Genomic DNA, 56,520 nt, shown 5'->3' with positions numbered 1-56,520 from the left:
GCAGGCAATATTCGCGCTTAATCTGAAAGGTCATCTATACGCCATCATGGGTGTGATTTAATCGCGCTCCTGATGGCGAACTGGGGATATTATGCTTAATATTCAAAATTATTCCGCTTCTCCTCATCCGGGGATCGTTGCCGAATGGCCGCAGACTCCCTCGGCGAGCGAGCACGTCGAGACTGCCGTGGTACCGTCTACCACAGAACATCGCGGTACAGATATCATTTCATTATCGCAGGCGGCTACTAAAATCCAGCAGGCACAGCAGACGCTGCAGTCAACGCCACCGATCTCTGAAGAGAATAATGACGAGCGCACGCTGGCGCGCCAGCAGTTGACCAGCAGCCTGAATGCGCTGGCGAAGTCCGGCGTGTCATTATCCGCAGAACAAAATGAGAACCTGCGGAGCGCGTTTTCTGCGCCGACGTCGGCCTTATTTAGCGCTTCGCCTATGGCGCAGCCGAGAACAACCATTTCTGATGCTGAGATTTGGGATATGGTTTCCCAAAATATATCGGCGATAGGTGACAGCTATCTGGGCGTTTATGAAAACGTTGTCGCAGTCTATACCGATTTTTATCAGGCCTTCAGTGATATTCTTTCCAAAATGGGAGGCTGGTTATTACCAGGTAAGGACGGTAATACCGTTAAGCTAGATGTTACCTCACTCAAAAATGATTTAAACAGTTTAGTCAATAAATATAATCAAATAAACAGTAATACCGTTTTATTTCCAGCGCAGTCAGGCAGCGGCGTTAAAGTAGCCACTGAAGCGGAAGCGAGACAGTGGCTCAGTGAATTGAATTTACCGAATAGCTGCCTGAAATCTTATGGATCCGGTTATGTCGTCACCGTTGATCTGACGCCATTACAAAAAATGGTTCAGGATATTGATGGTTTAGGCGCGCCGGGAAAAGACTCAAAACTCGAAATGGATAACGCCAAATATCAAGCCTGGCAGTCGGGTTTTAAAGCGCAGGAAGAAAATATGAAAACCACATTACAGACGTTGACGCAAAAATATAGCAATGCCAATTCATTGTACGACAACCTGGTAAAAGTGCTGAGCAGTACGATAAGTAGCAGCCTGGAAACCGCCAAAAGCTTCCTGCAAGGATAACAGAAGAGGATATTAATAATGGTTACAAGTGTAAGGACTCAGCCCCCCGTCATAATGCCAGGTATGCAGACCGAGATCAAAACGCAGGCCACGAATCTTGCGGCGAATCTTTCCGCAGTCAGAGAAAGTGCCACAGCGACGCTGTCAGGGGAAATTAAAGGCCCGCAACTGGAAGATTTTCCCGCGCTGATCAAACAGGCGAGTCTGGATGCATTGTTTAAATGCGGGAAAGACGCTGAGGCGTTAAAAGAAGTTTTTACCAATTCAAATAATGTCGCCGGTAAGAAAGCGATAATGGAGTTTGCCGGGCTCTTTCGTTCAGCGCTCAACGCCACCAGTGATTCTCCTGAGGCGAAGACGCTACTGATGAAGGTGGGGGCAGAGTATACCGCGCAAATCATAAAAGATGGCCTGAAAGAAAAGTCAGCTTTTGGGCCATGGCTGCCAGAAACAAAGAAAGCGGAAGCGAAGCTGGAAAACCTGGAAAAGCAGCTGTTAGATATTATCAAAAATAACACTGGCGGTGAATTAAGTAAATTATCGACGAATTTTGTTATGCAGGAGGTGATGCCCTATATTGCCAGCTGCATTGAACATAACTTTGGCTGTACGTTAGATCCGTTAACCCGCAGCAATCTTACGCACCTTGTTGACAAAGCGGCGGCGAAGGCGGTTGAGGCGCTTGATATGTGCCACCAAAAATTAACGCAAGAGCAGGGTACCAGCGTAGGACGGGAAGCCCGGCACCTTGAAATGCAAACGTTGATACCCCTGCTGCTACGTAATGTTTTTGCACAAATTCCTGCAGATAAACTGCCTGACCCTAAAATTCCGGAGCCTGCGGCTGGACCAGTACCTGATGGTGGGAAAAAAGCAGAACCTACGGGTATTAATATCAATATTAATATTGATAGCAGTAACCATAGCGTGGATAACAGTAAGCATATTAACAATAGCCGAAGCCATGTCGATAATAGCCAGCGCCATATCGATAATAGCAACCATGATAATAGCCGGAAGACGATTGATAATAGCCGAACATTTATTGATAACAGCCAACGCCATGGCGAGTCACACCATTCGACTAACAGCAGCAACGTAGGTCATAGTCATTCGCGTGTGGATTCGACTACGCATCAAACGGAGACGGCACACAGCGCCAGCACAGGGGCAATTGACCATGGCATCGCGGGTAAAATTGACGTCACGGCTCATGCGACGGCAGAGGCTGTGACCAACGCTTCATCCGAAAGTAAAGATGGAAAGGTGGTCACGTCAGAAAAGGGCACTACGGGTGAAACAACCTCTTTTGATGAAGTCGATGGCGTAACCAGCAAGAGCATTATCGGCAAGCCGGTACAGGCCACGGTGCACGGCGTTGATGATAATAAACAGCAAAGCCAGACGGCAGAGATTGTGAATGTGAAGCCGCTTGCCAGTCAACTGGCTGGCGTCGAGAATGTTAAAACCGATACCTTACAATCAGACACGACGGTAATTACAGGTAATAAAGCCGGTACGACCGATAATGATAATAGTCAGACAGATAAGACTGGCCCATTTTCTGGTTTGAAGTTTAAGCAAAATAGTTTCCTCTCAACAGTACCGAGCGTTACGAATATGCATTCAATGCATTTCGACGCCCGTGAGACGTTTTTGGGTGTGATACGTAAAGCCCTGGAGCCAGATACCTCCACACCGTTCCCTGTACGCAGAGCGTTTGACGGCTTGCGTGCGGAAATATTACCCAATGACACGATAAAGAGTGCAGCGTTGAAAGCGCAATGTAGCGATATTGACAAGCACCCAGAATTGAAAGCGAAAATGGAGACTCTCAAAGAGGTCATTACTCATCATCCACAAAAAGAAAAACTGGCTGAGATTGCACTGCAGTTTGCCAGAGAGGCGGGGCTGACCAGGCTAAAAGGGGAAACTGACTATGTGTTAAGTAATGTGCTGGACGGCCTTATCGGAGACGGTAGCTGGCGAGCTGGCCCGGCTTACGAGTCATACCTGAATAAACCTGGCGTGGATCGGGTTATTACTACCGTTGATGGCTTGCACATGCAGCGTTAATTAACCGGGAAAGATGCGATGAATATGGATATTGAAGCAAGAGTCAAAAAAGTGATCACCTCCTGTATTGCCGTTGATGTTGATAGTATCAATGGTCAGACCCATCTGGTTGAGGATCTTTACGCTGACTCATTGGATTTAATTGATATTGTATTTGGTCTTAGTGAGGAGTTTGACATTAGTTGCAATGAAAACGATCTTCCTGATATGACGACCTTTGCGGATATATGCCGTGTTGTTAAAAAAAGTCTTGAGTCCAGGGTGTAGTATTTTTCTCTCGCTTGACAACAATTGAATAAGATTAATTGTTATGAAAATCATCACACATGTAGTACCCGGTTCAGGTATGGCTGCAATATATGATGATATTGCTGACAGTTCGCGTTTTGTTATTAAAGGCAAGTTACGTCATGTTGAAAATGATCCGAAGGAGTTGCTGATATGTGTTCCGATGCGTAGTGAATGGCTATTCTACTGGATTAAAGGAGAGAAATATTGCGCCCGGCGATGGGCGCGAAAAAATATCAAGACATTGTGTAACCAGATTAAATTTGAAGAAGCAATCTTATAAAAGATATAATTTAAGAGGAAAGTAAATTGCAAGCACACTAGGATATTATCGCTAATATTGGTGAGAAATTGGGTTTACCGCTCACTTTTGACGACAACAATCAGTGCTTATTACTACTCGATAGCGATATTTTTACGTCTATTGAAGCTAAAGATGATATCTGGTTATTGAACGGTATGATTATACCGTTATCGCCTGTTTGTGGCGATTCTATCTGGCGGCAGATTATGGTGATTAATGGTGAACTGGCTGCGAATAATGAAGGTACGTTAGCGTATATTGATGCTGCAGAGACGTTGTTGTTTATACATGCAATTACCGATCTGACAAATACTTACCATATTATATCGCAGCTTGAGTCATTTGTGAATCAGCAGGAAGCGCTCAAAAACATACTGCAGGAATATGCTAAAGTATGAGGAGAGAAAATTGAATAATTTAACGTTGTCTTCGTTTTCAAAAGTTGGTGTGTCGAATGATGCCCGACTTTATATTGCTAAGGAAAATACTGACAAGGCATATGTTGCGCCTGAAAAACTTTCGTCAAAAGTATTAACCTGGCTTGGAAAAATGCCGTTATTTAAAAACACTGAAGTGGTGCAAAAACATACGGAAAATATCAGAGTACAGGACCAAAAGATTTTACAGACATTTCTCCAGGCACTAACGGAAAAATATGGGGAAACAGCGGTTAATGACGCACTGTTAATGTCCCGTATAAATATGAACAAACCCCTTACCCAACGTTTAGCAGTGCAGATCACGGAGTGTGTAAAAGCTGCTGACGAAGGGTTTATAAACCTTATTAAGAGCAAGGATAATGTTGGTGTCAGGAATGCCGCTTTAGTCATAAAAGGCGGCGATACAAAAGTGGCAGAAAAAAATAACGATGTTGGAGCAGAAAGTAAGCAACCTTTACTCGATATCGCGCTAAAGGGACTTAAAAGAACATTACCGCAACTGGAACAAATGGATGGAAATAGCTTGCGAGAAAACTTCCAGGAGATGGCTTCAGGTAACGGCCCGCTGCGTTCATTAATGACGAATTTACAGAATTTAAATAAAATTCCAGAGGCTAAACAACTTAATGATTATGTTACAACGTTAACAAATATTCAGGTCGGTGTAGCCCGGTTCTCACAATGGGGAACCTGTGGAGGAGAGGTTGAGAGGTGGGTTGATAAAGCCTCTACTCATGAATTAACCCAGGCTGTAAAAAAAATTCACGTTATTGCTAAAGAACTGAAAAATGTTACAGCTGAACTTGAGAAAATAGAAGCCGGCGCGCCAATGCCACAGACGATGAGCGGACCGACACTGGGCCTGGCACGGTTTGCGGTCAGCAGCATTCCAATTAATCAGCAAACCCAGGTGAAACTGAGCGATGGAATGCCTGTGCCAGTGAATACGTTAACTTTTGACGGTAAGCCTGTGGCATTAGCCGGTTCGTACCCAAAAAATACGCCGGACGCGCTGGAAGCGCATATGAAAATGCTTCTTGAAAAAGAATGCTCGTGCCTGGTGGTGTTAACGTCGGAAGATCAGATGCAGGCAAAACAATTACCACCCTATTTCAGAGGGAGCTACACCTTTGGCGAGGTGCATACCAACAGCCAAAAAGTGAGCTCAGCCAGTCAGGGAGAAGCGATAGACCAATACAATATGCAACTGTCCTGCGGGGAAAAGCGGTATACAATCCCGGTATTGCATGTGAAAAATTGGCCAGATCACCAGCCGTTACCGTCTACGGATCAGTTAGAATACCTGGCGGATAGGGTGAAAAATAGTAACCAAAATGGTGCGCCGGGGCGTAGTTCATCAGATAAGCATTTACCGATGATTCATTGTTTGGGCGGAGTGGGGAGAACCGGAACGATGGCGGCGGCCCTTGTACTTAAGGATAATCCTCATAGTAATCTGGAGCAGGTACGTGCAGATTTCCGGGATTCACGGAACAATAGAATGCTGGAAGACGCCTCACAGTTTGTACAACTAAAAGCAATGCAAGCCCAGTTGCTTATGACGACGGCACGCTGATAAAAACATAGCTTACTTTTAGAACTATCTGAAAGTAAGCTATTTCTGTATAATTATTTGTTTGACGCGATAGAAAGTCTTTTGTTTTTCTCTTCTGCTGACATTCCTTTTAATTTTCTGTAATTCTCCCAAATTTTTTTAGCATAACGTTTCCTTATATCCGATCGTTTCGGCGACGTCCCGGCATTATAAGCGCCAACGGCCTCCCAGCTATAACCGTAGATTTTCATCATATCTGATAAAATGGAGGCGCCCACAATGACAGAAATGCAGGGGGCCTGTAACAACTGTTTTTCACTAATCCCCATTTTTTTCAGCCTTTTCATATGGAAGCTGTTAATTTGCATCAGGCCAAGATCGGTTGAACCATCTCGGTTATGACCAATGGCACCAGGTTTCATCGCCGATTCCTGCTGGGCGATAGCGTAAAGTAGTTCGGATTCAATATTGAACATTTTTTCAGCCTGAAGCCAGCAATCAGCCCATGCCGTATTTATGCTAAGCAACCAGATTACGATGATAAAAAAATAATGCATATCTCCTCTCTCAGATTTTACCGTAATTTAATCAAGCGGGGATCCTGTTTCCATCTTTTGAACCAAATATTGTCTTCGTTTTTAAATTTATTCCACATTTTCTCGGCAATAGCTTCGCCGTGGGCAACCAGCACTAACGGTAATAATCCCGGATTATTATCTATACGCTGTTCACTTTCCAGAAATTCTCTTATCGTCGGTAAGGCACGCTCACTATTCTGACAATATTCAGCGTAAAGAAGATTAACAGCAATAAGTCCTGTTATTTCCTGCGTGGATATTTCTTTAGTTAATTTTCGTGCCAGTTCATGTTTACCTTTAAGCGAAAGAAACATAACCTGCATACTTAATAATATTGGATTATCCTGCAGGTGTTGTGAGCGTAATTCATCGCCTAAACGTATAGCATCATCAATACCGGTATGATAATAGGTAATCCACAGCTTAGTGATCCCTGCGGCTGCGCGCGTTGGGTCCAATTTTAAACACTCGTTAATCGTTTGTAAGGCCTCCTCCAACTGACCAGCCATGAAAAGATTCCAGCCATAATAATATTTAATATCTGCAGAAATGGGCGAAAGTAAGTTAGCTTGTTTGAATAGCAAACTCCCGACGATGTATTCTGAGTGAATCGTATTAATTAGCCCCAGTAATCCTAAAGCTTGTGGATTATTGTGGTCCAGCTCTGTCGCCTTAATCGCATGTTCTTTAGCTTTGATCATAGCGTTTTGTTTATCAAAAATCCCCATTTGCGCCATGCTGAGGTAGCATTCTGCCAGCGCACAGTAAGGCGCAATGCTGTTTGGCGACATGTTAACGCATTGAGTCAGCAATTTAAGCGCTTGCTGTAAGCTATAGGGGGTGTATTGATTTAACTCATGCTTACCGCGTAAGTAAACCATAGTACTGTCAATCGAATTTAGCTCGCTAATCTGCTTTGTGTCCCAGCGAAGTCCGGGAATACATCTGAGCAAAAGATTCGCAATTTTGTTTTGCAAGAGAGAAGCGGGTTGGTGTTCTATCAACTTAATGCTTTCCTGGTGCAGCAGGTGATAACCTTTAACCCGAACTATCTCAATCTGTACAATATTATCATTACCATCGGGTATCATCTGCCCGGAGATATAATAATCGGGGCGTAATTGATCCATGAGCTCAAGAATATCCTTAACACTGCGGCAGTTCTTCGTAATGGTCACCGGCAGCACGCTCAGGCCAAAGGGCGCATACTGCGATAATCCCTTCACGATAGAGTAATGCAGACTCTCGGATTGAACCTGATCCTGCATCTGAAAAGGAAGTATCGCCAATGTATGAGTCGTAGGTTGCGGCGCTGGCGGAGACACCACTACGACCGGACGATTAAACCGATAGCCCTGTCCGTACAGTGTTTCAATGTAACGATGCTCTTTATCTTCCGACAGAATACGTCGTAAGGCATAAATACAGCGGGTAAGAGATTCTTCGTTAACTTCCGCGTCGCCCCATACCTGGTCCAGTAAGGTGTTTTTACTCACAATCTCGCCGGCGGCTTCGAGCAGGATGACCAGAACGGCATATTCTTTTGGCGGAATATTGACTTTCTTTTCTGAGCGTAGCAGGGAGCCGTCCATGTTGAGTATGAAATCATCAAAGACGAATTTTTTATTCGATACAGGAACAGGATTAAAATGTGGCATGATAATAGTGTATTCTCTTACAGGGTGAAAAGTTATAATAACTAATACAAGTCGTTAGGATAGAATCTACTGTTTCAGTAATTCTGCTGTTAGTACTAACGGTCAGGTTGAGCTTTTATTATGAGCTTAATGTCATATTCTACGGGCTCGGGTTTATATGTTTTTAACATTTGATTATTTAGCTTATGCCTGTGCTTTAAATAACTGACATGTTGGTAATAATATTGTTATAACTAACTGTGATTATCGAATGGACGCTGCCGTATATCCTGGTGCAGAGAGAGTCAGCGCCGGGCATCTAAATATTTACATATTTAACTTGGCCTCATTGCAATAGAGATTAGTTTTGTAGCTATCTTACTGCATTTTTTTGGGGTGTAAATGCTGCTTATTATATCTTCATGGTTAATGGTCTGATAATTACACCATCAGAACCATTTTTCTCGAAGATTTCCACTAAATGACCATTCGTTGAAAGTTTAAGAGTGTAATTTGTCTTAGGTTCCAAAATATAAATGAAAGACTGTTTTTAATGGTGCGCTTATTTTTATATTTTTTTGCAAAATAATGATATCGTCTTTTCTTTACTCCCTTCAGTTATAGCGTCAAAAAGGCAGGAGGGTTATGAGCAGTATCATCCTCAGGCTGGCTCCAGGCATTATATCGATATCTGGAGGAAGAGAGGAGGTATGCCTGGCAGAAAGCTAACAAGCGTGACTGTTTCGGTATAAACCGTCCAGGAAAATAGTTCTCAGAGGGAACGGATGATGTATAAATATGAATAAAATGCCGGCCTTAATCCACAGGGTTAAAGCCGGAAGGAGATAGTGTCATCTGGACGAATTCTTACGCTGTGAATAAGGCAATATCGTTTTACCAGTCATCATAGCGATGACAAGTTCACAAAAATCGTGTTATATAATCAGCCTTACTTTAAATTACCAGAGATATCAGTATAAGCTGTCTTCCGGACAGAACAATGATATTGAATAGCCTCCCATCCTGATAGAGCGTGTTAATGCGCAGTCTGAATTTTAAATTATTACAATTTTAATAAAAATCTTTACTTAAGTGACAGATACAAAAAATGTTAATGGTTCGCCATTTTTATGAATGTCGATGGCGTAGTTTTAAAATATTTTTTGAAACATTGAATGAAGTAGGACGTGCTGTCATAACCACATTTTAATGCTACAGCATTAACATTATGGTTGCCTATGCGTAAAAGTTTTGCTGCCTGATTCATTCTTGCCGATAAGTAGATGTCGCTAAAGCTGGTACCTTCTTCTGCAAGTTTCCGTTTGAGCGTTGACGTACTCATAAATATATGATCGGCAACATCCGTAAGCTTCCACTGTCTACTGGGTGACGAAGATATAATGTTGTAAACGCGCTCCTTTAACGTTATCTGAGCCGAGCTAAGGATGATCTCATAACTCTCCGGGAGTCGGAGAAAAGCAGTAAGCAGGAACAGCAGAAAATAAGGAATTAACTCTTCATTTTCAATACAACTTTTGTTGTTACAGTTACTGCAACCTTTGCTTGTATCCTTCGTACAGGAGAACGCCGTTTTCAGATGTTCAAATACCTCTCTTCTGGCAGGAAAGTCAGGCGTATAGAAGATTTTCTGCGCTTTCTCTGTGGGTACCGCCATTTTGGTTTGCTGCTCGTTTGGGATAAGTGCATAGAGAGCGCCAAGTCGTTGCGTCGGTATCTCGAGTATATCGAAATCCATGTGGCCATTGACCTCTTCAAGCGTCACGTTAACTACCTGCTCTTTTTTGAGCACCAACATCCCAGGTTCGTCACAGTAAATCGTATCGTGATTATTGCTAATCGTCAGTTTACCGCTCCGAAAGCAAACTAAAGTGAAACTGCTTACATAAAGATTTTTGATGGTAACCTGCTGAGTCTGACTTTTAATTTGCTGCTGGGTATTTGTCAAAAGTGATTTTAATTTCTGTAAGTTATCTGCGGCAGGACGCTGATGACTATTACTTACAAAGGTTACATTTTCCATATTATCCCTTTGTTGATGTTATTTTAATGTTCCTTACTGGTATCCTACTGAAAAAATCTGAGTTGTAAATGCTCTTTATTAGCGTGTGTTGGCAATGGTCTGATTGTTACACCAAAAGAACCCAAATTTGGGTAATTTATCTACAGTAGTTTAAGCCCCAATGGGGATGATGGTTCTTTTAATATGTGTTGAGACGCATTATACAGAATAAATTGATTTTATTTCTCACTTTTCATTCTATTTTCATCAGGAATCCCTGTGTCCTGTGCGGTAATCTGCTGCTATCGAGAACGACAGACATCGCTAACAGTATATATGGAAACATCAAAAGAGAAGACGATAACAAGCCCTGGGCCATACATAGTTCGATTACTTAACAGCTCACTGAACGGCTGTGAGTTTCCATTGCTGACAGGCCGAACACTCTTTGTGGTAGGTCAGAGTGATGCGCTCACTGCTTCAGGCCAACTCCCTGATATACCTGCCGATAGCTTTTTTATCCCGCTGGACCATGGCGGAGTAAATTTTGAAATCCAGGTGGATACGGATACGACCGAAATTATACTCCATGAGCTGAAAGAAGGAAATTCTGAATCTCGTTCGGTGCAATTAAATACGCCAATACAGGTCGGTGAATTGCTTATCCTGATTCGCCCGGAAAGCGAGCCGTGGGTGCCCGAGCAGCCTGAGAAGTTAGAAACGTCTGCAAAAAAGAACGAGCCGCGTTTTAAAAACGGAATTGTAGCAGCACTGGCCGGGTTTTTTATATTGGGAATTGGGACTGTGGGGACGTTATGGATACTTAACTCACCGCAGCGGCAGGCCGCAGAGCTCGATTCGTTATTGGGGCAGGAGAAGGAGCGTTTTCAGGTGTTGCCAGGCCGGGACAAAATGCTCTATGTCGCTGCGCAAAATGAAAGAGATACGCTGTGGGCTCGTCAGGTTTTAGCGAGGGGCGATTATGATAAAAATGCGCGAGTGATTAACGAAAACGAAGAAAATAAGCGTATCTCTATCTGGCTGGATACCTATTATCCGCAGCTGGCTTATTATCGGATTCATTTCGATGAGCCGCGTAAACCCGTTTTCTGGCTAAGCCGCCAGCGAAACACGATGAGCAAGAAAGAGCTCGAGGTGTTAAGTCAAAAGCTGAGAGCGCTAATGCCTTACGCGGATTCGGTTAACATCACGTTGATGGACGATGTTACCGCAGCAGGCCAGGCGGAAGCGGGGCTAAAACAGCAGGCGTTACCTTATTCCCGCAGGAATCATAAGGGGGGCGTAACGTTTGTTATTCAGGGGGCGCTCGATGATGTAGAAATACTCAGAGCCCGTCAATTTGTCGATAGCTATTACCGCACATGGGGAGGACGCTATGTGCAGTTTGCGATCGAATTAAAAGATGACTGGCTCAAGGGGCGCTCATTTCAGTACGGGGCGGAAGGTTATATCAAAATGAGCCCAGGCCATTGGTATTTCCCAAGCCCACTTTAATTTAACGTAAATAAGGAAGTCATTATGGCAACACCTTGGTCAGGCTATCTGGATGACGTCTCAGCAAAATTTGATACGGGCGTTGATAATCTACAAACGCAGGTAACAGAGGCGCTGGATAAATTAGCAGCAAAACCCTCCGATCCGGCGCTACTGGCGGCGTATCAGAGTAAGCTCTCGGAATATAACTTGTACCGTAACGCGCAATCGAACACGGTAAAAGTCTTTAAGGATATTGATGCTGCCATTATTCAGAACTTCCGTTAATCAGTTATAAGGTGGATTATGTCGATTGCAACTATTGTCCCTGAGAATGCCGTTATAGGGCAGGCGGTCAATATCAGGTCTATGGAAACGGACATTGTCTCGCTGGATGACCGGCTACTCCAGGCTTTTTCTGGTTCGGCGATTGCCACGGCTGTGGATAAACAGACGATTACCAACAGGATTGAGGACCCTAATCTGGTGACGGATCCTAAAGAGCTGGCTATTTCGCAAGAGATGATTTCAGATTATAACCTGTATGTTTCTATGGTCAGTACCCTTACTCGTAAAGGAGTCGGGGCTGTTGAAACGCTATTACGCTCATGATTCGTCGATATCTATATACTTTTCTGCTGGTAATGACCCTTGCCGGCTGTAAGGATAAGGATCTTTTAAAAGGACTGGACCAGGAACAGGCTAATGAGGTCATTGCCGTTCTGCAAATGCACAATATAGAGGCGAATAAAATTGATAGCGGAAAATTGGGCTATAGCATTACCGTTGCTGAGCCTGATTTTACCGCTGCGGTGTACTGGATTAAAACTTATCAGCTTCCTCCCCGGCCACGGGTGGAAATAGCGCAGATGTTCCCGGCGGATTCGCTGGTATCGTCTCCGCGAGCTGAAAAGGCTAGGTTATATTCGGCTATTGAACAGCGACTGGAACAGTCATTACAGACGATGGAGGGCGTGCTCTCCGCCAGGGTCCATATTAGTTATGATATTGATGCTGGTGAAAATGGCCGCCCGCCAAAACCTGTTCATCTGTCGGCATTAGCCGTATATGAACGAGGTTCGCCGCTTGCGCATCAGATCAGCGATATCAAGCGTTTCTTAAAGAATAGTTTTGCCGATGTGGATTATGACAACATTTCTGTTGTGTTGTCAGAACGTTCTGATGCCCAATTACAGGCTCCCGGCACACCAGTAAAACGTAATTCTTTTGCAACCAGTTGGATTGTGTTGATTATTTTGTTATCCGTGATGTCAGCAGGCTTTGGCGTCTGGTATTACAAAAACCATTATGCCCGCAATAAGAAAGGCATAACGGCTGATGATAAGGCGAAATCGTCAAATGAATAGGCAGCCATTACCCATTATCTGGCAAAGAATCATTTTTGATCCGTTATCGTATATCCATCCTCAGCGGTTGCAGATAGCGCCGGAAATGATTGTCAGACCCGCCGCCAGGGCGGCGGCAAATGAGTTAATACTGGCGGCATGGCGGCTTAAGAACGGAGAAAAGGAGTGTATTCAAAACTCACTGACGCAGCTGTGGCTGCGTCAGTGGCGCCGACTGCCGCAAGTAGCGTATTTACTCGGTTGCCATAAACTGAGAGCCGATCTGGCAAGGCAGGGAGCCTTGCTTGGCCTGCCGGATTGGGCGCAAGCATTTTTGGCAATGCATCAGGGAACAAGTTTATCTGTCTGCAATAAGGCGCCGAATCACCGGTTTTTACTTAGCGTCGGGTATGCACAGTTAAATGCCCTAAATGAATTTTTACCTGAATCTTTAGCACAGCGTTTTCCTTTGCTTTTTCCTCCATTTATTGAGGAGGCATTGAAGCAGGATGCTGTAGAAATGTCAATTTTGCTACTGGCCTTACAATATGCTCAAAAATATCCCAATACCGTCCCCGCTTTCGCCTGTTGAGGGGATACTGATAAAGCGTAAAACGCTGGAACGTTATTTCTCTATTGAAAGATTAGAACAGCAGGCGCATCAACGGGCTAAGCGTATTTTGCGAGAGGCGGAAGAAGAGGCAAAGACCTTGCGGATGTACGCCTATCAGGAAGGTTACGAGCAGGGAATGATAGACGCGTTACAGCAGGTCGCCGCTTATCTTACTGATAATCAGACAATGGCCTGGAAGTGGATGGAAAAAATACAGATTTATGCCCGCGAGTTATTTTCAGCTGCGGTCGACCATCCCGAAACGCTTTTAACCGTCCTGGATGAGTGGCTAAGGGATTTCGATAAGCCTGAGGGGCAACTTTTTTTAACACTGCCAGTTAATGCGAAAAAAGATCACCAAAAACTGATGGTGTTGCTTATGGAGAACTGGCCAGGCACTTTTAATCTTAAATATCATCAGGAACAGCGCTTTATCATGAGTTGCGGCGATCAGATCGCAGAATTTTCACCTGAACAATTTGTTGAAACGGCAGTAGGCGTCATTAAGCATCATCTTGATAAACTTCCACAAGACTGCCGGACAATTTCTGATAACGCCATTAACGCACTTATTGATGAATGGAAGACAAAAACGCAAGCGGAGGTTATAAGGTGATACCGGGTACGATTCCGACTTCTTATTTGGTCCCGACAGCAGATACTGAAGCGACGGGTGTGGTTTCGTTGAGTGCCAGGGCCGCTATGCTGAATAATGTGGATAGCGCGCCTTTAAGCAATGGCGGCGACGTTGATCTTTATGATGCATTCTACCAACGACTTTTGGCGCTTCCTGAGTCAGCCTCTTCTGAAACGCTTAAAGATAGCATTTATCAAGAGATGAATGCCTTCAAAGATCCTAACAGTGGTGATTCGGCTTTTGTTTCTTTTGAGCAGCAAACGGCTATGCTACAAAACATGTTAGCAAAAGTTGAACCGGGCACCCATTTATATGAGGCTTTAAACGGGGTATTAGTTGGTACAATGAACGCACAGTCACAAATGACCTCCTGGATGCAGGAGATTATTTTATCGGGCGGGGAAAACAAAGAGGCAATTGACTGGTGAACCCCCATTGCTGGCGATTTGTGATAAGGTATGGTGTATATATCAGCAAATAATGCAGAAAATGCACCATGCCAGTGTGTCTATCTTATTGATGTATATGGATTATTAAGATGTCTGCCAGCCGTTTTATTCTGAAATGATTATATTAATATTGTAAGCTTTTATTACAAAATTGTGCATAAAGTTTGTAAGGGTATCTTTTTGTGACGAAATGAACGCGCGTTGGAATGTAATTATTGGCTATAATAATAAAAAAATCGGATTTAAATCATCTCTGTGAGTTTTAATTATTTGTTTATAAGAATATAACGATTTTGAGTTCCTTATAGCACACAGGATAAAATATGGTATTGCCTTCAATGAATAAATCAGTTGAGGCCATTAGCAATAATCACCTTCAACAGCCGAACAAATTTCCATTAATAAATGGATTAGCTGACGTAAGAGACTATTATGTCGCAAACTGCTTATTGTTTAAACTTAATAAAGGCAGTTTGCGAATTGAAAACGAATTTGGGGAGTTCATCGAACAATCTGCGCCGTGTTTATTTTTATTGGAAAAAGATCAAACAATCACGCTTAGTATGAGCGAAATAGAAGGGCATATTGATTTTTCTTCACTGGAAGTTTCCTATGACTTAATGCAAAAATTCTACAAAGTTTTTTACAGTACAAGAAACTATAATGATCGAGAGCTATCATTAAAAACGAAACCAAAGTATTTTTTTCATGCGGACTTGTTGCCAGGGATGAGTGATACTTTTGACTCTATTTTGCATGGTGTGGCATGTCCACGGGTTTGTAGTAATGTGAGTATTGATGATCATGATTATTCATATTTCTCATTGATGTATCTTATATCGGCATTTGTACGTAAGCCCGGTGGGTTTGATTTCCTTGAGCGAGCAATAAAAATTACGACAAAAGAGAAAGTTTATAACATTATTATCAGCGATCTCACCCGCAAATGGTCACAGGCTGAGGTGGCAGGAAAGCTGTTTATGAGCGTATCAAGTCTGAAGCGAAAACTGGCCGCTGAAGAGGTGAGCTTTAGCAAAATATACCTTGATGCTCGTATGAATCAGGCTATAAAATTATTACGTATGGGGGCTGGAAATATTTCACAAGTCGCGACGATGTGTGGCTATGATACGCCTTCTTATTTTATCGCTATTTTTAAACGGCATTTTAAGATTACACCGCTTAGCTTTATGCGTACAATGAACCATTGATTTGTGAAATTATTTTAAACGTTACTATCTGTTTGCGTTACAGATACCAAATATTTTTTTAATCGTAGTGTATATTTCAGTATCGCTACACCAGTGATATGTAGTTAATGAAAGGGAATCGAAAGCGTTCATTGTCAGACATACATGGCCACCAGGCGCCGGGCAATCGTTGTACTCTAAGAGATTACAGTAAAGTAAAACAGCAAATTTAATCATTATCAGATTTGTAAAAGGAATTCATTTCGGTAACGACATTGCGCATGTAATAACGTATCTGGTCTTATTACCTTTGTAGTAAGAAGGCGTTATCTACTTGCGCAGTAGTCGCCCAGGAAGAAAAATCATTACCGAAGCTGTGGTCAGTTTTCAAAAAAGGATAAATAAATGAGAAATGTAATTATATACGGTATTAACTGGACTAATTGTTATGCCCTACAGTCTATTTTTAAGCAAAAATATCCGGAAAAGTGCGTTAAAACGTGTAACTCATTAACTGCACTTTTGCATTCCCTATCCGATATGCCGGACGCCGGGCTGATTTTAGCTTTGAACCCGCATGAGCATGTTTATCTTTTTCATGCGTTGCTGACGCGGTTGCAGAACCGTAAAGTTTTGGTAGTAGCAGATCGCTTGTATTATATCGATCGCTGTGTGCTGCAATATTTTGGCGTTATGGATTATGTTTTAAAAGACGAACTATCCTGCGCTATCCGCTCGGAGCGAGAGAAGCTCCGTCTTCCGGAAGCCTGGCTGCGTTTCTGCCACAGGCCACAAAAGAAAACCGTGGCTGCTACGTATGCTTTTAATGCCGGCGAGACGCCGGAAGAGGTATTGTTTAATATCAATCAATACGCCTGGTGGAATCTACCTCCCGGTGTCACGCAGGCGAAATATGCGCTGCTGATATTATTATCCTCCGGACATCCGGCAATTGAACTGGCGAAAAAATTTGGTCTGGGAACAAAAACCGTCAGTATTTATCGTAAGAAGGTTATGTATCGTTTGGGGATGGACTCTTCACCGCTATCGCTGTTCCGGGGACTGAAACTAGACGCGCATTTACAGCGCACTGCTTTTGCACATAACCCTGCTGTACCTGACGATAATTGCGCGTTACCGATTGCAGTAGGAATGAATTAAACTATTTTTTATGTGACAATCATTCTCTTGTATTACGTGCAGTTATAGATTTATTTTTTGTTGGGATATTACAGATCTTGTGAGTAATAATCACATTATGCTGGGTTAGCCAAACTCTGAAAAAATTTCGAAACAGGAAAAATATGGGGAGTAAAGCAGCTTATCTTTACGCTTGTTGCAAAGAAATTTAAAGATAGCTGCTTACCATACTGACCAACAATAGATATAGGGTGGCTTTCTACTACAACTGTCCTATTTATTTTCTGAACGCTGCTTTTAACCTTGCGCCTCTGGTACGATTTCATTACGCCTGTCGCGCCATGTTGCGTAAATAAATACCGCAATAAACACGATGGCAAATAATACCACGATGGTCGGCGCTGGCGCGCTATCAAGATAAAAAGACAGATAGACGCCCGCAAAAGCGGTAATAACTGACAGACTCACCGCTAATCCCAGCGCGCGCGCAAAGCGTCGCGTCAGCAAAATGGCAATTGCGCCGGGGGCGATAAGCAGTGAGATCGACAGAATAATGCCCACCGATTTCAGCGTGGCGACGATAGTCAGCGCAATCATACATAGCAGGCCATAATGCAGTAGCGTGGTATTCAGCCCGCTGGCTTTCGCTTGGTGCGGGTCAAAAGCGTGTAGCAGGAGATCTTTCCATTTCAGCCCAATGATTAACGCAATACCCAGTGCAATAACTGACGTTTGTACGATATCCCCCAGCGATACGCCCAGCATATCCCCAAACAGGATGTGATCCAGATGCACTTCCGATTGAATAGAAACATAGAGCACCAGACCTGCGCCAAACATCCCGGAAAAGACGATGCCCATCACCGTATCACGTTTGATGCGGCTGTTATCGTCCAGATAGCCGGTGGCGATAGCGCAAAATAATCCGGCAATGAAAGCGCCAATCGCCAGGGGGATCCCCACAATATATGCCAGCACGACCCCGGGGAATACCGCATGACTCATTGCGTCGCCCATTAACGCCCAGCCTTTTAACACTAAAAACACGGACAGCAAGGCGCAGGGAATCGCCACAATGACCGAAACCATAAGGGCGTTCACCATAAAATCAAACTGAAAGGGTTCCAGTAACGTTGTTAAGAACATGTCGGCTCCTTCTGCAGGCGGGCGCGTCGACGGTTGGCTAACAGACCGTGTTTCGGGGCGAAAATAAAGGCTGTGATGAACAGTAAGGTTTGCATGACGACAATAATTCCGCCAGTGGCGCCATCCAGCCAGTAGCTAAGCCATGCGCCCAGAAAACTGGTCAGGCTGCCAATCACGACGGCAATCATGAGCAGACGTGGAAAACGGTCGGTGAGTAACCAGGCTGTCGCGCCCGGCGTGACGACGAGACAGATCACCAGGAACGCCCCAACGGTTTGCAGGGCCGCCACGGTGGAGACGGACAATAGAGTGAAAAACAACAGCTTTAGTCGACCCGGATTAAGCCCGATAGAACGCGCATGGGTCTCATCGAAAAAGACGACCATCAGATCTTTCCACTTTAACAGCAGAATCGTCAGCGAGACTGCGCCGATAATCGCCAGTTGCGCAATATCCGCTGGCGCGATCGCCAGCACGTTGCCGAGAATAATCGTCTGGATATTCACCGACATCGGATTGAGCGACACCATAAAAAGGCCGACGCCAAAAAAAGAGGAGAAGATAAGCCCGATAATCGCGTCTTCTTTCAGGCGTGAGCGTTGGTTAAGAAAGAGCATACTGCCTGCCGCCAGTCCGCCGGAAAGAAACGCGCCGAGCGAGAAGGGCAGCCCTAACATCCAGGCGCCAGCGACGCCAGGCACAATAGAGTGAGATAGCGCATCGCCAATGAGCGACCAGCCTTTGAGCATCAAATAGCAGGAGAGAAACGCGCACAGACCGCCCACCATCGCGGAGACCCACATCGCGTTAAGCATATACTGGTAGCCAAACGGCTCAACAAGCCAGTTCATGACGATTTTCCTCCGCTGGCCACGCGCCGGGAAATAAAGGGGCGCTCGTCATCGGTGATGATGTGCTCTTCACCTCCGCTTAACGCGATATGACGTAGAACGCCGCTAAACGCCTGTTCCAGATTCGCGGCGGTAAACGTGGTTTCGGTAGGGCCGCTGGCCAGTACGGTTCCTTTAATCATTACCGTATAGTCGCAAAACTCGGTGACGGAGCCGAGATTATGCGTTGAGACCAGCATCGTGCGGCCTTCATCGCGCAGTTCTCGCAGTAGAGCGATGATTCGCGCTTCGGTTTTTACATCCACGCCGGTAAAAGGTTCATCCAGCAGGATCACCTGTCCATCCTGAGCAATGGCCCTGGCAAGAAACACACGTTTTTTCTGCCCGCCGGACAGCTCGCCAATCTGCCTGTGACGATACTCCTGCATATCCACCCGCGCCAGCGCGGCGTCAACACAGGCGTGATCATGCGCAGTGGGACGGCGTAGCCAGCCCATATGGCCGTAGCGTCCCATCATCACCACATCTTCTACCAGCACCGGAAATGACCAGTCCACTTCTTCCGATTGCGGAACATAAGCAATGAGGTTTTTTTTCAGCGCCTTGTTGACTGACTGTTGCAGGATAGTGATATCGCCCTGCGCAAGATGCACAAAGCCCATTAACGCTTTAAATAACGTAGACTTACCGGAACCATTTACGCCTACCAGCGCGGCGATTGAACCGCCAGGCACCTGAAAAGTGGCGTCCCGTAGGGCGGTATGACCGTTGCGATACGTCACCGTGACTTGATCAACGGTAATCGCAGATTGACTCATTGTTGACTCCTCAGTCCGTCGTTAATGCCGTTGACGATGGTTTCGGTCGTGACGCGCAGCAGATCCAGATAGGTTGGCACAGGGCCGTCAGCGGCGCTCAGAGAATCGACATACAGTACGCCGCCATAATGCGCGCCGGATTCACGCGCGACCTGGCGGGCGGGTTTATCGGAAACCGTACTCTCGCTAAAGATGGCGGGAATATGGTGCTTTTTAATGGTATCAATCACTTTACGCACCTGTTTTGGCGTCCCCTGTTGATCGGCGTTAATTGGCCAGAGATAAAGCTCTTTCATGTCGTTATCGCGCGCCAGGTAAGAGAACGCGCCTTCACTGGTGACCAGCCAGCGCTGATCGGCGGGAATTTTTTCCAGTTCGGCACGCAACGGATCGGCCATCTGGCGAATTTTCGCTTTATAGCGTTCGGCATTTTGCTTATAGATCTGCGCATTATCCGGATCGTACTTCACCAGGGCGTCGCGAATGTTATCGACATAAATCAGCGCGTTTTCTGCCGACATCCAGGCGTGCGGGTTCGGTTTACCGTTATACGGGCCTTCGGTAATGCCCATCGGTTTGACGCCGGTAGAGACGACGACTTCCGGTACGCCGGAAAGGTGCTGATAAAATCGGGCGAACCATCGCTCCAGGTTCAGACCATTCGCGAGGATAAGCTGTGCCCCCTGCGCTCGTTTAATATCGCCGGGCGTTGGCTGATACTCATGGATTTCAGCGCCGGGCTTGGTAATTGAGCTGACTTCCGCTGCGTCGCCCGCCACGTTTTTCGCCATGTCGGCAATAACGGTAAACGTGGTGATGACTTTAAATTTCTCTTTTGCATAGGCTGGCGATAGCGCGAGTATCGCAACAATACCGGCAAGCAGGAGTGTTTTCAGACGATGTAGATTCGTCATAGTATCCCTCGCAACAATGTGGTTAATTAATCATCGAATATAGCCTTTGCTATGTTATATAGCACAAGGTATGAATAAATGAAAATAATTCTTATTTGCGTAATGGCGACGATATGCAGTGATAGTGCTAAAGAGGGATAAGGTGTAAAATAAATACACCTTAATGTTCGGAGAGAGCACGATGCCTGGTAAACGTATCGCTCGTGAAAAACTGACGATCAAAAAAATGATCGCGCTGTATGAAAGCCAGTGCCCACAGGCGTCAGCGGTGCAGGGGCATTACGAGGCGCTGTTCGCCTACGCGCAAAAACGTCTTGATAAATGCGTATTTGGCGAGGAAAAACCCGCCTGTAAGCAGTGCCCGGTGCACTGCTATCAGCCGGCTAAACGCGAGGAGATGAAGCAGATTATGCGTTGGGCAGGTCCGCGAATGCTTTGGCGGCATCCTGTCCTGACCGTGCGGCACCTTATCGACGATAAGCGCCTCGTTCCGGAATTGCCGGAAAAATATCAGCGCAAGAAGTGAAGGGGAAGCGCCAGGCCTACGGCGCGCATCATCTCCTGGCCGGATCAGATCCGGCAACCCGTTACGCTAACGCGTCTTTATCAATACCCAATCGCTTCATACGCGACAGCAGGGTGGTTCGTTTAAGCCCCAGACGCTGCGCCGCGCCTTTTGGTCCAGCCACTACGCCATTGGTCTCTTTCAGCACGCGTATAATAAGCTGATATTCATCTTCGCCTTCTTTGGCGCTTTCAGTCGCAACAGGCGAGGTATCGGGCGTTACGGCGGTAATATCCGGCAGCGACAGTTGTAGCACATTGCCGCGCGTCAGCAGCACGGCGCGCTCGACGACATTCTCCAGCTCGCGAACGTTCCCCGGCCATTCCATGCTGCTAAGCGTGCGCAGCGTTTCGGCGGGAATGCTGTCGATATTACGCCCCATTCGGCGGGCGATTTTGAAAGTGAACGCTTTGACCAGTAGTGGAATATCTTCCGGACGTTCGCGCAACGGAGGAAGCTGGATCGGAAAAACATTCAGCCGATAGTAGAGATCGTTACGGAATTCGCGATCGGCGACCATTTTTTTCAGATCGCGGTTAGTCGCGGCGATCAGCCGCACGTCGGTCTGGATCAGTTTATTGCTGCCGAGACGTTCAAACTCTTGCTCCTGAAGGACGCGCAGCAGCTTAGGCTGTAGCTCCAGCGGCATGTCGCCCACTTCATCCAGAAACAGCGAGCTTTTATCCGCCAGCTCGAAACGGCCAATCCGCTGCGCGCTGGCGCCGGTAAACGCGCCGCGCTCATGACCAAACAAATCGCTTTCCAGCAGCCCCGCCGGCATCGCGGCGCAGTTCATCTTTACCATCCTGCGCCCGCTACGTCCGCTCAGGTTGTGAATGGCGCGGGCAATCAACTCTTTACCGGTTCCCGTTTCGCCCAGAATCAGCACGGTACTGTCGCTCTGCGCCACCATCTCAACCTGCTTTAGCACGTTGTACATCGCTTCGCTGCGTCCGATGATCTCGCCAAACTCGCTGTCGACGTTATTAAGCTGCTCCGTGAGCGCCAGGTTTTCGTCGACTAGGCGTTCCTTCAGTCGGTGGATTTCCTGATAGGCCAGCGCATTATCCACGGCAATGGCTACCCGTTCTGCAATCTGACGCAGCAGCTTGAGGTTGGCGGTGGTAAACACTTTTTCTTCGCACTGGGCCAGTTTGAGCACGCCAAGCATCGTCTTGCCGGACATCAACGGCAGCAGGCAAAGCGTCTGGATCTGATTGCCCCAGGCATCGAACAGCATGCGTTCGTAGGGGGCAAGCGGATCGCGTTCGTTGAGGTTGATAAGCAGCATCTCTTTACTTTTAAAGACGCGCTCCGTGAGCGTGCCGGCTTCGTCGACTTCGCTCTGTTCGTGCGCCGGATGATGCTCATCAAGGTAGTGGGTGGAGTAGATATTCAGCTTATTTTTGCGATGGCTGCGCAACACGATGCTGATCGCGTCGATATTGAAATAGTGGTGGATCTCTTTTGCGACTTCGCTTACCAGCTCATCAATATCCAGACGCGACAGGACGGCGTTGGTGATCGCAACCAGAATACGGAAGTTATCGCGTTCGCGGCACAACAGATCATAATCGACATTATTGTTTACCCGGTTTTGAATTTGCTCGGCGACCACGCCGACAATTTGGGTAAACGTATGCAGACGGTCATATTCCTTTTCACTCCAGGGGCGATCTTCCTGACGGATGAATTCGCAGCCGCCGAAAATACGGCCCTCCGCGGCTAAAGGAAGCAGACAGTAATGACCAAATTCAGGGTAGAGGCCGCTCGCGGCAAGCTGCGGCCAGGTTTCGGTAAACTCATGGAAATTACAGTGCAATGCATCGGGGCGAGAAAGGATGCGACGTACCGGGCCGTGCGCCAGTACGGTTTCATCTTCATATTCAACAGGACGGCCATTTTCTCGCGTCGCATAATATTGTGCGCGTTGCGACTGCGCCTGCCATAGCACAATGCCGGCGCTGTCGGCGAGCGCTGAACGCTTTACCAGTTGCGAAAGCGCTTCACTGAGCGACGCCAAATCGGTCTGCTGCAATAAGGTACGAGTGATATCGAACAAGCCTTGCTGTCCAAGATCGCTCATGGGTGTATACGACATGTTGCTTTTCCAGGAAAATACCGCAAAACGGTGCGAAAACGGTAAATGAATTATAGGTATAAGTCGTAAGTTATTGCCGGATGGCTGACCGCAAACTCGCTGGTCACACACTCCGTAGGCCTGATAAGCAAAGCGCCATCAGGCGTTCATGCAGCGTTAATGCCGGATGTCGACGCAAATGCGTCTTATCCGGCTTACAGTATGCTGTCAACAGGCTGCTAGCATATACGAGGTAATGGTTCGGCGTGTGGCAAATCAAGGGTTCGCTTCACGCCATAGAGTCCGGCTAAGCGAACGCCTTTGCGTTCCACGACTTCGCCAATCAGCGCCGCATCACGTCCCAGCGGATGCGCGCGTAATGCCGCCAACGCCCGATCTGCGGCCTGCCGTTCAACGGCAATCACCAGTTTTCCTTCGTTGGCAAAGTTCAGGGCATCCAGCCCCAACAGCTCGCAGACGCCGCGCACGGCAGGTTTGAGCGGCAGTGCGGATTCGGACAATTCAATACCGTAACCGCAGGACGCCGCAAACTCATGGGCGACCGCATTCACGCCGCCGCGCGTGGCGTCACGCAATGCCTTCACTCCGTCAATATGACGCAGCGTCTGAATAAGCGGCGTTAATACTGCGCAGTCGCTCGCCAGCTCGCCATCCAGTCCCAGTTGCTCACGCAGGTTGAGGATAGTGGCGCCGTGATCGCCAAGCGTACCGCTGACTAACAGCACATCGCCAACGCTCAGCGTTTGCGCGCCCCAGCGAATATCGGCGGGAATCGCCCCCATGCCGGCAGTGTTGATAAACAATTTATCCGCCGCGCCGCGCTGCACAACTTTGGTGTCGCCGGTTACAATGGCGATACCCGCTTCCCGCGCGGTCGCCGCCATGCTATTGACCACGCTTTTTAACGTCTCCATCGGCAGCCCTTCTTCAAGGATAAAGCCGCAGGAGAGATAGCGGGGGATCGCGCCGCTCACCGCAACGTCGTTCGCCGTACCGCAAATCGCCAGTTTGCCGATATTGCCGCCGGGGAAAAAGAGCGGATCGATCACATAGCTATCGGTAGAAAACGCCAGACGGTCGCCCTCCGCCGTCAGCTGCGCCAGCTCCAGACGCGCCTGATCTTCTTGTTCCGCCAGCCACGGGTTGGCAAAGGCCTCCATAAACAGGCTATTAATCAACTGTTGCATAGCCTGGCCGCCGCTGCCGTGGGCGAGTTGTATATTGTTCAAACTTCACACTCCTGCTGACGATACTGATACCAGGCGGCGCATGCGCCTTCGGAAGAGACCATCAGCGCGCCGAACGCGGTCTCTGGATTACATGTTTTACCAAATAGCGGGCACTGATGCGGCTTGCATCTGCCGGTCAGCACTTCGCCGCAGCGGGCGCGCGGATCGTCATAGACCTGCTGCGGCGCTGGGCGGAAATGCGCTTCGGCGTCAAAGCGCTGATACTCCGGCGTCAGGTGGACGCCGGAGGATTCAATCACGCCCAGACCGCGCCACTCGCTATCGCCATTAACGCAGAACACATCGGCAATGGCCTGCTGCGCCAGCATGTTTCCGGCATCCGGCACCACGCGACGGTATTGGTTTTCAACCTGGCTTAGGGCCGCTATTTTCTGCTCAACCAGCATGACCACGCCTTGCAGTAGATCAAGCGGTTCGAATCCAGCTACCACCAGCGGGCGATTAAAATCGGCGGCGATAAACTGGTACGCCTCGGTGCCGATGACCATGCTGACGTGGCCTGGCGCAAGAAAGGCGTCAATGCCGTTGTCCGGCTGCTCCAGTAGGCTACGCAGCGTCGGGATCAGCGTAATGTGCTGGCAGAAAAAGTAGAAGTTTCGCACGTCACGCTGTTTTGCCTGCTGCAGCGTGATGGCGGTGGTCGGCATGGTGGTTTCAAAGCCCAGCCCGAAAAATACCACTTTGCGGGTCGGGTTATCCTGCGCCAGCTTCAGCGCGTCCATCGGAGAATAAACAATACGCACATCCGCGCCGCGCGCTTTAGCCTGCAACAGCGAACCCTGTTTCCCCGGCACGCGCATGGCATCGCCAAAGGTGCAGAAAATCACCTCCGGATGGCTGGAGATTTCCACGCAACTGTCGATACGTCCCATCGGCAGCACGCAGACCGGACAACCGGGGCCGTGAATAAACTCCACGTTTTCGGGCAGTAACTGATCGAGACCAAATTTAAAAATTGCGTGGGTATGACCCCCGCAGACTTCCATAATGCGCAACGGACGTTCGGCAGTGTAAGGAAGAAGGGCGGCGCGTTCACGCAGGTGTTCAATGAGCTGCATTACCTGTTCCGGCGCACGGTACTCGTCAACAAAACGCATTATCTCTCCTCACCATACAGCAGTGCGCCGACGTCCGGCTCAACATCAAACATATTTTGTAGCGCGTCGAGCGTGTCGCGCGCTTCCGCTTCGTTAATGACGCTCATGGCGAATCCGACATGAACCAGCACCCACTGACCCAGACGCGGCTGACCGTTTTCATCACAACTGCCGACTAATGTGAGATCGACGTCGCGCTGAATGCCGCAGACGTCAACTTTTGCCTGATTGCCGTCAATGGCGCGGATTTGACCCGGCACGCCTATGCACATCGCTGCGCCTCCAGCCAGGCCAGCCACTGATCCATGCCTTCGCCGCTGGTGGCGGAAATCAGGATAATTTCAATCTCCGGGTTCACTTCACGCGCGCTGGCGATGCACTTCTCAACGTCAAAATTGAGGTAGGGCAGCAGATCGACTTTATTGAGCAGCATGAGCGACGCAGCGGCAAACATATGGGGATATTTCAGCGGCTTATCTTCACCTTCGGTCACGGAAAGCACTGCGACTTTATGCTTTTCGCCCAGATCGAAGCTGGCCGGGCAGACAAGATTACCGACGTTTTCGATAAACAGAATACCATGGTCATCCAGCGGCAGGCGCGGCGCGGCGTCGGCGATCATTTGCGCGTCAAGATGGCAGCCTTTACCGGTGTTGACCTGAATGGCGGGCGTGCCGGTAGCGCGGATGCGGGCGGCGTCGTTCACTGTCTGCTGGTCGCCTTCAATCACCGCGCACGGTACACGGTCTTTCAATTTCATTAGCGTTTCAGTCAGCAGGGTGGTTTTACCGGACCCGGGGCTGGACACCAGGTTGAGCACCAGTTGCTGGCGGGCGGCGAAACGGGCGCGGTTGCGCTCAGCCAGACGATTATTTTTGTCCAGCACGTCGATTTCAACCTCCAGCATCCGCCGCTGACTCATACCAGGCGCGTGGGTTCCGGCTTCGCCGTGGCCGTAATGCAGATCGCCTTCTGCGGTCTGACTTGGGGCAAAGTCAGGCGTTTTAATGCCGGTAATATTCAGCGCCGGGCGAGCCGCTGGGGCAAAGGGCGTGCTACGAAACGCTGAGTGCGGATTATGTTCATCGCCTTCTATATAAAGGTTGCCTTCAGCGCAACCGCAAGTCGTACACATCGCTTACTCCTGATCTTTTTCTTGTTACAGGCTTTCTGCCGGATGGCGACGCGAGCGTCTATCCGGCATTAATCTTCAGTTTCATCAATCTCTATGCGCCGAATTTGTAAGCCGTCATCGGCCACAATTCGCAGCGTATCGCTATGACATTGCGGACAACGACGTACACGGTGGGTTAACAACGTGACATATTGTTGACAATGCTCACACCAGCATTCGGCTTCCTGTTCTTCGAGGTGCAGTTTACAACCTTCTGCTATCGTGCCGCGGCATACCAGATCAAAACAAAAGGAAAGAGCGCTGGTTTCCACGCAAGAAAATGCGCCAATTTTGATCCAGACGGCTGTCACACGTTTTGCACCGTATGCTGAAGCCTGTTGTTCAATCAATTCCAGTGCCCGTTGGCAGAGGGTGATTTCGTGCATATCGCCTCCCGTAGTGGTTGCCCCTGTAAAGCAATATTTATGCCAATATTTTTATCCCCTGGCAGGTTAATGTCGACGATGACGAAATGACATGTCGTCACCGCGTCGAAACGGCAGTGACTGTGCTCGTCTGCCATTAAAAACAATAAGTTAAAAATTGGCATGGAAAATGCTTAACGCAGGCATCTCTGTTAAACGGGTAACCTGACATGACTATTTGGGAAATAAGCGAAAAGGCCGATTACATCGCGCAACGGCATCGTCGCCTACAGGACCAGTGGCATATTTACTGCAACTCGCTGGTTCAGGGGATCACCCTCTCGAAAGCGCGCCTGCATCACGCAATGAGCTGCGCGCCGGAAAGGGATCTTTGCTTTGTCCTGTTTGAGCACTTTCGTATTTACGTCGCGTTGGCGGATGGTTTTAACAGCCACACCATTGAGTACTACGTTGAAACCAAAGATGGCGAAGATAAACAATTGATTGCACAGGCGCAGCTCGATATCGACGGCAAGGTTGATGAACGGGTTAACAACCGCGATCGCGAGCAGGTGCTGGAGCACTATCTGGAAAAAATCGCCAGCGTTTACGACAGCCTCTATACCGCTGTAGAAACCAACTCGCCGGTTAATTTGCGTCAATTGGTAAAGGGACACAGCCCGGCGGTATAAGTCTGAGGCGTTGCCCGCTTTGATTCGCGATGTGGCGTTGCGCCATGTCATGAATGTTTTGGGGATGGGCGTGTCGATAAGTGTCGAAAATGACATTTCAACGGCATGTTTTCGTCAAAAATGACAATCACCTGAGGAATGCCTGGTGAATCGTTTTGTAATTGCTGACTCCACTCTCTGTATCGGCTGCCACACCTGTGAGGCCGCCTGTTCAGAGACGCATCGCCAGCATGGCCTGCAGTCAATGCCGCGCCTGAAAGTGATGCTGAATGAAAAAGAATCTGCGCCGCAGCTTTGTCACCACTGTGAAGATGCGCCATGCGCCACGGTATGCCCGGTTAACGCGATTAATCGCGTTGACGGCGCTGTCCAGCTTAATGAAAGCCTGTGCGTGAGCTGCAAACTGTGTGGTATTGCCTGTCCGTTTGGCGCTATTGAGTTTTCCGGCAGCCGTCCGCTGCATATTCCGGCGAACGCCAATACGCCGAAAGCGCCGCCCGCGCCGCCCGCGCCTGCGCGCGTCAGTACGTTGCTCGACTGGGTGCCGGGCGTACGCGCTATCGCGGTGAAATGCGACCTGTGCAGCTTTGACGAGCAAGGCCCGGCCTGTGTGCGGATGTGCCCGACTAAAGCGCTACACCTGGTGGATAACACGGATATCGCCCGCGCCAGCAAACGTAAACGTGAGCTGACGTTTAATACCGATTTTGGCGATCTCTCCTTGTTTCAGCAGGCTCAGAGTGGGGATGCATAATGAGTTCACTTTCACTGATTACTAGCGGCGTCGCGTGGTTTGCCGCCGCCGCCGTTCTGGCGTTTCTGTTTTCGTTTCATAAAGCGCTGAGCGGCTGGATTGCCGGTATCGGCGGCGCGGTCGGCAGCCTGTATACGGCTGGCGCGGGGTTCATCGCACTGACCAGCGCCGTTACGGTGAGCGGCGTGATGCCGTTTACCGGCCACATGCTGCAAATTACGCCGCTGAATGCTATCTGGCTGATTACACTGGGGCTGTGCGGTCTGTTCGTCAGCCTGTTCAATATCGACTGGCATCGCCATCCACAGGTAAAAGCCAACGGACTGTTGATCAACCTGCTGATGGCGGCAGCCGTCTGCGCCGTGGTCGCCAGTAATCTGGGGACGATGGTGGTAATGGCGGAAATCATGGCGCTCTGCGCCGTGTTCCTCACCGGCGGTAGCAAAGAGGGCAAACTGTGGTTTGCGCTGGGCCGTCTCGGTACGCTGCTGCTGGCAATCGCCTGCTGGCTGGTGTGGCAGCGCTACGGCACGCTGGATCTGGGGCTGCTGGATCAACGCGCTCAGCAACTGCCGCTGGGCTCCGATATCTGGCTGCTCGGCGTTATCGGTTTTGGCCTGCTGGCCGGGATTATCCCGCTACACGGTTGGGTGCCGCAGGCGCACGCCAACGCCAGCGCTCCCGCCGCCGCGCTGTTCTCGACCGTGGTGATGAAAATCGGGCTGCTGGGCATTCTCACGCTATCTCTGCTTGGCGGCAATGCGCCGCTGTGGTGGGGCGTGGCGCTGTTGGTGCTTGGGATGATCACCGCCTTTGTCGGTGGTTTGTACGCGCTGATGGAGCATAACATTCAGCGCCTGCTGGCCTATCACACGCTGGAAAATATCGGCATCATTTTGCTCGGTCTGGGCGCAGGCGTTACCGGGATTGCTCTCAATCAGCCGGTACTGATCGCGCTGGGTCTGACCGGCGGGCTCTATCACCTGCTGAACCATAGCCTGTTCAAAAGCGTGCTGTTTCTGGGCGCGGGCAGCATCTGGTTCCGTACCGGTCATCGCGATATCGAAAAACTGGGCGGTATTGGTAAACGGATGCCGGTTATTTCTATCGCCATGCTGGTCGGTCTGATGGCGATGGCGGCGTTGCCGCCGCTGAACGGCTTTGCCGGCGAGTGGGTGATTTACCAGTCCTTCTTCAAACTGGGCAACAGCGGCGCGTTTGTTGGTCGTCTGTTAGGACCGCTGCTGGCGGTTGGCCTGGCGATTACCGGCGCGTTGGCGGTGATGTGTATGGCGAAAGTGTATGGCGTTACGTTCCTTGGCGCGCCGCGCACGAAGGAAGCTGAAAATGCCAGCTGCGCGCCGATCCTGATGGGCGTCAGCGTGGTGGCATTGGCGATTTGCTGCGTACTGGGCGGGGTTGCCGCGCCGTGGCTGCTGCCGATGATTTCCACTGCGGTACCGTTGCCGCTGGAAACCGCGCACACCACCGTATCGCAGCCGATGATCACGCTGCTGTTGGTCGCCTGTCCGCTACTGCCGTTCATCATTATGGCGATATTCAAAGGCAACCGTCTGCCGTCGCGTTCTCGCGGCGCGGCCTGGGTGTGCGGCTACGACCATGAGCAGTCGATGGTGATTACCGCGCACGGTTTCGCCATGCCGGTGAAAGAGGCCTTTGCCCCGGTACTTAAACTGCGTAAATGGCTTAACCCGGTATCGCTGGTGCCGGGCTGGCAGAACGCGGCGGCCGCGGTGCTGTTCCGTCGTCTGGCGCTGATTGAGCTGGCGGTGCTGGTGGTGATTGTGGTTTCATGAGGAGCCTGAAAATGAGTGTGTTTTATCCGTTAATTCAGGCGCTGGTGCTATTTGCCGTTGCGCCATTGCTGTCCGGTATTACTCGCGTGGCGCGCGCCCGTCTACACAATCGCCGTGGGCCGGGCGTGTTGCAGGAGTACCGCGACATTATCAAACTGCTCGGTCGTCAGAGTATTGCGCCCGCTGATTCCGGCTGGGTTTTTCGCCTGACGCCGTTTGTGATGGTCGGCGTGATGCTGACTATCGCCACCGCGCTGCCGGTCGTCACCGTTGGATCTCCGTTGCCGCAACTGGGTGATTTAATCACCCTGATTTACCTGTTCGCCATCGCGCGCTTCTTCTTCTCTATTGCAGGCCTGGATACCGGCAGTCCGTTCACCGCGATCGGCGCCAGCCGTGAAGCGATGCTCGGCGTGCTGGTGGAGCCGATTCTGCTGCTGGGTCTGTGGGTCGCCGCGCAGGTGGCGGGTTCAACTCATATCAGCAATATCGCCGATACCATTTATCACTGGCCTGTCGCGCGCAGTATTCCGCTGATTCTGGCGCTGTGCGCCTGCGCCTTCGCCACCTTTATCGAAATGGGCAAGCTGCCGTTCGACCTGGCGGAAGCGGAGCAGGAGTTGCAGGAAGGGCCGTTGACCGAATACAGCGGTAGCGGCTTTGCGGTGCTGAAATGGGGCATCAGCCTTAAGCAACTGGTGGTGCTGCAAATGTTCGTCGGCGTGTTTCTGCCGTGGGGACAGATGGAAACCTTCAGCGCAGGCGGACTGTTGCTGGCGCTGGTGATTGCCGTCGTCAAGCTGATTGTCGGCGTACTGGTGATCGCCCTGTTTGAAAACAGCATGGCGCGACTGCGTTTTTGCGCCACTTCACGCGTGACCTGGGCCGGTTTTGGGTTTGCGTTTTTAGCCTTCGTCTCCTTGCTGGCGGCGTGATTTAAGAGAGTTTGAGCATGTCTGAAGAAAAATTAGGTCAACAATACCTTGCGGCGCTGCACCAGGCGTTTCCGGGCGTCGTGCTGGACGAAGCCTGGCAGACCAAAGATCAGCTGACTATTACGGTAAAAGTGAACTATCTGCCGGAAGTGGTGGAGTTTCTTTACTACCAGCAGGGTGGGTGGTTGTCGGTGCTGTTCGGTAATGACGAACGCCAGTTGTGCGGCCACTATGCCGTTTATTACGTGCTGTCGATGGAGCAGGGCACGAAGTGCTGGATTACCGTTCGCGTTGAAGTAGATGCCAATAAGCTGGAATTCCCATCCGTTACGCCGCGCGTGCCGGCTGCCGTGTGGGGTGAGCGCGAAGTACGCGACATGTACGGTTTAATCTCGGTCGGTCTGCCGGACGAGCGCCGTCTGGTGCTGCCGGACGACTGGCCGGATGAACTCTATCCGCTGCGTAAAGACAGCATGGATTATCGTCAGCGCCCGGCGCCGACCACCGATGCGGAAACCTACGAGTTCATTAACGAGCTGGGTGACAAGAAAAATAACGTGGTGCCGATTGGCCCGCTGCATGTCACCTCCGATGAACCGGGCCACTTCCGTCTGTTCGTCGATGGCGAAAACATTATCGACGCCGACTACCGCCTGTTCTACGTCCACCGTGGTATGGAAAAACTGGCGGAAACCCGCATGGGTTATAACGAAGTCACCTTCCTGTCGGATCGCGTGTGTGGTATCTGCGGCTTCGCGCACAGCACTGCCTACACCACTTCCGTGGAAAACGCGATGGGCATTCAGGTGCCGGAGCGTGCGCAGATGATCCGCGCCATTCTGCTGGAAGTGGAGCGTCTGCACTCGCACCTGCTGAACCTAGGCCTCGCCTGCCACTTTACCGGTTTTGACTCCGGCTTTATGCAGTTCTTCCGCGTGCGTGAAACCTCCATGAAAATGGCAGAGATCCTTACCGGCGCGCGCAAAACTTACGGTTTGAACCTGATCGGCGGGATTCGCCGCGATCTGCTGAAAGAAGACATGATCCAGACCCGTCAACTGGCGCAGCAGATGCGTCGTGACGTGCAGGAGCTGGTGGACATGCTGCTGAGCACGCCGAATATGGAACAGCGTACCGTGGGTATCGGTCGTCTGGACCCGGAAATTGCCCGCGACTTCAGTAATGTCGGCCCGATGGTGCGTGCCAGCGGTCACGCCCGCGACACCCGCGCCGACCACCCGTTTGTGAGCTATGGCCTGCTGCCGATGGAAGTACATAGCGAGCAGGGCTGCGATGTGATTTCTCGTCTGAAAGTCCGTATCAACGAAGTTTACACCTCGCTGAATATGATCGATTTCGGTCTGGATAATCTACCGGGCGGCCCGCTGATGGTGGAAGGCTTTACCTATATTCCGCACCGTTTTGCGCTCGGCTTTGCCGAAGCGCCGCGTGGCGATGATATCCACTGGAGCATGACCGGCGACAACCAGAAGCTGTACCGCTGGCGCTGCCGTGCGGCGACCTACGCCAACTGGCCAACGCTGCGCTATATGCTGCGCGGCAACACCGTTTCTGATGCGCCGCTGATTATCGGCAGCCTCGACCCTTGCTACTCCTGTACCGACCGGATGACCGTGGTCGATGTGCGTAAGAAGAAGAGCAAAGTCGTGCCGTACAAAGAACTTGAGCGCTACAGCATTGAGCGTAAAAACTCGCCGCTGAAATAAGGAATCGCCATGTTTACCTTTATCAAAAAAGTTATCAAAACCGGCACGGCGACCTCGTCTTATCCGCTGGAGCCGATTGCGGTTGATAAAAACTTCCGCGGCAAGCCGGAACATAATCCGCAGCAGTGCATCGGCTGCGCCGCCTGCGTTAATGCCTGCCCGTCGAACGCGCTGACGGTGGAAACCTTACTGGCAACCAATGAGCTGGCGTGGCAGTTCAATCTTGGCCGCTGCATCTTCTGCGGTCGCTGCGAAGAAGTTTGCCCGACGGCGGCGATCAAACTGTCGCAAGAATACGAACTGGCAGTGTGGAAGAAAGAAGACTTCCTGCAACAGTCCCGCTTCGCGCTGTGCAACTGCCGCGTGTGTAATCGTCCTTTCGCGGTACAGAAAGAGATCGACTACGCCATTGCGCTGCTTGCGCACAACGGCGACAGCCGCGCGGAAAACCACCGCGAAAGCTTTGAGACCTGCCCGGACTGTAAGCGTCAGAAATGCCTGGTGCCGTCCGACCGTATTGAACTGACTCGCCATATGAAAGAGGTCAGCTAATGAGCAATTTATTAGGCCCGCGTGACGCCAACGGCATTCCGGTACCGATGACGGTGGATGAATCCATCGCCAGCATGAAGGCGTCTTTACTGAAAAATATTAAGCGTTCGGCATACGTTTACCGCGTGGACTGCGGCGGCTGTAACGGCTGTGAAATCGAAATCTTTGCGACGCTTTCGCCGCTGTTTGATGCCGAGCGTTTCGGCATCAAAGTAGTACCGTCGCCGCGTCATGCCGATATTCTGCTGTTTACCGGCGCGGTGACCCGCGCCATGCGCTCTCCGGCGCTGCGCGCCTGGCAGTCGGCGCCGGACCCGAAAATTTGTATCTCTTACGGCGCCTGCGGCAACAGCGGCGGCATCTTCCATGATCTCTACTGCGTCTGGGGCGGTACCGACAAAATCGTCCCGGTGGATGTGTACATTCCGGGGTGCCCGCCAACGCCTGCCGCCACGCTGTACGGATTTGCAATGGCGCTTGGCCTGCTGGAGCAGAAAATCCACGCCCGCGCGCCGGGTGAGCTGGACGATCAGCCCGCAGAGATCCTGCATCCGGATATGGTGCAGCCGCTGCGCGTGAAGGTGGATCGCGCGGCGCGCCGGCTGGCGGGTTATCGCTATGGTCGTCAGATCGCCGATGATTACCTGACACAGTTGGGGCAGGGCGAGCAGCAAGTGGCGCGTTGGCTGGAAGCGGAAAACGATCCGCGTTTAACCGAAATTGTCACCCATCTCAATCATGTTGTTGAAGAGGCGCGTATCCGATGAGCGAACAGGTGGTGTTCAGTCAACTGAGCCGTAAGTTTATTGATGAGAACGATGCGACGCCTGCCGAGGCGCAGCAGGTTGTCTATTACAGCCTGGCGATTGGTCACCACCTGGGGGTTATCGATTGTCTGGAGGCCGCGCTCACCTGCCCATGGGATGAGTATCTGGCGTGGATCGCCACCCTGGAAGCCGGTAGCGATGCCCGGCGTAAAATGGAAGGCGTGCCGAAGTATGGCGAGATCGTCATCGATTTCAACCATGTGCAAATGCTGGCGCGCGCGTTTGATGAGGCGCGCGCCGCGCAGACCCCGCAGCAGCAAGAATGGAGCAAACTGATGCTCAGTATGCTGCATGACATTCATCAGGAAAGCGCCATCTACCTGATGGTGAGGAGGCTTCGTGACTGACGTTTTACTCTGTGTCGGCAACAGCATGATGGGCGACGACGGCGCAGGCCCATTACTGGCGGAAATGTGCGCGGCGCAGCCGAAGGGGAATTGGGTGGTGATTGATGGCGGCAGCGCGCCGGAAAACGACATTGTGGCGATTCGCGAACTGCGCCCGCAGCGTCTGTTGATTGTCGACGCCACCGACATGGGACTTAATCCGGGCGAGATCCGCATTATCGATCCGGATGATATTGCCGAAATGTTTATGATGACCACCCACAATATGCCGCTCAACTACCTTATCGATCAGCTGAAAGAGGATGTCGGCGAGGTGATTTTTCTTGGTATCCAGCCGGATATCGTCGGGTTTTATTATCCGATGACTCAACCGATTAAGGACGCGGTAAATATCGTCTATCAGCGCCTGGAAGGCTGGCAGGGAAACGGCGGATTTGCCGCGCTGGAAGCGCCGGAGGCGTAAAATGCGCACATATTTAGGGAGAATTTGTGTTACCCGGCATAGGCGGTAAGAAGAGCGTGAAGATTATCGTATGGAGCGGACTGCTATTTCTCTGCCTCGCCGCACGCGCACTGGCCACCGGTGTTGTCGGTTACCTGCCGATGAGCGACGGTGAATATGCGCAAAAGCGTGCGCTGAAGCCGCTGTTGACCCTGCCTTATTCTGTATCGCCCGACCAGACCTGGCATTTTCGCCAGGTCGGAGTCAGTGGCGTGACGCTACTGCCGGAGCCGAAAAAAGATAACGAATGGCGGATTAGCGGAAAAGACAGAGCCGGTAATTCGTGGGTTGTCCCGGTGGGAAGGCTGATTAATTTGGCGGGTAATGCGCAATTTTATCGCGCTGACCTCGATCGTAACGGCATTCAGGATCTGGTTATCTGGTTGGGCAATCCTGGGTTGGGCCTGGCGCCGAGCGCGCAATACATCATTTTCACCTTTCTCAAGAATGGCCGCCCCTGCGTCTTTGAACCGTGGGGGTTTTATACCGCCACCGATACTGGCGTTGATGATTTGCTTGATTTACAGGGCAATGGGCGCACGCAACTGTTGGATATGCAATTTGACTCAGGCTACTGGATAACCAATTTATATCAGGTGAAGGACGCCCGCTGGCAGCGCGTACACGGCTGGTTTGGCCGGTTGAGTTATCCGGCGCTGACCCGTTTTAATCACTATCCTGGCCGTAAATTAATTATCAAACCTATTGCCGGAAGGAATCCGCAAACGGACGATCTTTCCCTTACGCAGCGCTGTTTAATACGCGGTAACGTATTGCCAGGCGTTAATCAGGATTGATGCCAGTTGCGGTGCAGAGTTGGCTAGCTATCACTGCAAATCTTGACCACCACTGGCGACATTACGTGTCATCGACACTTGTGACGATGACACGTAAATGCTCACGAAAATAGAAATAATATTCTTAAATAACAATGAAATAAAAATTGGCACGATTCGTGTATATATCGGCACATCATCTGTTATTGCTGGAGAATTTGATGAACCGTTTCATCATTGCAGACGCGAGTAAGTGCATTGGTTGCCGTACCTGTGAAGTGGCTTGCGTCGTATCCCATCAGGAAAATCAGGATTGCGCATCGCTGACCCCTGAAACCTTTTTACCTCGTATCCATGTCATCAAAGGCGTGAACGTTTCCACGGCAACGCTGTGTCGCCAGTGTGAAGACGCGCCGTGCGCCAACGTTTGCCCGAATGGCGCCATCAGCCGTGACAAAGGCTTTGTTCATGTGATGCAGGAACGCTGCATTGGCTGTAAAACTTGCGTAGTGGCATGTCCTTACGGCGCCATGGAAGTGGTGGTACGTCCGGTGGTTCGCAATAGCGGCGCGGGGCTGAACGTGCGTGCTGAAAAAGCCGAAGCCAACAAGTGCGATCTGTGTCACCACCGTGAGGCCGGTCCGGCCTGTATGGCCGCTTGCCCAACGCACGCCCTCATCTGCGTGGACCGCAATAAGCTTGAACAGCTGAGCGCGGAAAAACGCCGTCGTGCGGCGCTGGATTCAACGGCATCGCTGCTTTTCTGATTTCTGCGATTGCGCGTAGAATACGCCACAAAGCATTGCCGGATGGCGGCATCAATGCCTTATCCGGTCTACGGTCCGTGCGGTTGTAGGCCTGATAAGCGTCGCGCCATCAGGCATCCGGGTTCGATGATGGCGGGAAAATAAGATGGCGATAGACACACCTTCCGGCGTACAGCTACGCATTCGGGGCAAAGTACAGGGCGTCGGTTTTCGTCCTTTTGTCTGGCAGCTGGCGCAGCAGTTGCGATTACACGGCGACGTGTGTAATGACGGCGACGGCGTCGTCGTTCGGCTGCTGGAAGAGCCGTCGCAATTTATTGCCGCGCTCTATCAGGATTGCCCGCCGCTGGCACGCATTGACAGCGTTGAACACGCGTCGTTGGTATGGGAGCGCGCACCGACGGATTTCACCATTCGTCAGAGCGCAGGCGGTGCGATGAACACGCAAATCGTGCCGGATGCGGCGACCTGCCAGGCATGTCTTGCCGAGATGAATACCCCAGGCGAGCGGCGCTACCGTTATCCTTTCATCAATTGCACCCACTGCGGACCACGCTTCACCATTATTCGCGCTATGCCCTATGACCGGCCATTTACGGTGATGGCGGCGTTTCCCTTGTGTCCGGAATGCGACAGCGAATACCGCGATCCGTACGATCGCCGTTTTCATGCCCAGCCCGTTGCCTGTCCGTCATGCGGGCCGCATCTTGAGTGGCGGAGCCAACATGAACGAGCGGAAAAAGAGGCGGCTTTGCAGGCGGCGGTCGCCCAACTGAACGCCGGAGGCATTATTGCCGTTAAAGGGCTGGGTGGTTTTCATCTGGCCTGCGATGCGCGCAACGATAACGCAGTGGCGATGCTGCGGGCGCGTAAACATCGCCCGGCGAAACCATTGGCGGTGATGTTGCCCACGGCGCAAACGCTGCCGAGCGCAGCGCGTTCGCTGCTGACCACGCCAGCGGCCCCGATTGTGCTGGTGGATAAGCAGTATGTACCTTCGCTGAGTGAGGGCATCGCGCCAGGGCTTACGGAGGTGGGCGTGATGCTGCCAGCCAACCCATTGCAACATCTCTTGTTGCAGGCGCTCAATTACCCGCTGGTGATGACATCCGGCAACCTGAGCGGCAAACCGCCCGCCATCACCAACGAACAGGCGCTGGACGATTTACACGATATTGCCGATGGTTTTCTGTTGCACAATCGCGACATTGTACAGCGCATGGACGACTCTGTCGTACGCGACAGCGGCGAAATGCTGCGTCGTTCGCGGGGATACGTGCCGGACGCGATTGCGTTGCCGCCCGGATTTCGCGATGTGCCGCCAATACTTTGTCTGGGCGCGGATCTGAAAAACACGTTCTGTCTGGTACGCGGCGAACAGGCAGTTGTCAGCCAGCATTTAGGCGATCTCAGCGATGACGGTATCCAGGCGCAGTGGCGCGAGGCATTGCGTTTGATCCAGTCAATCTACGATTTTACGCCAGAGCGTATCGTCTGTGATGCGCATCCGGGCTATGTTTCCAGTCAGTGGGCCAGTGAGATGCGTCTACCGACAGAGACGGTGTTACACCATCATGCCCATGCGGCGGCTTGCCTGGCCGAGCATGGTTGTCCGCTGGACGGCGGAGAGGTGATTGCCCTGACGGTAGACGGTATCGGCATGGGTGAGAATGGCGCGCTATGGGGCGGAGAATGTCTGCGGGTCAATTATCGCGAATGCGAACATTTAGGTGGTTTACCCGCCGTGGCGCTGCCGGGAGGCGATCTGGCTGCCAAACAGCCGTGGCGTAATCTGTTGGCGCAGTGCCTGCGCTTTGTGCCGGACTGGCAGGATTATCCGGAGACAGCGGGGCTGCAACAGCAAAACTGGAATGTCCTGGCGCGCGCCATTGAGCGCGGCGTCAATGCCCCATTGGCGTCTTCCTGCGGGCGGTTGTTTGACGCGGTGGCTGCCGCGCTTCGCTGCGCGCCAGCATCGCTTAGCTATGAGGGCGAGGCCGCCTGCGCGCTGGAGGCGCTGGCCTCTCAATGCGCTAACGTTGAGCATCCGGTAACGATGCCGCTTAACGGCGCTCAACTGGACGTCGCTGTTTTCTGGCGGCAATGGTTGAACTGGCAGGCCACGCCCGCGCAACGCGCTTGGGCTTTTCATGATGCGCTGGCGTGCGGGTTTGCCACGCTAATGCGCCAGCAGGCTACGGCGCGGGGGATAACCACTCTGGTCTTCAGCGGCGGGGTGATACACAACCGCTTACTTCGCGCGCGTCTTGCCTTTTATCTTTCTGATTTTAAATTGTTATTTCCGCAGCGGTTACCAGCGGGCGACGGCGGGCTGTCGTTTGGACAGGGCGTGATTGCCGCAGCGCGAGCGTTAAGTGAAGTGTAGGGCGCCGGATGGCGGCTGCGCCTTATCCGGCCTGTAAACAGATGCTCACTCGTAGGCCGGATAAGACGCGAAGCGGCGCCATCCGGCATCACAGGCTTATACGGACAACGTTTTCAGCAGTGCAAAGGCCTCTTTCATGCGGTCTTCACTTACCACAAAGGCGCGTAGTTGGCCTTCTCCGCTCATGCCTTTGGCAATCATACCGTCAGATTCTGCGGTAATCTGCCAGCTCAAATCGCGGCGCTGAGTTTCTCCCGCCAGATGCAGCGGCAGTTCCGGCGTTTTGACTTTGACCAGCATCGCCGGTAGCTTCAGCGGCGCGTTGCCGCCAAGCAGATTTTTCGCCAGGTACATCGCGCTTAACTGGATCGGTTGCAGGAAGGGCAGTACCTGACCATTGATCTCCGCGCAGTCGCCGATCGCATAAATATCCGGGTGACTGGTCTGTAGATAGCTATCCACGCAGACGCCGCGGTTGACGACTACCCCGGCGCGGCGCGCCAGAGCGGTTTCCGGGCGTAAGCCGGTGGCGGCAATCACCGCATCGACCTCAATACTATGCTGGCTTACCAGCGTAGCGCGGATACCGGCTTCGGTTTTCTCCAGTTTTTGCAACTGCGATTTCAGCAGCAGATGCACCCCCATATCGGTCAGGTGATGCTGTAAGCGACTGCTCACTTCCGGTGGCATCAGTGAGGCGAGAAGGCTGGCGGCGTTATCCATCAGCGTTACCGTTTTCCCGGCGCGGCAGAAATCCATCGCTAATTCACTGCCAATGAGACCACCGCCGACAATCAGCACTCGCTGCGCGTCGCGCAGTGGTATCTCACAGGCGCGGTACTCCTGCTGGCTATTCAAAGTAAGCATTAACTCACGTCCTGCAATCGGCGGCACTAAGGCTGCCGCCCCGGTCGCCAGTACCAGCTTGTCGTACTGCCACTGCTTATCCTGACTTTTCACCACATGGGCATCGGCATCAATGTCAGCAACCCAGGTATGCGGGAACAGTCGCAGATTAAACTGTTCAGCAAATTCCCCCGCCAACTGACGGGTGAGATCATCGGCGCGCTGCGACTGGCTGATAACGTGGCTGAGATCGGGCTTGTTGTACTCATCCATGCTGTCCGCCGCAATCAGAGTTAACGGCACATGCGCATCTTGTTTACGGATATTTTTGACGAGCTGACGGGCGGCGAAGCCCGACCCAATAATAATGATCCCCCGACTCATTTTGCCTCCGTCGCCAGTACGTCGAACACGTCTTTACCTAATGAACATTCCGGGCACAGGAAGTTATCCGGCACGTCGCTCCACGGCGTACCCGGCGCGACATCCTGCAACGGCTCGCCCTGCGCAGGGTCGTAAATCCACTGGCATACGCTGCATTGCATTTTAGGACCGAGGTCTGCGGCGACGCAGGTTGTGATTTCTTCGGCTGGCGCGGTTTTCTGTGTGGTTTCCGGCAGCGGAGCAAGCGCCCACTGACGCGCGATGTCGCGACCATGCTGACGGCACAACTCCAGCGCATCCAGATCCGGACGCCATTTCGCTTTCAGACTCAGGGACATTTCAAAACCGGCATCCTGTAAGCGCGTGGACAGTCGATCCACCGCGCCGCCGCTCCAGCCATGAGAACCGAAGGCGCTGGCGCGTTTGTTGCGAAAGCGCAGGCCGGTCATCTCTTCCACCAGACCAGCGATTTTCGGCATCATCACGTTGTTCATGGTAGAAGTGCCGACCAGCACGCCTTTCGAACGGAAGACGTTGGTCAATATTTCATTTTTATCGCTGCGGGCGACGTTAAAGATTTTGACCGCCACGTTGGGGTCCACTTCATTGATACCCTGTGCGATGGCATCCGCCATCATGCGAGTATTGTTCGACATGGTATCGTAGAAAATAGTGATACGATCTTCCTGATAATCTGCCGCCCATTTCAGATACAGCTCCACGATTTGCGTTGGGTTGTCGCGCCATACCACGCCGTGTGAGGTGGCAATCATATCCACCGGCAGGTTGAAGCCGAGGATTTCGGTAATTTTTGGCGTTACCAGACGGCTGAACGGCGTCAGGATATTGGCGTAGTAGCGCTGGCATTGTTCAAACAGTTCAGTTTGGTCCACTTCATCATTGAACAGGCGCTCGTCGCAGTAGTGCTGACCAAAGGCATCGTTGCTGAATAACACCGCGTCGCCGGTCATATAGGTCATCATGCTGTCCGGCCAGTGCAGCATCGGCGTTTCCACGAAGATCAACTGCTTGCCGTTGCCGATATCCAGCGTATCGCCGGTTTTCACCACCTTAAAATTCCATTCCGGGTGATGGTGATGGCCGTTGATAGAGTCAATGGCGTTGGCGGTACAGTAGATAGGCGTGTCCGGGATCTGCGCCATCAGTTCGGTCAGCGCACCTGCATGGTCTTCTTCGGCATGGTTAATGATGATGTAGTCGATGTCCGCGAGGTCGATTTCACTGCGCAGATTTTGCACAAACTCACGGCTAAACTTATGATCGACGGTATCGATCAGCACATTCTTTTCTTCACGAATGAGATAGCTGTTATAGCTGCTGCCACGCAGCGTTTTGTATTCAGTGCCGTGAAAATCACGTACTTCCCAGTCGCGTTGGCCAACCCAATGAATATTATTTTTAACCAGAATAGACATAACCACCTCAATTCATTCAACGTTTACAAAAAGTTGTTTTGCTTATTGCAGGTAGTGTGCCAAATTTTCATCTTATTGATTTGTATGAAGTTATATTGGTTTTTTATTTTTGGTGTAGTCAAAAAGACTATAAATGATGCTGTCAATATGACACTATAGGTTGTCAAAATGACAATGAGGTAACCATGAGTTTTTCCGTGGAGGTATTGGCGGGCATCGCCATTGAGTTACAACGCGGCATTGGGCATCAGGATCGTTTTCAGCGGCTGATTACTACGCTGCGTCAGGTGCTGGCGTGCGACGCCTCGGCGCTGTTGCGTTATGAATCACGACAATTTATTCCACTGGCGATTGATGGCCTGGCGCAGGACGTCCTCGGCAGACGTTTTACCCTGGAAGGGCATCCGCGCCTGGAAGCCATCGCCCGCGCGGGGGACGTGGTGCGTTTTCCGGCTGATAGCGATTTACCCGATCCGTATGACGGGTTAATTCCCGGACAGGAAAGCCTGAAAGTCCACGCCTGTGTTGGTCTGCCGCTGTTTGCCGGGCAGAACCTCATCGGTGCGCTGACCCTTGATGCTATGACGCCGGAGCAGTTCGAGGTATTTAGCGATGAAGAGCTGCGGCTTGTCGCCGCGCTGGCCGCCGGGGCATTGAGTAATGCGCTGTTAATTGAACAACTGGAAAGCCAGAACATGCTGCCGGGGTCGTCAGGCGTGTTTGAACCGATAAAAGAGACGCACATGATCGGCCTGTCGCCGGCGATGACGCAGTTGAAAAAAGAGATCGAGATTGTGGCGGGCTCCGATCTTAACGTGCTGATCGGCGGTGAAACGGGGACCGGTAAAGAGCTGGTGGCGAAAGCTATTCACCAGGGCTCCCCCAGAGCGGTCAATCCGCTGGTCTATCTCAACTGTGCCGCGCTGCCGGAAAGCGTGGCGGAGAGCGAGTTGTTTGGTCATGTAAAAGGGGCTTTTACCGGGGCTATCAGTAATCGTAGCGGTAAGTTTGAAATGGCCGACAACGGTACGCTGTTTCTGGATGAGATTGGCGAACTGTCGCTGGCGCTACAGGCCAAGCTACTTCGCGTGTTGCAGTATGGCGATATTCAGCGCGTCGGCGACGATCGTAGCCTGCGCGTGGATGTGCGGGTGTTGGCGGCGACCAACCGTGACCTGCGTGAAGAGGTGCTGGCAGGGCGTTTTCGCGCCGATCTGTTCCATCGCCTGAGCGTTTTCCCGCTCTTTGTGCCGCCGCTGCGCGAGCGCGGCGATGATGTGGTGCTGCTGGCGGGCTATTTTTGCGAGCAGTGCCGACTGCGGCTGGGGCTGTCCCGCGTGGTACTGAGTCCCGGCGCGCGCCGCCATTTGCTCAACTATGGCTGGCCGGGCAACGTCCGGGAGCTGGAACATGCCATTCACCGTGCGGTTGTACTGGCGAGAGCGACCCGGGCAGGGGATGAGGTGGTACTGGAGGAGCAGCATTTTGCCTTGTCAGAGGACGTTTTACCCGCGCCGTCTGCGGAAAGCTTTCTGGCGCTGCCGGCCTGCCGCAATTTGCGCGAATCGACGGAGAACTTCCAGCGAGAGATGATTCGCCAGGGGCGCTGGCGCAAAATAATCACAACTGGGCGGCCAGTGCGCGGGCGCTGGAAACCGACGTCGCCAACCTGCATCGGCTGGCGAAGCGTCTGGGACTGAAGGATTAGATAATCCCCGCCTGGTAGAAATCCTGCAGGTTAATGGCGCCGGTGAGTTTGCTGTTTTCATCGACCACCGGCGCGACGGTAATTTTGCGTTTCATCAGGAGCTCTTTGGCGTCAATGGCGCGGCTTTGCGCCTGGAGCGTAATACCGTTGGGCGTCATGGCTTCGCTTACCGGCGTGGTGAGCGCGCCGCCGCCCACCAGCCAGCGACGCAGGTCGCCGTCGGTAAAGACGCCTTTCACAACATGTTGCTCATCGCAAACCGCCACCAGCCCCAGCCCGGTACGGCTAAGTTCCAGCATGGCATCCATCACGCTGGTGGCGAGCATTACCTGCGGTATTGCATCGCCCTGGCGCATCAGGTGATGCACATTATTGAGCAAACGCGCGCCCAGTGTGCCAGCCGGATGCGAACGGGCGAAATCTTCTTCGTTAAAACCGCGCGCCTGCATGACCGCCATCGCCAGCGCATCGCCTATCATCAGCGTATTGACGGTACTGGATGTCGGCGCCAGATGCATCGGGCAGGCTTCACGCTCGACGGAAATATCCAGAACGGCTTTTGCCGCTCGCCCCAGCGGAGAGTGAGGTTTACCGGTCATCGCCAGCAGCGCGACGGATTTATCTTCCAGACGCGGGATGATGAGGTCGAGTTCTTTTGCACCGCCGGAATAGGAGATAAATAACATCACGTCGCGGCTTTCAATCATCCCCAGATCGCCATGCAGTGCTTCCGCCGGATGAACAAAAAAAGCGGGAGTACCGGTACTGGCAAGCGTCGCGGCGATTTTTTTACCAATATGACCTGATTTACCAATGCCGGAAACGATCACTTTGCCTTCACAGTGAATAATGATATTGGCGGCGCGGACAAAATCATCGCCCAGACGCTCCGGCAGACGGCTGGCTTCCTGTAGCTCCAGCATTAAGGTCTGACGGCCCGCGTTTAGTAGTGCATCACTCATTGCTTTCTCCGGTTATGATTACTTCAATCCCTTTTGCTTCCAGCGCCTGACGAAATGCCGGATCGATACCCGCGTCCGTGATCAGTTTGTCGACGGTTTCCAGACTGCACACCACATTGGGGCTTTTACGACCAAATTTTGAGGAGTCCGCCATCAGAATCACCTCGCGTGCTGCATTGCACATTGCGTTACTGACGGTGTAAACCTCATTGAACGTGGTCACACCGACGTTCAGGTCAATACCGTCAGTTCCCATGAAAAGTTTATCAAAGCTGAATTGCTCAAAGGCGTTTTCCGCCAGTTGACCGTGAAACGACGCCGATTTTTTACGGAAGGTGCCGCCGGGCATCAGGATAGTTTGTTCGTTGTCCAGTTCCGATAGCGCGTTGACAATATGGAGGCTGTTGGTCATCACCGTGATGTTGCTAAAACGCGAAAGCAACGGCACCATCTGTAACACGGTACTTCCGGCGTCCAGAATAATGGAATCGCCATCATGGATATATTTCACAGCGGCTGCGGCTATCAGCGCTTTTTTGTGGGTGTTGATAAGCGTTTTGTGATCAATAGGCGGATCGGACTCTTCTTTATTCAACACCACGCCGCCATAGGTGCGGATGACGGTTCCGGCATTTTCCAGAATGACCAGATCTTTACGGATAGTGGTGCCTGTCGTGTCAAAGTACTGGGCCAGTTCTTCAACCGAGCATTTTCCCTGTTTTTGCAGGTGCTCCAGAATCGCGGCCTGACGCTGACGAGGTTTCATAGGCGTGATTACCCTGACTTATGTATTTACCCGTCATACTTCACGCTGCATGTGCGTTGGCTTTCCTCGCTCACCCCGGTCACGTACTGATGTACGCTCCTGGGATTCAATGCGTCGCCGCCTTCCTGCAACTCGAATTATTTAGGGTATTGGTTGCAAAATGATAATTTCGCAAGCTATACGCATTCATAACGAAATTACCCATGTTTCAGTTTAAGCGCCAATGATAGTGCATTCTGCGCGAGCGAATCATGGGGAAAGATCACATCAGGCTGTAATTCATGCAAATGTTTTCCTTGCATTGCGGCAATTTTAACCGGTCTGGCGAATACCGTAAGGCCTTTCATCAATAAAGTGTCCGTCACCCGCTGCTGTTCGTCCAGCGCCACGGCAACCACCACCCGGGGCTTAAAACGCCCGCCGGAGCGCCCGACGCCGACCCGCCCCTGTTGGCTAAGTTTATCGAAAGCCCGATTAAAGCGGGAAATCTGCCAGCCGCCCAGCGCCAGCTGCGCACACCAGGCGATAACGGCGACGGTAATCAGAGTGGAAACCATAATGTGCTCCTGTTGTTTTACCTGATGGCGCGTAACCGTCTTATCCGGCCTACGGCGCCATCCGGCAATTCACGGTCAGAACATCACTTGACCGCCGGTTACGTTGATCGACTGCCCGGTGCAATAAGACGCTTTCGGGCTGGCATAAAATAGCAGCATGTTCAGCACATCCTGATAATCACACCCGCGTTTGAGCGGTACTTTATCAATGTAATACTGTTCCACCTCATCGGGCTTAATGCCCAGTTTAGTGGCGTATTGCGGCAGCAGTGACTGGAACATTGGCGATTTCAACAGGTTGCCGAGCATCAACGAGTGTACGGTAATGCCGTATTCCGCCAGATCCAGCGCCAGAGACTGGGTTAACCCCACGCCGCCGAATTTCGCCGCGCTGTAGCCGGAGTTGTGTTTACTGCCCACTTTGCCGGATTTAGAGTTAATCTGAATAATGCGCCCCTGAATGCCGTCGCGGATCATCAGGCGGGAAAACTCACGGGCGCAGAGGAAATAGCCCACCAGATTCACCTGTAGCGAGCGGTCAAAATCGCCCAACTGGAAATCGCTGATAAACGCCGCTTTGGCGATACCCGCGCTGTAAACCAGCAGATTGACGCGCCCGAAAATCTCGTCTACGCCGCGGGACAGCGCCAGCACGCTCTGCTCGCTGGTGGCGTCGGCGCCAAAACCGTACGCCATACCTTCGCCAAAATCGGCGTTAATTTCCTGGGCGACATTCGCGGCTTTATCGCTTTGAATATCAACGACCGCCACGCGGTATCCTTCTTCTGCAAGCCCACGGCAAAGGAATGCCCCCAGGGTCTGGCCTCCGCCAATGACAACGGCAACTTGATTCATGTTTTTTCTCCTTAAGCGACAAACGTCAAAATACAGCCCGGCGCGATATCGTCCGGTACAGGCCCCGCAACGTGTACGGTGCCGGGAAATTCCGCTTCACGCAGACCATCGAAGCGCAAAGTGATATGCCCCAGTTCACGCAGGTTTTGCTCGGCTACGCTGCCGACCGCCGTGACCGGATAGCAATGTTGGCCCAATTCACACCGCGCGCCAGGCTGCAGCGCGCCGGTCAGTTCGCCATGACAATGGATGAAGCAAAATTCTTCGATATCCGCCGGCGCGCCTTCCCGAAACGTAATCAGCATCTGCTCGCCGAGCGCCTCCATCGCGCTCTGGCCGATACGGGTGATGGTGGTTTGATAAATCACGCTCATGTCTGAACCTCTTATTGATAGATAAAGCCGGAAACAAACCAGGCGATAAGTACCGTGGGCGCGCCAGTCAGGAAGCGTCCGACCAGCACAAAAGGTACGCCGACGCGAACGGTGTCTTGTTTCGCTTCCGCCAGTGACAGGCCGACCGGGATAAAGTCGCAGGCCGCCTGCGCGTTAATCGCGAACAGGGCGGGAAGCGCCAGATGCGGGGGGATATTGCCCAGGCCTATCTGAACGCCGATCAGGACGCCAATGACCTGAGCGATAACCGCGCCAGGGCCGAGAAAGGGCGACAGCAGCGGGAACGAGCAGATCAATGCCAGCGTCACCAGCCCCAGTGGATGGCTGGCTAATGGCGCCAGGCCGTGGGCGATCCAGTCGCCAAGACCTGAGGCCATAATGATGCCGATCAGCGCCGAAACGAACGCCATAAACGGCAGGATTGTTTTCAGGACCGTATCAATGGTGTCGCGACCGGACTGGAACAGTACCGCCACGGCGGAGCCCATTCCCATACCGACTTTTGCCAGCAGCCCGTCGCTCTGCTCGGTGATTTTTTTGCTGGTGTCGTAGTCACGTCCTAATGTCGTTTTGGCAGGCTGAGGACTGGCAGGTGTTTCGCCGACAAGAGTAATGTTTTCTTCTTTTACGCCGGAGACATAAATATCCTCAACAATATACTGCGCCAGTGGGCCGGACTTACCCGTCGAGTGAATATTAATGGTTGGAATCCGGCGTTTCGGATAGATACCGCAGCGCAGCGTACCGCCGCAGTCGATAATGGCCGCGCCGATTTCCGCTTCCGGCGGTTCGCCTTCTTTAAAGCCGTCCACCGCTTGCCAGCCTGTTAGTTGCGCCAGTTTGTCGACGATCGCCGGGCGCGTACCGGCTGTGATATAGACGATCTTTTTGCCTGGCGTAACGTCCAGTTCAAGCGGGCCGCCCCAGCCGCCGGCGCCTTTCTCAATACGAACCCGTGTCATGATACCGCTCCTGTCAGATGAACTTTCTGCTCAAGTTGAATCCCCATTTTTTTCTCAAAAATAGCGGTGGTGAGATCGGTGACCCAACCGCGGAAGAAGTTCGTCACCAGACCTACCAGCAGATAGCTCACCGCGAGCGGGCCGAGAGGAAGCCCTAACGTGGTGAGTCCGCTGGCGATACCCAGATAAACAAACAGTTCGCCGGGATTGATATGCGGAAACAGACCGTTCATGGAGTGACAGCTATAGGAGGCCGCCGCGTAATAGCTCGGCTTGTACTTCTCCGGCATAAAGCGTCCCAAACTCAGGGTCATCGGATTACAAAAAACAAATGTCCCGATACACGGTAAAAGCAGGTAACGAGATAGCGGATTTCCGGCACAACGTTGGGCAAAACGCTCAATACGCTGCTGGCCGATAAAATTGATGAGAGCATTCATGATAACCAGCAGGCTTATCAGTAGCGGAAGAATACCTGTCACCATACCGGTAAACACCTCTCCGCCTTTCTGGAATAACCCGATGAACCACTCCGCACCATGTGTAATGGTTTCGATCATTGTTCTCTCCTGTAGGGTTTTTAGTTTTCTTGCTAATTTCCTGTTCATTGTAATCATGTTGAAAGATTAAAAAAGTGTTATTGTGATCGCAAAATAAAAGAAAAATATTTTAAGTTGAAAGATTGCGGGAGTGGGGGAGCGGATACAAACTGAAAAGAGGAGAAAGGTGATTTATTCTCTTGTGCCGCTTCCTTGTGCGGCGGGGGATGCTTTACCATACTTCTCCCTGGCTGAATTTGTTTAATGGATCTCTCATGTTCAAGCGTCGTTATGTAGCGTTACTTCCACTTTGCGTATTGCTTGCTGCCTGTAGCAGCACGCCAAAATCTTCCGGGACTCAAGCGACGACTGGCACGTCTTCCGGCGGCTTCCTGCTTGAGCCGCAGCATAACGTCATGCAAATGGGCGGCGACTTCGCCAACAACCCTAATGCGCAGCAGTTCATTGATAAAATGGTCAGCAAACACGGTTTCGACCGTCAGCAGCTGCAGGAGATCCTCTCGCAGTCTAAAAGACTGGATTACGTCCTGCGTCTGATGGACAGACAAGCGCCGACCACTCAGCCGCCCGCTGGACCAAATGGCGCCTGGTTGCGCTACCGCAAACAATTTATTACGCCGGATAACGTGCAAAACGGCGTCGCGTTCTGGAATCAGTATGAAGACGCGCTGAACCGCGCCTGGCAGGTATACGGCGTACCGCCGGAAATCATTGTGGGCATCATCGGCGTGGAAACCCGCTGGGGACGTATCATGGGGAAAACGCGGATTCTGGACGCGCTGGCGACGCTGTCATTTAACTATCCGCGCCGGGCGGAATATTTCTCCGGCGAGCTGGAAACCTTCCTGCTCATGGCGCGCGATGAGCAAGACGATCCGCTCAATCTGAAAGGTTCCTTTGCCGGCGCGATGGGCTACGGCCAGTTTATGCCGTCTTCCTATAAAGAATATGCGGTCGATTTCAATGGCGATGGGCACATTAACTTGTGGGATCCGGTAGATGCCATCGGCAGTGTGGCGAACTACTTCAAGGCGCATGGTTGGGTGAAAGGCGATACGGTTGCGGTGCCAGCGAATGGTCAGGCGCCGGGACTGGCGAATGGTTTCAAAACAAAATACAGCCTCTCTCAGCTTGCCGCCGCAGGCTTAACGCCGCAGCAATCGTTGGGCAATCATCAGGAAGCCAGCCTGCTGCGTCTGGATATCGGTACGGGCTACCAGTACTGGTACGGCCTGCCGAACTTCTACACCATTACCCGATATAACCACAGCACGCATTATGCGATGGCGGTTTGGCAACTGGGCCAGGCGGTAGCGCTGGCGCGGGTGCGCTAATTTACGCTTAGGGAGGGGAGCACCCCCTCCGCTATTATTATGGCTTTTTGGGCTGATTCTCTGCCTGCAAGTGGGATATCTTCTTTGATAGTGCCAGACTATATCCCAGACATCCCAGGCCTAAGATAATTTGACCGCCGTCATACGGTTCAAAATAGCCTGACGACAATATATTCAGTACTCCCATTCCTAATGAACATACTCCACCCACAATTAACCACAGCCGTAGTTGACAGGTTTGTTTCAGTTTGTGCTGTGTGCTTTCCGTTTTTTTGAGTGACATCCTTGCTTTTTCTCCGTGCGTGTAAATTTAGCGACATGGTACTGCTATTTAGTCATGTGCTACCTCATTTCATTCTGCATAAATAACCTGCTGGCATTTTTTCGGAATCCGACTCGTAAAATCGACTGCTCGTCCCCATCTCTGGTGAGAAAGTGCTATCTTGTGCGGCAGGATTTCTAACTGACAGAGGTCATGATGACTGACAGTGAACTGATGCGGCTTAGCGAGCAGGTCGGGCTGGCGTTAAAAGCGCGCGGGGCGACCGTAACGACAGCAGAGTCCTGTACCGGCGGCTGGCTGGCGAAAGCCATTACCGACATCGCCGGAAGCTCCGCCTGGTTTGAACGCGGCTTTGTCACCTATAGTAATGAAGCCAAAGCGCAGATGATTGGCGTGCGTGAAGAGACTCTGGCGCAGCATGGCGCGGTCAGCGAACCCGTAGTGGTCGAAATGGCGATCGGGGCGCTGAAGGCCGCTCGCGCCGATTTTGCTGTCGCTATTAGCGGGATTGCTGGGCCGGATGGCGGCAGTGAAGAAAAGCCGGTTGGTACGGTGTGGTTTGCTTTCGCCAGCGTCAGCGGAGAAGGGATTACGCGTCGGGAATGCTTCAGCGGCGACCGTGAATCGGTGCGTCGACAGGCGACGACGTACGCGCTACAAACCCTGTGGCAACAATTTCTACAAAACACTTGATACTGTATGAGCATACAGTATAATTGCTTCAACAGTACGAATTCACTATCCGGTTCAATACCAAGTTGCATGACAGGAGTAATAATGGCTATCGACGAAAACAAACAGAAAGCGTTGGCGGCAGCACTGGGCCAAATTGAAAAGCAATTTGGTAAAGGCTCCATCATGCGTCTGGGTGAAGACCGTTCTATGGATGTGGAAACTATCTCCACCGGTTCGCTTTCACTGGACATCGCACTCGGTGCGGGCGGTCTGCCGATGGGTCGTATCGTCGAAATTTACGGGCCGGAATCTTCCGGTAAAACGACCCTGACGCTGCAGGTGATTGCCGCTGCGCAGCGTGAAGGTAAAACCTGTGCGTTTATCGATGCGGAACACGCGCTTGACCCTGTTTACGCACGCAAGCTGGGCGTCGATATCGATAACCTGCTCTGCTCTCAGCCGGATACCGGCGAGCAGGCGCTGGAAATCTGTGACGCGCTGGCGCGTTCAGGCGCGGTGGACGTCATTGTGGTCGACTCCGTAGCGGCGCTAACGCCGAAAGCGGAAATCGAAGGCGAAATTGGCGACTCTCACATGGGCCTCGCGGCGCGTATGATGAGCCAGGCGATGCGTAAGCTGGCGGGGAACCTGAAACAGTCCAACACGCTGTTGATTTTCATCAACCAGATCCGTATGAAGATTGGCGTGATGTTCGGTAACCCGGAAACCACCACCGGCGGTAACGCGCTGAAATTCTACGCCTCTGTTCGTCTTGATATCCGTCGTATTGGCGCGGTGAAAGAGGGCGATAATGTCGTGGGTAGCGAAACGCGTGTGAAAGTGGTGAAAAACAAAATCGCCGCGCCGTTTAAGCAGGCCGAGTTCCAGATCCTCTACGGCGAAGGCATCAACTTCTATGGCGAACTGGTTGACCTGGGCGTGAAAGAGAAGCTGATCGAGAAAGCGGGCGCATGGTACAGCTACAACGGCGAGAAGATTGGCCAGGGTAAAGCGAACGCGACTACCTGGCTGAAAGAGAACCCGGCGACAGCGAAAGAGATCGAGAAAAGGGTTCGTGAATTACTGTTGAGTAATCAGAATGCCACGCCCGATTTCGCCGTTGACGATAGCGAAGGCGTTGCAGAAACCAACGAAGATTTTTAATCATCAGGTGATGGTGGGTCGGACAAAACGAAGCCGCCATTCAGCAAAACGTTAAATTACCATCAAGGGCTGCATTTATGCGGCCCTTTTGGCATTTCTCCCTGTTAAGGTTTTTTATGAGTGAACCCACATCGCGCCGTCCCGCTTATGCTCGTCTCCTTGATCGTGCGGTACGTATTCTTGCTGTCCGCGATCACAGCGAGCAGGAATTACGGCGTAAACTCTCCGCGCCGGTGATGGGCAAAAATGGGCCGGAAGAGATTGATGCGACGGCAGACGATTATGAACGCGTGATCGCTTGGTGCCACGAACATCACTATCTTGATGACGAGCGCTTCGTGATGCGCTTTATCGCCAGTCGTAGCCGCAAAGGCTATGGCCCGGCGCGTATTTGCCAGGAGTTGAATCAGAAAGGCATTTCCCGTGAATCGACTGAAAAAGCGATGCGAGAATGTGAAATTGACTGGAGTGAAATGGCACATGAACAGGCCGTTCGCAAATATGGCGAGCCGCTCCCTTCAAACTTTTCAGAAAAGGTTAAGGTACAGCGCTTTTTGCTCTATCGCGGGTATCTGATGGACGATATCCAGCAAATATGGCGAAATTTTGCAGATTGAGCGCATACGGGATTTTACTTCCCGGTAAAGAAAACTTATCTTATTCCCACTTTTTCCGTCTGGACGCGGGTTGCTTAACGGCGAACAGCGTCTGCGACGAATATTCCTTAAATACACAAAATCATTCAAGCCGCATCAAAGCGGCAAGTGAGCCTCGGGAACGCGTGACCGGGAAACTCGCAGCCAACGCAGAGGCGGCCTGAAGGGTGAAGTGTAGCTTGATTTCAGGATAATTATGAGCAAGAGCACCGCTGAGATCCGTCAGGCGTTTCTCGACTTTTTCCATAGTAAAGGGCATCAGGTAGTTGCCAGCAGTTCCCTGGTGCCTAACAATGACCCCACTCTGTTGTTTACCAATGCCGGGATGAACCAGTTCAAGGATGTTTTCCTTGGGCTCGATAAACGTAATTATTCCCGTGCAACCACTTCCCAGCGTTGCGTACGCGCGGGGGGTAAACACAACGATCTGGAAAACGTCGGATACACTGCACGTCACCATACTTTCTTCGAAATGCTGGGCAACTTCAGCTTCGGCGATTACTTCAAACACGACGCCATTCAGTTCGCATGGGAATTACTGACCGGTGAAAACTGGTTTGCTCTGCCAAAAGAGCGTTTATGGGTCACCGTTTATGAAACCGACGACGAAGCCTATGAGATCTGGGAAAAAGAAGTCGGCATCCCGCGCGAGCGTATCATCCGTATCGGCGACAATAAAGGCGCGCCATACGCATCGGATAACTTCTGGCAGATGGGCGATACCGGTCCCTGCGGTCCGTGCACCGAAATCTTCTACGATCATGGCGACCACATCTGGGGCGGCCCTCCGGGAAGCCCGGAAGAAGACGGCGATCGCTATATTGAGATCTGGAACATCGTCTTTATGCAGTTCAACCGTCAGGCTGACGGGGCTATGGAACCATTGCCGAAACCGTCTGTAGATACCGGTATGGGGCTGGAGCGTATTGCCGCGGTACTGCAACACGTTAACTCTAACTATGACATCGACCTGTTCCGCACGTTGATTGAAGCGGTAGCGAAAGTCACCGGCGCCACCGATCTGGGTAATAAATCGCTGCGCGTTATCGCCGACCACATCCGTTCTTGCGCATTCCTGGTTGCCGATGGCGTGCTGCCGTCGAATGAAAACCGTGGCTATGTGCTGCGTCGCATTATTCGTCGCGCGGTTCGTCACGGCAACATGCTGGGCGCGAAAGAGACCTTCTTCTACAAGCTGGTTGGGCCGCTGATTGAGGTAATGGGCTCCGCAGGCGAAGAGTTGAAACGTCAGCAGGCGCAGGTCGAGCAGGTTCTGAAAACGGAAGAAGAGCAGTTCGCCCGTACGCTGGAGCGCGGTCTGGCGCTGCTGGATGAAGAACTGGCGAAATTGCAGGGCGACACCCTGGACGGCGAAACCGCTTTCCGTCTGTATGATACTTATGGTTTCCCGGTCGATCTAACGGCGGACGTCTGCCGTGAGCGCAACATCAAAGTCGACGAAGCCGGTTTTGAAGCCGCTATGGAAGAGCAACGCCGTCGCGCGCGCGAAGCTAGCGGTTTTGGCGCGGACTACAACGCGATGATCCGCGTTGACAGCGCTTCTGAATTTAAAGGTTATGACCATCTGGAACTGAACGGCAAAGTGACCGCGCTGTTTGTCGATGGTAAAGCGGTTGAAGTGATTAACGCGGGACAGGAAGCGGTTGTCGTGCTGGATCAGACCCCATTCTATGCGGAATCAGGCGGTCAGGTTGGCGATAAAGGCGAGCTGAAAGGCGCTGGATTTACTTTCGCTGTGGACGACACGCAAAAATATGGTCAGGCGATTGGTCACCTCGGCAAATTGTCTGCGGGCGCTCTGAAAGTGGGCGATGCGGTACAGGCTGACGTAGATGAAGCGCGCCGCGCACGTATCCGTCTGAACCACTCCGCCACGCACCTGATGCACGCGGCGTTGCGCCAGGTGCTTGGGACACACGTTGCGCAGAAAGGCTCGCTGGTTAGCGATAAAGTGCTGCGCTTCGACTTCTCGCACAATGAAGCGATGAAGCCGTCGGAGATTCGTGAGGTTGAAGATTTGGTGAATGCGCAAATTCGCCGCAACCTGCCGATTGAAACGAACATCATGGATCTCGACGCGGCGAAGGCGAAAGGCGCCATGGCGCTGTTTGGCGAGAAATATGACGAACGTGTACGCGTTCTGAGCATGGGCGATTTCTCTACCGAACTGTGCGGCGGTACTCACGCCAGTCGTACCGGTGATATTGGTCTGTTCCGTATTATCTCTGAGTCCGGCACCGCAGCGGGCATTCGTCGTATTGAGGCGGTAACCGGTGAAGGCGCTATGGCCACCGTTCATGCGCAAAGCGATCGTTTAAACGATATTGCGCATCTGCTGAAGGGCGACAGCCAGAATCTGGGCGACAAAGTGCGTGCCGTGCTGGAACGTACACGTCAGCTGGAAAAAGAGTTGCAGCAGTTGAAGGACCAGGCCGCAGCGCAGGAGAGTGCAAATCTTTCCAGTAAAGCGGTCGATCTCAACGGCGTGAAGCTCCTGGTTAGCGAGCTTGCTGGTATTGAGCCGAAAATGCTGCGAACCATGGTTGATGATCTGAAAAATCAACTGGGGTCTACCGTTATCGTACTGGCAACGGTTGTTGAAGGTAAGGTTTCTCTGATTGCGGGCGTGTCGAAGGATGTGACCGACCGGGTTAAAGCAGGGGAATTGATTGGTATGGTCGCTCAGCAGGTGGGCGGTAAGGGTGGCGGTCGTCCGGACATGGCGCAAGCCGGTGGTACGGATGCGGCAGCTCTGCCTGCAGCGTTAGCCAGTGTACAAGGCTGGGTCAGCGCAAAATTGCAATAATTATAAGCGTTCGTTGGCGCCGCAGCCCGTGCTGCGGCGTTTACGTCAACGCTATCGACAACGATAAAGTCAGGTTGAAGTTTTGTATATCGGCTAAACTTAGGTTTAACAGAATGTAATGCCATGACTGCTTACACCTAAGGTGTTTGTCATCGCTTACTTTTTGGCGTTATATGATGGATAATGCCGGGATACAGAGAGACCCGACTCTTTTAAATCTTTCAAGGAGCAAAGAATGCTGATTCTGACTCGTCGAGTTGGTGAGACCCTCATGATTGGCGATGAGGTCACCGTGACAGTTTTAGGGGTGAAGGGCAACCAGGTGCGTATTGGCGTGAACGCCCCGAAAGAAGTTTCTGTCCATCGTGAAGAGATCTACCAGCGTATCCAGGCTGAAAAATCCCAGCAGTCCAGTTACTAAGGTTTTCGCGTCTCACTTTTCGGGTGAGACGCAGCCTCTCTTCTCGCTCGCCCGCGTTGTCCCTTCATGACTTTTTTCAACCTCACTGTTGATATGGTGCGCTTTTGGCGGCCAGCGTGTCATCAAATTATCTGTTGATAAAACACTCTTTTTGGCTTTTTTACAGACTAATTGAGCGTGAAGTGTGCAAACGATAAAAGCTCTGGAAAAATTGTTTGACTTATAAGTCCCAGAAAGTAATATGTGCGCCACGCAGCGACGATGAGCAGAACAAGTTCTTCGAAGCACTCGTAAGAGGCGTGTGGTGAGGTGGCCGAGAGGCTGAAGGCGCTCCCCTGCTAAGGGAGTATGCGGTCAAAAGCTGCATCCGGGGTTCGAATCCCCGCCTCACCGCCATTTGCATCCGTAGCTCAGCTGGATAGAGTACTCGGCTACGAACCGAGCGGTCGGAGGTTCGAATCCTCCCGGATGCACCA

The 56,520-nt window shown here is 51.6% G+C and carries 58 protein-coding genes, 2 tRNA genes and 1 pseudogene (1 of these 61 cut by a window edge); 38 read left to right on the top strand and 23 right to left on the bottom strand.

Annotated features, from left to right (window positions below):
- The 7 genes from sipC to sptP form a co-directional block, all read left to right on the top strand.
- Window positions 1-21: the 3' end of an SPI-1 type III secretion system needle tip complex protein SipC gene (gene sipC / locus ACLJRU_RS11690; protein WP_000909019.1), read on the top strand. It extends 1,209 nt beyond the left edge of the window; the window shows 21 of its 1,230 coding nt (coding positions 1,210-1,230); its start codon lies beyond the left edge, outside the window; it ends in the stop codon at window positions 19-21.
- Between the two features lie 70 nt (window positions 22-91).
- A complete protein-coding gene (sipD, locus tag ACLJRU_RS11685) occupies window positions 92-1,123 on the top strand; it encodes an SPI-1 type III secretion system needle tip complex protein SipD (RefSeq protein WP_001540782.1) in 1,032 nt (343 codons plus the stop codon).
- Window positions 1,124-1,141: 18 nt separating this feature from the next.
- The gene (gene sipA, locus ACLJRU_RS11680; protein ID WP_001540781.1) at window positions 1,142-3,199 is read left to right on the top strand and encodes an SPI-1 type III secretion system effector SipA; all 2,058 of its coding nucleotides are present in this window, start codon (window positions 1,142-1,144) and stop codon (window positions 3,197-3,199) included.
- Window positions 3,200-3,217: 18 nt separating this feature from the next.
- Window positions 3,218-3,466, top strand: coding sequence for an acyl carrier protein (locus tag ACLJRU_RS11675; RefSeq protein WP_001055579.1), 249 nt, complete (start codon window positions 3,218-3,220; stop codon window positions 3,464-3,466).
- A gap of 43 nt (window positions 3,467-3,509) precedes the next feature.
- Window positions 3,510-3,770: a hypothetical protein gene (locus ACLJRU_RS11670; protein WP_000692253.1), complete on the top strand. Its 261-nt coding sequence runs from the start codon at window positions 3,510-3,512 to the stop codon at window positions 3,768-3,770.
- 44 nt (window positions 3,771-3,814) lie between these two features.
- Window positions 3,815-4,189, top strand: coding sequence for a chaperone SicP (gene sicP / locus ACLJRU_RS11665; protein ID WP_031606632.1), 375 nt, complete (start codon window positions 3,815-3,817; stop codon window positions 4,187-4,189).
- Window positions 4,176-5,807: an SPI-1 type III secretion system effector GTPase-activating protein SptP gene (gene sptP, locus ACLJRU_RS11660; RefSeq protein ID WP_001540778.1), complete on the top strand. Its 1,632-nt coding sequence runs from the start codon at window positions 4,176-4,178 to the stop codon at window positions 5,805-5,807. The genes sicP and sptP overlap by 14 nt, the downstream gene beginning before the upstream one ends.
- 53 nt (window positions 5,808-5,860) lie before the next feature.
- Here the strand turns inward: sptP and iagB are convergent, their stop codons facing one another.
- From iagB to hilD, 3 genes are all read right to left on the bottom strand, one after another.
- Window positions 5,861-6,343: an SPI-1 type III secretion system invasion protein IagB gene (gene iagB, locus ACLJRU_RS11655; RefSeq protein ID WP_023235192.1), complete on the bottom strand. Its 483-nt coding sequence runs from the start codon at window positions 6,341-6,343 to the stop codon at window positions 5,861-5,863.
- Window positions 6,344-6,360: 17 nt separating this feature from the next.
- Complete coding sequence (gene hilA, locus ACLJRU_RS11650; protein WP_001120085.1) at window positions 6,361-8,022, bottom strand: transcriptional regulator HilA; 1,662 nt, start codon at window positions 8,020-8,022, stop codon at window positions 6,361-6,363.
- Between the two features lie 1,090 nt (window positions 8,023-9,112).
- Window positions 9,113-10,042 carry a transcriptional regulator HilD gene (gene hilD / locus ACLJRU_RS11645; RefSeq protein ID WP_000432695.1) on the bottom strand — a complete coding sequence of 310 codons (930 nt, stop codon included), beginning with the start codon at window positions 10,040-10,042 and terminating at the stop codon, window positions 9,113-9,115.
- A 315-nt stretch (window positions 10,043-10,357) separates the two neighbouring features.
- On the opposite strand from hilD, the gene prgH reads away from it, so the two are divergent.
- The 9 genes from prgH to sprB all read left to right on the top strand — a co-directional run bounded on the left by prgH (window position 10,358) and on the right by sprB (window position 16,911).
- Window positions 10,358-11,536 carry a type III secretion system inner membrane ring protein PrgH gene (gene prgH / locus ACLJRU_RS11640; protein WP_000450199.1) on the top strand — a complete coding sequence of 393 codons (1,179 nt, stop codon included), beginning with the start codon at window positions 10,358-10,360 and terminating at the stop codon, window positions 11,534-11,536.
- Between the two features lie 24 nt (window positions 11,537-11,560).
- Entirely contained in the window at window positions 11,561-11,803 is a 243-nt protein-coding gene (prgI, locus tag ACLJRU_RS11635; protein WP_000235228.1) for a type III secretion system needle filament protein PrgI, read from the top strand.
- 18 nt (window positions 11,804-11,821) lie between these two features.
- The gene (gene prgJ, locus ACLJRU_RS11630) at window positions 11,822-12,127 is read left to right on the top strand and encodes a type III secretion system inner rod protein PrgJ (protein WP_000020431.1); all 306 of its coding nucleotides are present in this window, start codon (window positions 11,822-11,824) and stop codon (window positions 12,125-12,127) included.
- Window positions 12,124-12,882, top strand: coding sequence for a type III secretion system inner membrane ring lipoprotein PrgK (gene prgK / locus ACLJRU_RS11625; protein WP_000621238.1), 759 nt, complete (start codon window positions 12,124-12,126; stop codon window positions 12,880-12,882). Before prgJ ends, prgK begins: the two co-directional genes overlap by 4 nt.
- The gene (gene orgA, locus ACLJRU_RS11620; RefSeq protein WP_001574876.1) at window positions 12,854-13,453 is read left to right on the top strand and encodes an oxygen-regulated invasion protein OrgA; all 600 of its coding nucleotides are present in this window, start codon (window positions 12,854-12,856) and stop codon (window positions 13,451-13,453) included. The genes prgK and orgA overlap by 29 nt, the downstream gene beginning before the upstream one ends.
- Window positions 13,410-14,090, top strand: a complete 681-nt coding sequence (orgB, locus tag ACLJRU_RS11615; protein WP_187790679.1) for a type III secretion system linker protein OrgB — start codon at window positions 13,410-13,412, stop codon at window positions 14,088-14,090. Before orgA ends, orgB begins: the two co-directional genes overlap by 44 nt.
- The gene (locus tag ACLJRU_RS11610) at window positions 14,087-14,539 is read left to right on the top strand and encodes a type III secretion system effector protein OrgC (RefSeq protein ID WP_000612179.1); all 453 of its coding nucleotides are present in this window, start codon (window positions 14,087-14,089) and stop codon (window positions 14,537-14,539) included. The genes orgB and ACLJRU_RS11610 overlap by 4 nt, the downstream gene beginning before the upstream one ends.
- Window positions 14,540-14,883: 344 nt before the next feature.
- Window positions 14,884-15,771, top strand: coding sequence for an invasion transcriptional regulator HilC (hilC, locus tag ACLJRU_RS11605; protein WP_000243998.1), 888 nt, complete (start codon window positions 14,884-14,886; stop codon window positions 15,769-15,771).
- 384 nt (window positions 15,772-16,155) lie between these two features.
- On the top strand, window positions 16,156-16,911 hold the full coding sequence (sprB, locus tag ACLJRU_RS11600) for a transcriptional regulator SprB (protein WP_001246659.1): 756 nt from the start codon (window positions 16,156-16,158) through the stop codon (window positions 16,909-16,911).
- A gap of 276 nt (window positions 16,912-17,187) precedes the next feature.
- On the opposite strand, the gene sitD is transcribed toward sprB, so the two are convergent.
- Genes sitD through sitA form a run of 4 tightly spaced genes read right to left on the bottom strand, consistent with a single transcriptional unit; the run spans window position 17,188 to window position 20,619 of the window.
- Window positions 17,188-18,036, bottom strand: coding sequence for an iron/manganese ABC transporter permease subunit SitD (gene sitD / locus ACLJRU_RS11595; RefSeq protein WP_000480209.1), 849 nt, complete (start codon window positions 18,034-18,036; stop codon window positions 17,188-17,190).
- Window positions 18,027-18,887, bottom strand: a complete 861-nt coding sequence (gene sitC, locus ACLJRU_RS11590; RefSeq protein WP_001104336.1) for an iron/manganese ABC transporter permease subunit SitC — start codon at window positions 18,885-18,887, stop codon at window positions 18,027-18,029. The genes sitD and sitC overlap by 10 nt, the downstream gene beginning before the upstream one ends.
- Window positions 18,884-19,705 carry an iron/manganese ABC transporter ATP-binding protein SitB gene (gene sitB / locus ACLJRU_RS11585; RefSeq protein ID WP_001540776.1) on the bottom strand — a complete coding sequence of 274 codons (822 nt, stop codon included), beginning with the start codon at window positions 19,703-19,705 and terminating at the stop codon, window positions 18,884-18,886. The genes sitC and sitB overlap by 4 nt, the downstream gene beginning before the upstream one ends.
- Window positions 19,702-20,619, bottom strand: a complete 918-nt coding sequence (gene sitA / locus ACLJRU_RS11580) for an iron/manganese ABC transporter substrate-binding protein SitA (RefSeq protein WP_000182931.1) — start codon at window positions 20,617-20,619, stop codon at window positions 19,702-19,704. Before sitA ends, sitB begins: the two co-directional genes overlap by 4 nt.
- Before the next feature lie 181 nt (window positions 20,620-20,800).
- Between sitA and ACLJRU_RS11575 the strand changes: the two genes are divergently transcribed.
- Window positions 20,801-21,145 (top strand): nitrous oxide-stimulated promoter family protein, encoded by a 345-nt coding sequence (locus ACLJRU_RS11575; RefSeq protein ID WP_001540775.1) that lies wholly within the window; start codon window positions 20,801-20,803, stop codon window positions 21,143-21,145.
- A 61-nt stretch (window positions 21,146-21,206) separates the two neighbouring features.
- Here the strand turns inward: ACLJRU_RS11575 and flhA are convergent, their stop codons facing one another.
- The 6 genes from flhA to hypA all read right to left on the bottom strand — a co-directional run bounded on the left by flhA (window position 21,207) and on the right by hypA (window position 27,192).
- Window positions 21,207-23,285, bottom strand: a complete 2,079-nt coding sequence (gene flhA / locus ACLJRU_RS11570; RefSeq protein WP_023235191.1) for a formate hydrogenlyase transcriptional activator FlhA — start codon at window positions 23,283-23,285, stop codon at window positions 21,207-21,209.
- A 218-nt stretch (window positions 23,286-23,503) separates the two neighbouring features.
- Entirely contained in the window at window positions 23,504-24,514 is a 1,011-nt protein-coding gene (gene hypE, locus ACLJRU_RS11565) for a hydrogenase expression/formation protein HypE (protein WP_001059962.1), read from the bottom strand.
- Window positions 24,511-25,632: a hydrogenase formation protein HypD gene (gene hypD, locus ACLJRU_RS11560; RefSeq protein WP_001540773.1), complete on the bottom strand. Its 1,122-nt coding sequence runs from the start codon at window positions 25,630-25,632 to the stop codon at window positions 24,511-24,513. The genes hypE and hypD overlap by 4 nt, the downstream gene beginning before the upstream one ends.
- Window positions 25,632-25,904 (bottom strand): hydrogenase 3 maturation protein HypC, encoded by a 273-nt coding sequence (gene hypC / locus ACLJRU_RS11555; RefSeq protein WP_000334871.1) that lies wholly within the window; start codon window positions 25,902-25,904, stop codon window positions 25,632-25,634. Before hypC ends, hypD begins: the two co-directional genes overlap by 1 nt.
- Window positions 25,895-26,767: a hydrogenase nickel incorporation protein HypB gene (hypB, locus tag ACLJRU_RS11550; protein WP_000337650.1), complete on the bottom strand. Its 873-nt coding sequence runs from the start codon at window positions 26,765-26,767 to the stop codon at window positions 25,895-25,897. Before hypB ends, hypC begins: the two co-directional genes overlap by 10 nt.
- 68 nt (window positions 26,768-26,835) lie before the next feature.
- Window positions 26,836-27,192: a hydrogenase maturation nickel metallochaperone HypA gene (hypA, locus tag ACLJRU_RS11545; RefSeq protein ID WP_000544461.1), complete on the bottom strand. Its 357-nt coding sequence runs from the start codon at window positions 27,190-27,192 to the stop codon at window positions 26,836-26,838.
- Between the two features lie 209 nt (window positions 27,193-27,401).
- Here hypA and hycA point away from each other — a divergent pair, with 209 nt between their 5' ends.
- The 12 genes from hycA to hypF all read left to right on the top strand — a co-directional run bounded on the left by hycA (window position 27,402) and on the right by hypF (window position 39,253).
- Window positions 27,402-27,863, top strand: a complete 462-nt coding sequence (hycA, locus tag ACLJRU_RS11540; protein ID WP_000158074.1) for a formate hydrogenlyase regulator HycA — start codon at window positions 27,402-27,404, stop codon at window positions 27,861-27,863.
- A 145-nt stretch (window positions 27,864-28,008) separates the two neighbouring features.
- Window positions 28,009-28,617 (top strand): formate hydrogenlyase subunit HycB, encoded by a 609-nt coding sequence (gene hycB, locus ACLJRU_RS11535; protein ID WP_001079162.1) that lies wholly within the window; start codon window positions 28,009-28,011, stop codon window positions 28,615-28,617.
- Window positions 28,617-30,434 (top strand): formate hydrogenlyase subunit 3, encoded by a 1,818-nt coding sequence (gene hycC / locus ACLJRU_RS11530; protein WP_001540771.1) that lies wholly within the window; start codon window positions 28,617-28,619, stop codon window positions 30,432-30,434. Before hycB ends, hycC begins: the two co-directional genes overlap by 1 nt.
- A gap of 11 nt (window positions 30,435-30,445) precedes the next feature.
- Window positions 30,446-31,369 carry a respiratory chain complex I subunit 1 family protein gene (locus tag ACLJRU_RS11525; protein ID WP_000110563.1) on the top strand — a complete coding sequence of 308 codons (924 nt, stop codon included), beginning with the start codon at window positions 30,446-30,448 and terminating at the stop codon, window positions 31,367-31,369.
- Window positions 31,370-31,386: 17 nt separating this feature from the next.
- Window positions 31,387-33,096: a formate hydrogenlyase subunit HycE gene (hycE, locus tag ACLJRU_RS11520; protein WP_001540770.1), complete on the top strand. Its 1,710-nt coding sequence runs from the start codon at window positions 31,387-31,389 to the stop codon at window positions 33,094-33,096.
- A gap of 9 nt (window positions 33,097-33,105) precedes the next feature.
- Entirely contained in the window at window positions 33,106-33,648 is a 543-nt protein-coding gene (gene hycF, locus ACLJRU_RS11515) for a formate hydrogenlyase subunit HycF (protein ID WP_000493773.1), read from the top strand.
- Window positions 33,648-34,415, top strand: coding sequence for a formate hydrogenlyase subunit HycG (gene hycG, locus ACLJRU_RS11510; RefSeq protein WP_000067419.1), 768 nt, complete (start codon window positions 33,648-33,650; stop codon window positions 34,413-34,415). The genes hycF and hycG overlap by 1 nt, the downstream gene beginning before the upstream one ends.
- Entirely contained in the window at window positions 34,412-34,822 is a 411-nt protein-coding gene (locus tag ACLJRU_RS11505; RefSeq protein ID WP_000003725.1) for a formate hydrogenlyase maturation HycH family protein, read from the top strand. The genes hycG and ACLJRU_RS11505 overlap by 4 nt, the downstream gene beginning before the upstream one ends.
- Window positions 34,815-35,285 carry a hydrogenase maturation peptidase HycI gene (gene hycI, locus ACLJRU_RS11500; RefSeq protein WP_000132981.1) on the top strand — a complete coding sequence of 157 codons (471 nt, stop codon included), beginning with the start codon at window positions 34,815-34,817 and terminating at the stop codon, window positions 35,283-35,285. Before ACLJRU_RS11505 ends, hycI begins: the two co-directional genes overlap by 8 nt.
- A gap of 26 nt (window positions 35,286-35,311) precedes the next feature.
- Window positions 35,312-36,121, top strand: coding sequence for a hypothetical protein (locus tag ACLJRU_RS11495; RefSeq protein ID WP_001540768.1), 810 nt, complete (start codon window positions 35,312-35,314; stop codon window positions 36,119-36,121).
- Window positions 36,122-36,321: 200 nt separating this feature from the next.
- Window positions 36,322-36,867: an electron transport protein HydN gene (hydN, locus tag ACLJRU_RS11490; RefSeq protein ID WP_001078791.1), complete on the top strand. Its 546-nt coding sequence runs from the start codon at window positions 36,322-36,324 to the stop codon at window positions 36,865-36,867.
- Window positions 36,868-37,012: 145 nt separating this feature from the next.
- On the top strand, window positions 37,013-39,253 hold the full coding sequence (gene hypF, locus ACLJRU_RS11485; RefSeq protein WP_000963434.1) for a carbamoyltransferase HypF: 2,241 nt from the start codon (window positions 37,013-37,015) through the stop codon (window positions 39,251-39,253).
- 96 nt (window positions 39,254-39,349) lie between these two features.
- On the opposite strand, the gene norW is transcribed toward hypF, so the two are convergent.
- Both norW and norV read right to left on the bottom strand, forming a co-directional pair.
- Complete coding sequence (gene norW, locus ACLJRU_RS11480; protein ID WP_000086331.1) at window positions 39,350-40,483, bottom strand: NADH:flavorubredoxin reductase NorW; 1,134 nt, start codon at window positions 40,481-40,483, stop codon at window positions 39,350-39,352.
- The gene (gene norV, locus ACLJRU_RS11475) at window positions 40,480-41,919 is read right to left on the bottom strand and encodes an anaerobic nitric oxide reductase flavorubredoxin (RefSeq protein ID WP_001540766.1); all 1,440 of its coding nucleotides are present in this window, start codon (window positions 41,917-41,919) and stop codon (window positions 40,480-40,482) included. The genes norW and norV overlap by 4 nt, the downstream gene beginning before the upstream one ends.
- A gap of 185 nt (window positions 41,920-42,104) precedes the next feature.
- On the opposite strand from norV, the pseudogene norR reads away from it, so the two are divergent.
- Window positions 42,105-43,627: pseudogene (gene norR / locus ACLJRU_RS11470) on the top strand (nitric oxide reductase transcriptional regulator NorR).
- Here norR and gutQ read toward each other — a convergent pair.
- The 7 genes from gutQ to srlA all read right to left on the bottom strand — a co-directional run bounded on the left by gutQ (window position 43,624) and on the right by srlA (window position 48,684).
- Window positions 43,624-44,589, bottom strand: a complete 966-nt coding sequence (gene gutQ / locus ACLJRU_RS11465) for an arabinose-5-phosphate isomerase GutQ (protein WP_001540764.1) — start codon at window positions 44,587-44,589, stop codon at window positions 43,624-43,626. The pseudogene norR and the gene gutQ sit on opposite strands and share 4 nt — an antisense overlap.
- Window positions 44,582-45,355, bottom strand: a complete 774-nt coding sequence (gene srlR, locus ACLJRU_RS11460; protein WP_000804536.1) for a glucitol operon DNA-binding transcriptional repressor SrlR — start codon at window positions 45,353-45,355, stop codon at window positions 44,582-44,584. Before srlR ends, gutQ begins: the two co-directional genes overlap by 8 nt.
- A gap of 197 nt (window positions 45,356-45,552) precedes the next feature.
- Window positions 45,553-45,912, bottom strand: coding sequence for a transcriptional regulator GutM (gene gutM / locus ACLJRU_RS11455; RefSeq protein ID WP_000255198.1), 360 nt, complete (start codon window positions 45,910-45,912; stop codon window positions 45,553-45,555).
- Between the two features lie 75 nt (window positions 45,913-45,987).
- Entirely contained in the window at window positions 45,988-46,767 is a 780-nt protein-coding gene (gene srlD / locus ACLJRU_RS11450; protein ID WP_001540763.1) for a sorbitol-6-phosphate dehydrogenase, read from the bottom strand.
- Between the two features lie 11 nt (window positions 46,768-46,778).
- Window positions 46,779-47,141: a PTS glucitol/sorbitol transporter subunit IIA gene (gene srlB / locus ACLJRU_RS11445; protein WP_000111555.1), complete on the bottom strand. Its 363-nt coding sequence runs from the start codon at window positions 47,139-47,141 to the stop codon at window positions 46,779-46,781.
- An 11-nt stretch (window positions 47,142-47,152) separates the two neighbouring features.
- The gene (locus tag ACLJRU_RS11440) at window positions 47,153-48,124 is read right to left on the bottom strand and encodes a PTS glucitol/sorbitol transporter subunit IIB (protein ID WP_094913653.1); all 972 of its coding nucleotides are present in this window, start codon (window positions 48,122-48,124) and stop codon (window positions 47,153-47,155) included.
- Window positions 48,121-48,684 (bottom strand): PTS glucitol/sorbitol transporter subunit IIC, encoded by a 564-nt coding sequence (srlA, locus tag ACLJRU_RS11435; protein WP_000573333.1) that lies wholly within the window; start codon window positions 48,682-48,684, stop codon window positions 48,121-48,123. The genes ACLJRU_RS11440 and srlA overlap by 4 nt, the downstream gene beginning before the upstream one ends.
- A 254-nt stretch (window positions 48,685-48,938) precedes the next feature.
- Between srlA and mltB the strand changes: the two genes are divergently transcribed.
- Window positions 48,939-50,018, top strand: a complete 1,080-nt coding sequence (gene mltB / locus ACLJRU_RS11430; protein WP_000476831.1) for a lytic murein transglycosylase B — start codon at window positions 48,939-48,941, stop codon at window positions 50,016-50,018.
- A gap of 37 nt (window positions 50,019-50,055) precedes the next feature.
- Here mltB and ACLJRU_RS11425 read toward each other — a convergent pair whose 3' ends face one another.
- Window positions 50,056-50,301 (bottom strand): hypothetical protein, encoded by a 246-nt coding sequence (locus tag ACLJRU_RS11425; protein ID WP_001519391.1) that lies wholly within the window; start codon window positions 50,299-50,301, stop codon window positions 50,056-50,058.
- Window positions 50,302-50,496: 195 nt separating this feature from the next.
- On the opposite strand from ACLJRU_RS11425, the gene pncC reads away from it, so the two are divergent.
- The 7 genes from pncC to ACLJRU_RS11390 all read left to right on the top strand — a co-directional run bounded on the left by pncC (window position 50,497) and on the right by ACLJRU_RS11390 (window position 56,520).
- Window positions 50,497-50,994, top strand: coding sequence for a nicotinamide-nucleotide amidase (gene pncC, locus ACLJRU_RS11420; RefSeq protein WP_000132239.1), 498 nt, complete (start codon window positions 50,497-50,499; stop codon window positions 50,992-50,994).
- Window positions 50,995-51,078: 84 nt separating this feature from the next.
- On the top strand, window positions 51,079-52,140 hold the full coding sequence (gene recA, locus ACLJRU_RS11415) for a recombinase RecA (RefSeq protein WP_000963150.1): 1,062 nt from the start codon (window positions 51,079-51,081) through the stop codon (window positions 52,138-52,140).
- 116 nt (window positions 52,141-52,256) lie between these two features.
- Window positions 52,257-52,757, top strand: a complete 501-nt coding sequence (gene recX, locus ACLJRU_RS11410; protein ID WP_001294858.1) for a recombination regulator RecX — start codon at window positions 52,257-52,259, stop codon at window positions 52,755-52,757.
- Between the two features lie 235 nt (window positions 52,758-52,992).
- The gene (gene alaS / locus ACLJRU_RS11405) at window positions 52,993-55,623 is read left to right on the top strand and encodes an alanine--tRNA ligase (protein WP_023235189.1); all 2,631 of its coding nucleotides are present in this window, start codon (window positions 52,993-52,995) and stop codon (window positions 55,621-55,623) included.
- 235 nt (window positions 55,624-55,858) lie between these two features.
- The gene (gene csrA, locus ACLJRU_RS11400; protein WP_000906486.1) at window positions 55,859-56,044 is read left to right on the top strand and encodes a carbon storage regulator CsrA; all 186 of its coding nucleotides are present in this window, start codon (window positions 55,859-55,861) and stop codon (window positions 56,042-56,044) included.
- Window positions 56,045-56,347: 303 nt separating this feature from the next.
- Window positions 56,348-56,440 (top strand) — tRNA-Ser (locus tag ACLJRU_RS11395).
- 3 nt (window positions 56,441-56,443) lie between these two features.
- Window positions 56,444-56,520 (top strand) — tRNA-Arg (locus tag ACLJRU_RS11390).

This window comes from Salmonella sp. SAL00653 (genome assembly GCF_046552515.1).
GTDB lineage: Bacteria > Pseudomonadota > Gammaproteobacteria > Enterobacterales > Enterobacteriaceae > Salmonella > Salmonella enterica.
This window is presented reverse-complemented; position numbering and strand designations above follow the sequence as displayed.

What these genes read in the sequence shown, in the direction of transcription:
- sipD (WP_001540782.1), top strand. Translation starts at nt 92, where the DNA reads ATGCTTAATATTCAAAATTATTCCGCTTCTCCTCATCCGGGGATCGTT.
- sipA (WP_001540781.1), top strand. Translation starts at nt 1,142, where the DNA reads ATGGTTACAAGTGTAAGGACTCAGCCCCCCGTCATAATGCCAGGTATG.
- ACLJRU_RS11675 (WP_001055579.1), top strand. Translation starts at nt 3,218, where the DNA reads ATGAATATGGATATTGAAGCAAGAGTCAAAAAAGTGATCACCTCCTGT.
- ACLJRU_RS11670 (WP_000692253.1), top strand. Translation starts at nt 3,510, where the DNA reads ATGAAAATCATCACACATGTAGTACCCGGTTCAGGTATGGCTGCAATA.
- sptP (WP_001540778.1), top strand. Translation starts at nt 4,176, where the DNA reads ATGCTAAAGTATGAGGAGAGAAAATTGAATAATTTAACGTTGTCTTCG.
- iagB (WP_023235192.1), bottom strand. Translation starts at nt 6,343, where the DNA reads ATGCATTATTTTTTTATCATCGTAATCTGGTTGCTTAGCATAAATACG.
- hilA (WP_001120085.1), bottom strand. Translation starts at nt 8,022, where the DNA reads ATGCCACATTTTAATCCTGTTCCTGTATCGAATAAAAAATTCGTCTTT.
- hilD (WP_000432695.1), bottom strand. Translation starts at nt 10,042, where the DNA reads ATGGAAAATGTAACCTTTGTAAGTAATAGTCATCAGCGTCCTGCCGCA.
- prgH (WP_000450199.1), top strand. Translation starts at nt 10,358, where the DNA reads ATGGAAACATCAAAAGAGAAGACGATAACAAGCCCTGGGCCATACATA.
- prgI (WP_000235228.1), top strand. Translation starts at nt 11,561, where the DNA reads ATGGCAACACCTTGGTCAGGCTATCTGGATGACGTCTCAGCAAAATTT.
- prgJ (WP_000020431.1), top strand. Translation starts at nt 11,822, where the DNA reads ATGTCGATTGCAACTATTGTCCCTGAGAATGCCGTTATAGGGCAGGCG.
- prgK (WP_000621238.1), top strand. Translation starts at nt 12,124, where the DNA reads ATGATTCGTCGATATCTATATACTTTTCTGCTGGTAATGACCCTTGCC.
- orgA (WP_001574876.1), top strand. Translation starts at nt 12,854, where the DNA reads ATGATAAGGCGAAATCGTCAAATGAATAGGCAGCCATTACCCATTATC.
- orgB (WP_187790679.1), top strand. Translation starts at nt 13,410, where the DNA reads ATGCTCAAAAATATCCCAATACCGTCCCCGCTTTCGCCTGTTGAGGGG.
- hilC (WP_000243998.1), top strand. Translation starts at nt 14,884, where the DNA reads ATGGTATTGCCTTCAATGAATAAATCAGTTGAGGCCATTAGCAATAAT.
- sprB (WP_001246659.1), top strand. Translation starts at nt 16,156, where the DNA reads ATGAGAAATGTAATTATATACGGTATTAACTGGACTAATTGTTATGCC.
- sitD (WP_000480209.1), bottom strand. Translation starts at nt 18,036, where the DNA reads ATGTTCTTAACAACGTTACTGGAACCCTTTCAGTTTGATTTTATGGTG.
- sitC (WP_001104336.1), bottom strand. Translation starts at nt 18,887, where the DNA reads ATGAACTGGCTTGTTGAGCCGTTTGGCTACCAGTATATGCTTAACGCG.
- sitB (WP_001540776.1), bottom strand. Translation starts at nt 19,705, where the DNA reads ATGAGTCAATCTGCGATTACCGTTGATCAAGTCACGGTGACGTATCGC.
- sitA (WP_000182931.1), bottom strand. Translation starts at nt 20,619, where the DNA reads ATGACGAATCTACATCGTCTGAAAACACTCCTGCTTGCCGGTATTGTT.
- ACLJRU_RS11575 (WP_001540775.1), top strand. Translation starts at nt 20,801, where the DNA reads ATGCCTGGTAAACGTATCGCTCGTGAAAAACTGACGATCAAAAAAATG.
- flhA (WP_023235191.1), bottom strand. Translation starts at nt 23,285, where the DNA reads ATGTCGTATACACCCATGAGCGATCTTGGACAGCAAGGCTTGTTCGAT.
- hypD (WP_001540773.1), bottom strand. Translation starts at nt 25,632, where the DNA reads ATGCGTTTTGTTGACGAGTACCGTGCGCCGGAACAGGTAATGCAGCTC.
- hypC (WP_000334871.1), bottom strand. Translation starts at nt 25,904, where the DNA reads ATGTGCATAGGCGTGCCGGGTCAAATCCGCGCCATTGACGGCAATCAG.
- hypB (WP_000337650.1), bottom strand. Translation starts at nt 26,767, where the DNA reads ATGTGTACGACTTGCGGTTGCGCTGAAGGCAACCTTTATATAGAAGGC.
- hypA (WP_000544461.1), bottom strand. Translation starts at nt 27,192, where the DNA reads ATGCACGAAATCACCCTCTGCCAACGGGCACTGGAATTGATTGAACAA.
- hycA (WP_000158074.1), top strand. Translation starts at nt 27,402, where the DNA reads ATGACTATTTGGGAAATAAGCGAAAAGGCCGATTACATCGCGCAACGG.
- hycC (WP_001540771.1), top strand. Translation starts at nt 28,617, where the DNA reads ATGAGTTCACTTTCACTGATTACTAGCGGCGTCGCGTGGTTTGCCGCC.
- ACLJRU_RS11525 (WP_000110563.1), top strand. Translation starts at nt 30,446, where the DNA reads ATGAGTGTGTTTTATCCGTTAATTCAGGCGCTGGTGCTATTTGCCGTT.
- hycE (WP_001540770.1), top strand. Translation starts at nt 31,387, where the DNA reads ATGTCTGAAGAAAAATTAGGTCAACAATACCTTGCGGCGCTGCACCAG.
- hycF (WP_000493773.1), top strand. Translation starts at nt 33,106, where the DNA reads ATGTTTACCTTTATCAAAAAAGTTATCAAAACCGGCACGGCGACCTCG.
- hycG (WP_000067419.1), top strand. Translation starts at nt 33,648, where the DNA reads ATGAGCAATTTATTAGGCCCGCGTGACGCCAACGGCATTCCGGTACCG.
- ACLJRU_RS11505 (WP_000003725.1), top strand. Translation starts at nt 34,412, where the DNA reads ATGAGCGAACAGGTGGTGTTCAGTCAACTGAGCCGTAAGTTTATTGAT.
- hydN (WP_001078791.1), top strand. Translation starts at nt 36,322, where the DNA reads ATGAACCGTTTCATCATTGCAGACGCGAGTAAGTGCATTGGTTGCCGT.
- hypF (WP_000963434.1), top strand. Translation starts at nt 37,013, where the DNA reads ATGGCGATAGACACACCTTCCGGCGTACAGCTACGCATTCGGGGCAAA.
- norW (WP_000086331.1), bottom strand. Translation starts at nt 40,483, where the DNA reads ATGAGTCGGGGGATCATTATTATTGGGTCGGGCTTCGCCGCCCGTCAG.
- norV (WP_001540766.1), bottom strand. Translation starts at nt 41,919, where the DNA reads ATGTCTATTCTGGTTAAAAATAATATTCATTGGGTTGGCCAACGCGAC.
- gutQ (WP_001540764.1), bottom strand. Translation starts at nt 44,589, where the DNA reads ATGAGTGATGCACTACTAAACGCGGGCCGTCAGACCTTAATGCTGGAG.
- srlR (WP_000804536.1), bottom strand. Translation starts at nt 45,355, where the DNA reads ATGAAACCTCGTCAGCGTCAGGCCGCGATTCTGGAGCACCTGCAAAAA.
- gutM (WP_000255198.1), bottom strand. Translation starts at nt 45,912, where the DNA reads ATGGTTTCCACTCTGATTACCGTCGCCGTTATCGCCTGGTGTGCGCAG.
- srlD (WP_001540763.1), bottom strand. Translation starts at nt 46,767, where the DNA reads ATGAATCAAGTTGCCGTTGTCATTGGCGGAGGCCAGACCCTGGGGGCA.
- srlB (WP_000111555.1), bottom strand. Translation starts at nt 47,141, where the DNA reads ATGAGCGTGATTTATCAAACCACCATCACCCGTATCGGCCAGAGCGCG.
- ACLJRU_RS11440 (WP_094913653.1), bottom strand. Translation starts at nt 48,124, where the DNA reads ATGACACGGGTTCGTATTGAGAAAGGCGCCGGCGGCTGGGGCGGCCCG.
- srlA (WP_000573333.1), bottom strand. Translation starts at nt 48,684, where the DNA reads ATGATCGAAACCATTACACATGGTGCGGAGTGGTTCATCGGGTTATTC.
- mltB (WP_000476831.1), top strand. Translation starts at nt 48,939, where the DNA reads ATGTTCAAGCGTCGTTATGTAGCGTTACTTCCACTTTGCGTATTGCTT.
- ACLJRU_RS11425 (WP_001519391.1), bottom strand. Translation starts at nt 50,301, where the DNA reads ATGTCACTCAAAAAAACGGAAAGCACACAGCACAAACTGAAACAAACC.
- pncC (WP_000132239.1), top strand. Translation starts at nt 50,497, where the DNA reads ATGACTGACAGTGAACTGATGCGGCTTAGCGAGCAGGTCGGGCTGGCG.
- recA (WP_000963150.1), top strand. Translation starts at nt 51,079, where the DNA reads ATGGCTATCGACGAAAACAAACAGAAAGCGTTGGCGGCAGCACTGGGC.
- recX (WP_001294858.1), top strand. Translation starts at nt 52,257, where the DNA reads ATGAGTGAACCCACATCGCGCCGTCCCGCTTATGCTCGTCTCCTTGAT.
- alaS (WP_023235189.1), top strand. Translation starts at nt 52,993, where the DNA reads ATGAGCAAGAGCACCGCTGAGATCCGTCAGGCGTTTCTCGACTTTTTC.
- csrA (WP_000906486.1), top strand. Translation starts at nt 55,859, where the DNA reads ATGCTGATTCTGACTCGTCGAGTTGGTGAGACCCTCATGATTGGCGAT.